We start from the raw sequence: 45555 nt of genomic DNA, 5'->3' as shown, positions 1-45555 counted from the left end.
AGAGAGTTGTTAATTGTTTGTAAAGACGGGTTGACTCAGTCTCCAAAGTCCTTAACGCTTATCGATGTTCGTGGCCGCGCCGCGTCGGCTGCTGCTTCCCCCTTCACCGGACCAAATAACCGGGAGGCACCAAATGCTTTATGAGTTCTGGCAAAACTTCACCCACAATCTCTTCAAGCCGCTGTTGCTGTTTTTCTACCTAGGGTTCCTCATCCCGATCCTGAAGGTCCGGTTTGAGTTCCCCTTTGCGATCTACCAAGGCCTGACCATGTACCTGCTGCTGGCCATCGGCTGGCAGGGAGGCGAAGAGCTCGCCAAGGTCAAGCCAGCCGACATCGACAACATCGCCGGCTTCACGCTTTTGGGTTTCGTCTTGAACTTCGTGATCGGTATAGCCTCCTACTTCCTGTTGAAGTACATGACCGCCATACGGCAGGTCGACAGAGCGACGGTCGCGGGTTATTACGGGTCGGACGCGGCAGGAACCTTCGCCACCTGCGTGGTCTTCCTGACGGGCGTCCACATCGCCTTCAACGCTTACATGCCGGTCTTGCTGGCCATCATGGAGTTTCCCGGTTGCCTGGTGGCGCTGTACCTGGTGGCACGGCTGCGCCACAAGGGGATGGACGAGGAAGGGTTCATGCCGGACGAGCCCGGCTACACCCCACCGGCCAAGGTCGGCGTCGGGCCCGGCACCGCCGCCCGGCCCCCGCACGGCGAGAGCCTCGAAACCCAGCACGAACGCGGTGTCGAGCAGGAGCTCGAGCTCTCGATGGAAAAGCTGGAGCATCCGAACTGGGAGCCCGACCAGCATGCACCCATCGGTAAGGCCAAGAGGATGCCCATCTTCTCCCGTGCGATCCTGCAGGAAGTTTTCCTCAACCCTGGGCTCATCCTCCTCTCCGGCGGCATACTCATCGGCTTCATCAGTGCAGTGCAGGGGCAGAAGGTCGTGCACGACCAAAACGAGTTGTTCGTTTCGGCGTTTCAGGGTGTGCTCTGCGTGTTCCTGCTCGAGATGGGCATGACGGCGTCCCGCAAGTTGCGGGATCTCAAGCTTGCCGGCCGCGGTTTCATCTTCTTCGGTCTGCTGGCGCCGAACCTCTTTGCGACGCTGGGGATCCTGGTGGCCTACACCTACGCCGACGTCACCAACACCCACTTCCAACCCGGCACCTATGTGCTATTCGCGGTGCTCTGCGGGTCGGCGTCATACATCATGGTTCCAGCGGTCCAGCGGCTGGCCATCCCCGAGGCCAGCCCCACATTGCCGCTGGCTGCATCGTTGGGTCTGACGTTTACCTATAACGTCACCATCGGAATCCCGCTCTATATCGAGATCAATCGCTTAGTCGCACATTGGTTCCCGGGCGCCTGAGAACTACCCCAGCAGCGTCCGCACCACCGCATCGGCGAGCAGCCGTCCTCGCGGGGTGAGGACCAGTCTGTCACCGTCGGACACCAGCAACCCGTCCGCGACCGCGTTTTCGGCGCGTTCGCGTTCGCCGTCACCCAGATGGTCCAGCGGAAGCCCTTGGCGCAGGCGAGTTTTCAGCAGCACGTCTTCGGTGTGCAAGGCGTCGCCGTCGAGCTCCTCGAACCCTGCTACGGGCAGCGCGGCGCCGGCTAGCATCTCCGCATAGGCGTTGGGATGCTTGACATTCCACCACCGCGTCGCGCCGATGAACCCGTGCGCCCCGGGTCCCGCGCCCCACCACTGGCCACCGTCCCAGTAGCCGAGGTTGTGCCGGCACTCACCGCCGGGCCGCGACCAGTTGGATACCTCATACCAGCCCATCCCGGCCGCGGACAGCCGCTCATCGACCAACTCGTAGCGATGCGCCAACACGTCGTCGTCGGGAGCGGCCAACTCGCCGCGGCGGACCCGTCGGGCTAGCGCGGTGCCCTCCTCGACGACCAAGGCGTACGCGGACACGTGGTCGACACCGGTCTCCACGGCCGTGTCGATGGACCATAGGAGGTCGTCGTCGGACTCCCCCGGAGTGCCGTAGATCAGGTCGAGGCTGACGTGCTCGAAGCCGGCGGCCAGGGCCTCGCGGGCCGCCGCCGCCGACCGGTTGGGGGTGTGCACCCTCTCGAGGACCCCCAGCACGCGTGGCGCCACCGACTGCATGCCCAGCGACACCCGCGTGTATCCGGCGGCCCGGATCGCCGCGAAGAATTCCGGCCAGGTCGACTCCGGGTTGGCCTCTGTGGTGATTTCGGCGTCGGGCGCCAGCGCGAACTGCTGCCGCACCATGTCCAGCAGCTTGGCCAGGCGCTCGCCGCCGAGCAGCGATGGGGTCCCCCCGCCGACGAACACCGTGTTCAACGTCGGTCCGGCCAACCGCGCGGCCGCCAGTTCGAGCTCCGTCTGCATTGCCAGCAGCCAGGCGTCCGGATTGACGCCGCCCAGCTCGGCAGGGGTGTAGGTATTGAAGTCGCAATAGCCGCAGCGGGTTATGCAGAACGGGACATGCAGGTACAACCCGAACGGCCGTCCAGGACTCGGTTGTAGGGCGGGCAGGTCGACACGTGCCTCGCGAAGGGTCATGCCAAATCATCGCACGGCAAGCAGACGGCGAGCCGGGACCGCCGCCCCCAACGAAGGCGAACGGTCTCTCAGGGGATTCTCGGGTATGTCAACCCAACCACCCAGGATTGGTCCGTAGTTTGGATCACCGTGAGGAGAAATTTGACCTGGTGGCATCGCTGGTTACCATCCATGGCAGAATGGGGCCGTGACCGCCGCCCGGCCCAGCCTGCGCATTGCCCTCGTGGCGCGGCGGCATATCGATCTCAAGCGTGTCTGCAGCTGTAGCTGTCTGGCTTGACGTCGTAGACCCGCCCACCTGTACGTCCAGCTGGCGCCGGATCTGCGCCAGCCGAAGCAATCGGTGAGTTGCGCATCCACGCCTGCCATGCCCGCGAAGGAGAACTTCCGAATGACCACAGCCCGTCCCGCAAAGGCTCGCAGTGAGGGCCAGTGGGCGCTGGGAGATCGCGAACCACTGAACGCCAACGAAGAGTTCAAGCAGGCCGGCGCCCCGCTCGACGTGCGTGAACGCATCGAAAACGTCTACGCCAAGGCCGGATTCGACAGCATCGAAAAAACCGATCTGCGGGGCCGCTTCCGTTGGTGGGGCCTCTACACCCAGCGTGAGCAGGGCTACGACGGCACATTCACCGGCGACGAGAACGCCGAACTGCTCGAAGCCAAATACTTCATGATGCGGGTGCGCTGCGATGGCGGCGCGCTCTCGACCGCAGCGCTGCGCACGCTTGGCCAGATCTCCACCGAGTTCGCCCGCGACACCGCCGACATCTCGGATCGGCAGAACCTGCAGGTGCACTGGATCGAAGTGGAAAAGGTCCCCGAAATCTGGCGCAGGCTGGCCGAGGTCGGATTGCAGACAGCCGAGGCGTGCGGTGACTGCCCCCGCGTGATACTGGGCTCACCCCTGGCCGGCGAGTCGCTCGACGAGGTGCTCGACCCGACCTGGGCGATCGACGAGATCGTGCGCCGCTACATCGGCAAGCCCGACTTCGCCGACCTGCCGCGCAAGTACAAGACCGCCATCTCGGGTCTGCAGGATGTCGCGCACGAAATCAACGACATCGCGTTCATCGGCGTCAACCATCCCGGGCACGGTCCCGGTCTGGACCTGTGGGTCGGCGGCGGTCTGTCCACCAACCCGATGCTGGCCCAGCGTGTTGGAGCCTGGGTTCCACTGGACGAGGTGCCCGAGGTGTGGGCCGCGGTCACCTCGGTATTCCGCGACTATGGCTACCGGCGGCTGCGGGCCAAGGCGCGGCTGAAGTTCCTGATCAAGGACTGGGGTATAGAAAAGTTTCGCGAAGTTCTCGAAACCGAGTACCTCAAGCGACCCTTGATCGACGGCCCGGCCCCCGAACCGGTCACGCATCCCATCGATCATGTCGGCGTGCAGCGGCTGAAAAACGGGCTCAACGCCGTCGGGGCCGCCCCGATAGCCGGGCGCGTGTCGGGCACCATCCTCTCGGCGGTGGCCGACCTTGCCGAGCGGGCCGGTTCGGACCGAATCCGATTCACCCCCTACCAGAAGCTGGTCATCCTCGATGTACCCGACGACAAGCTCGACGATCTCATTGCCGGCGTGGAGGCGCTGGGGCTGCGGTCTCGCCCATCGCATTGGCGCCGAAATCTGATGGCATGCACCGGGATTGAATTCTGCAAATTATCGTTCGCCGAAACCCGGGGCAGGGCACAGGATTTGGTACCCGAGCTGGAGCGCCGGCTCGAGGACATCAACTCTGCGCTCGACGTGCCGATCACCGTCAACATCAACGGCTGCCCGAACTCGTGTGCGCGAATTCAAGTCGCCGACATCGGGTTCAAGGGCCAGATGGTCGACGACGGTCATGGCGGCTCGGTCGAGGGCTTCCAGGTGCATCTGGGCGGCAGCCTCGGGCTCGACAGCGGCTTCGGCCGAAAGCTGCGCCAGCACAAGGTCACCAGCGACGAACTGGGCGACTACATCGATCGGGTGGTGCGCAATTTCGTCAAGAACCGCACCGACGGTGAACGGTTCGCACAGTGGGCCGTTCGCGCCGAGGAGGGCGACCTGCGATGAGCGGCGAAGCGACCAGGATGACCGAACCCGAACTGCGGGAGCTTGCCGCCCACGGCGCCGCGGAGCTCGAGGGCGCTAGCGCCACCGAACTGCTGCGGTGGACTGACGAGAACTTCGGCGGTGTCAACGGGCCGCGCGGCTGGGCGACGTGCAACTACGTCGTCGCCTCCAACATGGCCGACGCCGTGCTGGTGGATCTGGCCGCCCAGGTGCGACCGGGCGTACCGGTGATATTTCTCGACACCGGCTATCACTTCGTGGAAACCATTGGCACCCGGGATGCGATCGAGTCGGTCTACGACATTCGGGTGCTCAATGTCACCCCGGAAAACACGGTGCCCGAGCAAGACGAACTGCTGGGCAAAGACCTGTTCGCCCGGGACCCCGGCGAGTGCTGCCGGCTGCGCAAGGTCGTTCCGTTGGGCAAAACGCTGCGTGGCTACTCCGCCTGGGTCACCGGGCTGCGCCGGGTCGAGGCACCGACCCGTGCCAAGGCCCAGCTGATCAGCTTCGACGAGGCCTTCAAGCTGGTGAAGGTCAACCCGCTCGCGGCGTGGACCGACCAGGACATACAGGCCTACATCGACGAGCACGACGTGCTGGTCAATCCCCTTGTCCACGAGGGCTATCCGTCGATCGGCTGCGCTCCCTGCACGGCCAAGCCGGCCGAGGGCGCCGACCCGCGCAGCGGGCGCTGGCAGGGACGGGCCAAGACGGAATGTGGGTTGCACGCGTCGTGACGGTACTCGTGCTGACCGCCCACGGAAGTAGGGATCCACGGTCGGCGGCCAATGCGCGGGCGGTCGCCGGCCGGGTGGCGCGCATGCGCCCCGGCCTCGACGTGCGCCTGGCCTTTTGCGATCTGAACGCGCCCAACTTGGTCGACGTGCTCAACGGCCTGTCGGGCACCGTCCGTGCGGCGGTCGTCACCCCGTTGCTGCTGGCCGACGCCTACCACGCCCGCATCGACATCCCCGGCCAAATAGCTCGCTGCACAACCGCCGAGCGGGGAATCGACGTGCTGCAGTCGGACGTGCTCGGCGAGGATGATCGGCTGGTCTCGCTGCTGCGTCAGCGGGTGATCGAGTTGGGCGTCTCACGGCTCGACGACCGGCTCGGTGTGCTGGTGGTGGCGATCGGCTCGTCGGATCCGGTGGCCAATGCACGCGCTTCCCGAGTGGCGCGAAAGCTGATGGCGGGCACCCGCTGGGCGGGTGCGACGACCGCGTTCGCGACGCGTCCGGAACCTTCGCTGGCCGAGGCCGCCGACCGGCTGCGGCGGCGGGGCGCCCGGCGGGTGGTCATCGCGCCGTGGTTTTTGGCGCCAGGCCGGCTGTCGGACCGGGTGCGGGGCTTCGCGCGCGACGCGGGCATCGCGATGGCGGAACCGCTCGGGGCACACCTGTCGGTGGCCGAGACGCTGCTGGATCGCTTCGATCAGGCTTTGAAAGCTCGAGCCGAGCGCTTCGCGGCTTAAATACATCAAACCACTTGCGTCACTTACGTTTCAGGGGTTTCAGGGGTTTCAGGGCGGCACCGCGTTGACTCACCAATAATGCGCGCGTAGCCCCTCTTCGTTGCCTCACCTGAGAATGCGCGCGTGCGGCGCGCCTGCCTGGCTGGTGAGTACGGCCTCGGTAGGCCCAGATGATGGGGTTGACGTTGGCCGAGCGCAGGGCTGTGACCACGACGATCGCGACCCGCTATGTGCGGGCGGATAAGCGCGGTAAGGGCAAGATTCTCGACGAGTTGTGCGCCACCACGGGCTGGCACCGTAACCATGCCCGCAAGGCGCTCAAGGCGGCGTTGTGGCCTAAGGTCGCCGCGCCGAGGCTGCCGCGTCCGCCGAAGTACGGACCGGAAGTCATTGCCGCGCTGACGTTTTGCTGGGTGGTGCTGGGAATGCCGGCTGGCAAAAGGCTGGCGCCGATGTTGGGCGAGCTGGTAGCGGTATTGCGGCGTTTCGGCGAGCTGGTCATCGATGAGGACACCGCGGCGCTGCTGGTGTCGATGTCGGCGGCCACCATCGATCGTCGCCTGGCGAGCGAACGGCGCAAGCACGACCTCAAGGGCCGCGCCACCACCAAACCGGGGTCGCTGCTTAAAAGCCAGATCCCGGTGCGCACCTGGGCCGACTGGGACGACGCCAGACCGGGGTTCGTCGAGATTGACCTGGTCGCCCATGACGGCGGCAACGCCGCCGGCGATCACGCATTCACGCTGACGGTCACCGACATCGCCACCGGCTGGACCGAGAACCGCTCGGTGCCCAGCAAGGCCAGCAAATGCGTGCTGGCCGCCCTGGATGACATCGCCACCAAGATGCCGTTCCCGATTCTGGGTGTGGACTCCGACAACGGATCTGAATTCATCAACGTCTACTTGCTCATCTGGTGCAAAAAGCACCAGATCACCTTCACCCGCTCGCGACCGGCCAACAAAAACGACGGCTGCCACGTCGAGCAGAAGAACTGGGCGGTCGTGCATACCGTGGTCGGCTACCACCGCTACGACACCGCCGCAGAACTGTTTTTACTCAACGAGATTTGGCACCTGCACTCCAGGCTGGCCAACTACTTCTACCCGCAGCAAAAACTGGTATCCAAAACCCGTGACGGTGCCAAGGTGTCCAAGAAATATGACACGGCGACCACCCCGTTCCACCGCGCGATGGGCCACCAAAGCATCACCGATCACCGCAAAGCGGTCCTCGCCCGCACCTACGCCAGCACCAACCCCGCCGCCGTGCGGCGGCAGATCCAGGCCCTTACCACCGAGCTGCTCACCCTGACCACCAGCAAAGCCGGACCCAAGACCAAAGCCCCAGTCCCCACGCGCGCACCTTCGAATGAGTCAACGAATCACACCTCGCGCGCATCTTGACATGAGCTCCATATCCCTCCGGGGGACGCCTTGCGGGCGTGAAAATGGGGTCGGGTCGCCTGCCGACGCCGATGTTTTCTTGGGCGTGAGAGCCCGCACGTGAGCTTGGCGCCGGGGCCCGACCTGGAAGGGTCACGCACTGTTGCTTTGAGCACGCCGGTCAGAATTTCGGTTCCCTTGACCGAGGCCCCCGGGCGACCCACCCGATGGAATGGATGGATTCGATTGGAGGGCAGGCGAAGTGGCAGCACGACGGAGGAACAGGCAGAAGCCGGCGCCGGTGGCGGGGCCGGTGGAGATACCCGACGCCGAGCACGAGTTGGTGATCGAGCGGGTCGCCGCGATCGACGTAGCCAAGGCAACGGGCAAGGTGTGTGTGCGGCTGCCCGGCACGTCGGGGCACCGCGTCAGCCGGGTGTGGGACGTGGCGGCCACCACCGGCGCGGTTGGCGAACTCGGCGAGCAGCTAGCCAGCCTCGGGGTCGGGCGGGTCACCGTGGAATCAACATCGGACTACTGGCGGATCTGGTACTACCTGCTGGAGGCCGCCGGGCTGTCGGTGCAGCTGGTCAACGCCCGGGATGTGAAGAACGTGCCGGGACGGCCGAAGTCGGACAAGCTCGACGCGGTGTGGCTGGCCAAACTCACCGAGAAGGGGCTGCTGCGGCCCAGCTTCGTGCCGCCGGCACCGGTGCGGCAGCTGCGCGATTACACCCGGTTGCGCGAGGACCTGACCCGGGAACGCTCCCGCTACTGGCAGCGGCTGGAGAAGCTGCTCGAAGACGCGCTGATCAAGGTGTCGTCGGTGGCTTCCACCCTGGACACCCTGTCGGTGCGGGACATGCTCGAAGCACTCATCGCCGGCGAGCGCGACCCGCGGCGACTGGCCGAGCTGGCGCGGGGCCGGTTGAAGACCAAGCGGTCGGCCCTGATCGCCGCGCTGGACGGCCGTTTCGACGCTCACCATGCGGAGCTGGCCCGGATGCTGTTGGACCAGATCGACACGCTCACCGCCCAGATCGGCGTCCTCACCGCCCGCATCGAGCAGCTCATCGCCGCGATGGACGAACCGGACAGGGGCCGCGAGCACCGCGGAGGCGTTCCGAACGTCGCCGCCTTGACCGGTGACACCGCCGCCGATGTCGAACCCGAACATGGTGGCGACGGCCGCTCAGCCGGCTTCGACATCAGTGTCGACACCATCGCCGAGTGCACGCGGCTGACCGCCATCGAGCGGCTCGACGAGATCACCGGCGTCGGCGAGCGCGCCGCGCAGACGATCATCGCCGAGATCGGGCTGGACATGACCCGCTTTCCCACACCCGAACACCTGGTCTCCTGGGCCAAACTGTGCCCGCGCACCATCCAGTCAGGTCCCATAAGCCGCGCCGGCCGCACCGGCAAAGGCAACCCCTACCTCAAAGGCGCACTCGGCGAGGCCGCCGCCGCAGCCGCCCGCACCGACACCTTCCTCGGCGAACGCTACCGACGCATCGTCAAACGCCGCGGCAAACTCAAGGCCCTGGTCGCGGTCGCCCGCTCCATCCTTCGCATCGTTTGGCACCTCCTCGCCAACCCCACCGCCCGATTCCACGACCTCGGCCTCGACTACCACACCAGCCGCGCCGTCACCGAGCGAAAGATCCGCAACCACATCGCCCACCTGACCGCGATGGGATTCCACGTCACTCTCGAACCCGCCGCGTAGCCCCGAAATACACAACGCCGCAACATCACCCGGCCCGCAAGCTTCGCCGGGTCTGTCGCCTGCCCTACTCACCCTGGGTATTTTCCGGTCAAAGTGCACATGCCAGCCCGTCGCTGGGCTGTGGACGACCTCGGTGATGCGAACGTACCCACGGACACCATGGGTTTGTTTGTCGGCGGTCCAGCCTGATCCCCTTTTCAGCGCATCCCACCCATCCTCCATCCGGTCCCACAGGACACTCAGACCGTCGTCGAGGGAGTGGGATTGGGTAAGGGTGAGCAAGCCCACCGCCCCGCCTTGCGCCGTCCAACCACGCAGTCGGCGCTCCAGCTGGGCCGCCTGCCTCCACCGGGCGGTGTAGCCACAGGTTGGGCATAGCCACTTGCAGCGACACGATGTGGTCACCTCCAAGATCTCGGTGGACGATCCGACCCGTCCCTTCCTGATCTTGCGACCACACCCTCGTAGTCCCCGATGGTCGGACAGCCGGGCGCCGAACTCGCGCAGGGCTTCTCGTCGCCGGGCGGCGCTAATGCCCTGGCTGTAGCCGCAGTCCGCCGACACTCCCGACGTCGTCGCGGTGGTCACTGATCGACTTGGTCGAAGGTTACTTCTGCGGGTGCACCCTGTTAGTCAGCCGGTCCTGGGCCGCCCGCCTCTTTTTGCCTCAGTTCATCGACATCACCCCGGCGTGCTTGCGCACCGTGGCCGCGTCGGGCCTGCGCCCAGCACCGATAGCGGCGGCCCGCTTCGACGAGTCCGGCCCTGGCCGGGTGCACGCAACGGCGAGTGCTGTCGGCGTGAGAGCCCACGCGGTGTCTGTCGAATGCCGTGACGGTGCTGAACGTGCAGTGGCAGGCGGTGCAATGGCAGGTTTTCAGACCTGCCCAGCGGGCACCACAGGCACATCTAAAAGGCAGGGCCCCAAACGGGTCGGAGATTCCTGCGATCACAGTGGGAACAGTGGGAATTGGTGCCCCTGCGGCATCGAGGAGCGCTACATCTGCTCGCCAGTCCTCGGTAAGTTGAGGCCTATCAGTGGTTTGGCTGCCGCTGGTGTTGGTGTCGGTTCCCCTCGGGGTGGTGCCGGGGGGGCCGACTTTTTCAGGGGGTCGCATTCGAGGCACCGCCCTGGCGAATCAGCTCGGCGATGCGCTCACGTGCTTCGTCGGACAGCGGCACAGTTTCGAGGATGGTTGCAAACGTCGCCTGCAGCGCCTCTTCCACGAGCTTTGTCCTGGCGAAGTCGGCACGGGCCAGCGCAGCGGTCTCTTGACGCTTTCGTGAGGCTTTCAGCCTCGCCCTGGCCAGCTGGGCCTTACGGGCGTTCTCGGCACGCTTGGCCCGCTCGGTGGGGGGCAGGATGCCTTCGGGGTCGACCTGGCACTCGAGCACTTCGAGCATGGCCCGGCGCCCCGGAGCGGTGGCTGCCAGTCGGTCTGGTTCTTTGGCCCAGCGGGTGTTGGCGGCAATACGAGCGCGTTCAGAAAGCTGGGCAGGGGACAGCGGTGGGATTTTGGGCATGCGACGCCAACCCTTTCGGGTCGCGGGCCGCTCTCACCCGGGGATAAGTGGTTTTTGCACCATCACGGCGCGTCGCAGGAGCCGAAACACATTCAATTTTGCGGTCATACTAACAGGCCGCGACCAGCAAGCTAACGGGATACGGTCACCCGGGCACGTCCGTCTGCCCTGTGTCTTATACGCCGTGCCCGCTTCAGCAGCCGGGCCAGCTCGTCTCCCTCGGGCAGTACCGGGGGCGGATCGCAGGTGCAGGAACGCTCCTCATCGCGGCGTCTCCACCCCCCCTCGCCATGGGAATCCTCGCAGTACTGACCAACCGGCAGGCGGCAGCGACGGCAGCGCACTAGGACCATCGGCAGCGGTAACCGGTCGAAACCCGTCCTCATATCCGGTCCCCCCGGCGCAGCCTCTTGGCTGCCTCGCGTGCCCGATGGTCGGCGGCCGAGGCGCCGTAGCGTTCGAGCATCGAGTCGGAACGCCACCCCATGAGCCTCTTGAGATCGCGCTCCTGCCCACCTGCCAGCAGGAAGTCGTGGGCGTTGGTGTGCCGGAACCTGTGCGGGTAAATCTTGGCCGGATCCAGCCCGGCCATCGCAGCACGCACCTTGAGGCGGTCGCGCACCCCGTCGGAGGTGAACCTGCCGCGCTCGCCGAGAAACAGCGCCGGGTCGTAGGCGTGCCGGTGCCCAGCGCGTGCCCTCAGGTAGCGATCCAGGGCCAGGCCGGTCTTGGCCCCAAAGTAGGCCGAACGCACCCTGGATCCCTTCCCAGTCACCTGCACGCTCTCGCCGTCGAGGTTCAGGTCCGCCATATCGATGCCGGTCAGTTCACTCACCCGCAGGCCGCAGTCTATGAGCAGCCGGATCATCGCCGCGTCCCGGAAGTCGTTGAACCTCCTGCCTTTGCAGGCGTCCAGCAGCGCCGTCAGCTCGTCGTCGGTCAGGATCGGTACCGGAGGCGGCTCCGGCTTGTCCACCGCGATCCCGGCCAGCGGGTCAGTCCCGATGATTTCCTCGGCCACCAGCCAGGTGGTGAACCGGCGCAGGCCACGCCAGCGGGTGCGGATGGTGCCGGTGTTCTGGCCGCGCTCGCGCAGCGACTCCAGCCACTTCAGCGCGTTGCTGCGGGTCAGGCTCGTCAGGTCGGCGGGCTGGTCTTGCTCGGCCAGCCAGCGGCTGAAGTAGACGATCGACTGCCCGTACAGCACGAGGGTGCGCGCAGCCTTGCCCTCGACACGCAGGGATCGGTTGAAGCTGGTGCGCAGCGATTCGAGGGAGTCCGCAGAGCCAGACATGATGCCAAGGTTATCGGGCGAGTAGCTGCCATGCTAGTGGCAAGTTTGGCTACTTCCGCCTGTTCTTACTGGTCAAATCCCTATTTCGACTCGGCTGCACCCTCTTTGGCTCGCCCGGCATCTTCGGGTAGTTCGGCGGATACGGCATGTCGCCGAGCCCGCGCCCTTCGTCGGCCTCGGCCATGTCCAGCAACACAGCGATCGACTGGACCACGTCATCCATGCCGGCCCACGGGTCGTCGCGGCGCTTCACGAGATCGGGCACGGTCGCCATGGTGTAGTCGTCCGGATCGGCACCGGCGAGCTCGTCCCACGTCAGCGGCGTCGACACGGTCGCGATCGGAGTGGGCCGCACCGAATACGCCGACGCCATGGTCCGGTCCCGGGCGTTCTGGTTGAAGTCGATGAAGATGCGTTGGCCGCGTTCTTCTTTCCACCACGACGTGGTGACTGCGTCGGGCGCGCGGCGCTCCACTTCGCGGGCCAGCGCGATGCCCGCCCGGCGCACCTCGACGAAACCCCAGTCCGTGGCGATCCGCAGAAACACGTGGATCCCGCGACCCCCGGACGTCTTGGGGTACCCGATCAAACGGAGTTCGTCGAGCAGCGGCCGTAACACATTCACGGCAACCGCGCGGGCCTGCTCGAACCCGGTCCCGGGCTGCGGATCCAGATCGATCCGCAACTCGTCGGGATGCTCGGTGTCGGGGCAGCGCACTTGCCATGGGTGCAGTGTGATGGTGCCCATCTGCGCCGCCCAGACGATCGCCGCGGGGTGAGTCACCTTCAGCGCGTCGGCGGTGCGTCCGGACGGGAACGTCACCCGGCAGGTGTCCAGGTAATCGGGATGGTGCTGCGGTACCCGCTTCTGATAGATCTCCTCGCCCTCGATGCCGTCCGGAAAGCGCTGCAGGTGGGTGGGCCTGTCGCGCAGCGAGGTCAGCATCGGACCGCCGGCCACGGCCAGGTAGTACTCGACGAGGCGCCGCTTGGTGCCCTTCGACCCCAGCGCCGGGAAATACACCTTGTCCGTGCTGGTCAGCCGGACCGAGACGCCGTCGACGTCGATTTCTTCCGCTTCAGCCATATCCTCAGCCTATGGATCTACCTGTCATGCCGCCGGTCTCGCCAATGCTGGCCAAGCCGGTGCGGTCGATCCCACCGGACGCGTCGTACGAACCGAAATGGGATGGCTTCAGGTCGATTTGCTTCCGGGACGGCGATCAAGTCGAGCTGGGCAGCCGGAACGAGCGGCCGATGACCCGCTACTTCCCCGAGCTGGTCGCGGCGGTCCGTGCCGAGTTGCCGGAACGCTGCGTGATCGACGGTGAAATCGTCGTCGCCACCGACCACGGGCTTGACTTCGAGGCGCTGCAACAACGCATCCACCCAGCCGATTCGCGGGTGCGGATGCTCGCCACGAAGACGCCGGCCTCCTTCATCGCATTCGACCTGCTCGCAATCGGCGCCGACGACTACACGGGCCGTCCGTTCAGCGAGCGGCGCGCTGCTCTGGTCGACGCAATTGCCGGTTCGGGGGCCGACTCCGGGCTCTCGATCCATGTCACGCCTGCGACCACCGATCCGGCGACCGCGCAACGATGGTTCGACGAGTTCGAGGGCGCCGGCCTGGACGGCGTCATCGCCAAACCGCTGACCATCACCTATCAGCCGGACAAGCGCGTCATGTTCAAGATCAAGCACGAGCGGACCGCAGACTGCGTCGTCGCCGGATACCGAGTACACAAGTCCGGCGGCGAGGCGATCGGCTCGCTGCTGCTCGGGCTCTACCAGGAGGACGGCCAACTCGCCTCGGTCGGCGTGATCGGCGCTTTTCCGATGGCCGAGCGGCGGCGGCTGTTCGCCGAGCTGCAGCCGCTGGTCACCAGTTTCGAGAACCATCCGTGGAATTGGGCCGCGCACGAGGCCGGCGGACGCACACCGCGCAAGAACGAATTCTCCCGCTGGAACGCCGGAAAGGACCTGTCGTTCGTGCCGCTACAACCCGAGCGGGTGGTCGAGGTGCGCTACGACCACATGGAAGGTTCGCGGTTCCGCCACGCCGCCCAGTTCAGCCGGTGGCGTCCCGACCGTGACCCGCTCTCATGCACCTATGCGCAGCTCGAACAGCCACTCACTTTCAGGCTCGGCGACATCGTGCCCGGCCTCGGCCCCAGCTAGCAGGATGGTGGCTGGTTGCTTTCGGTGAGACGATTTGCCGATGGACCGGGACGACCCCGAGAAACGCATTTCCGAACTCGAACGTCGGCTGGCTGAGCCGCGTCCGGCCGCAAAGAATTGGAGATCCGCGTTAACGACGGGCGGTTCGCTTACTCCCGAGCAGGTCCGCAACGTGGCTTTCTCAAAGCCGCCCTTCGGAAAGCGCGGCTACAACCAAGACGAGGTCGACGCCTTCCTCGACCGCGTCGAGGCGGCGCTGCAAGACCCAACGCGACGCACCCTTGCCCCGGATCAGGTCCGCAACGTGGCTTTCTCAAAACCACCCATCGGGAAACGCGGCTACAACCAAGACGAGGTCGACGCCTTCCTCGACCACGTCGAGGCAGCGCTGCAAGACCCGGAACGCACTCTTTCGCCGGAGCAGGTACGCCTTACGCCAGAGCAGGTCCGCAACGTGGTTTTCTCAAAGCCACCCATGGGAACACGCGGCTACAACGAAGACGAGGTTGACGACTTCCTCGACCGCGTCGAGGCAGCGCTGCAAGATCCGACGCGACGCACCCTTACTCTCGAGCAGGTCCGCACCGTGGCTTTCTCAAAGCCACCCATTGGGAAACGCGGCTACAACGAAGACGAGGTCGACGCCTTCCTCGACCGCGTCGAGGCAACGCTAGCCGGGCCCAGCGAGTCGGACGCTTGAGAGATGCGCGTCGGTGACGCGCTCACCGGGTCTCCCAGCCCAGCATCAGGCTCTTCAGGTGGGTCACGCCGGTCGGTTTGTGCACAACGGCTGGCGCGAAGCCTGGTTCTAGTTCGAATTGCGGGATGCGGCTCAACCACTCGGTCACAAACGCGGCTATTTCAAGTCGGGCCAGGTGCATGCCCAAGCATCTGTGTATGCCACCGCCGAACGCCCAGTGGCGCTGCCGCCGAATCTTTCCGTTGCTGGCCGTCGATATCTCGTCGCCGCCGTTCTCCCTGCCCGCGGCTTCCAAGCCCAGCCACACGGTACTGCCCGCCGGGATTGTGACGCCGCCGATCTCAACTTCCCTCGTGGTGATGCGCGGAATGGCCGGCCCTGGCGCCTCCAACCGCAAAATTTCCTCGACGAACGCCGGGATCTGTGCTGGATCTTCGCGCAGCCGGGCCTGCAGTACAGGATCGCGCGCGAAACCGGTTGCCGCGGCGACCATTTCAACGCCTGCAACCGAGAAAAGCAAAAGGACGACCGCAACCCCTTCGACTCTGCTGAGCGGAAAGTCGTCATCGTTTTCGAGTCCCTCCAGCAGCGGCCAGAGAATGCCGGGCAGCCGCCGGGGATTTCCCATCTCGGCGACCAGCTCGGAATTCAGCCAGGCCACGAGTTCTAGTTCGGCTGCCCCGCTGGAGTCGCCGACTACTGCGGCCTGGATCAGCCGAGCCGCCCTGTCGTCGTCTGCCGGCATCCCGCACACCGTGAGCAGCGCTTGGCAAGCGTAGGTGTCGGCGAGGTAGGTTGCATCACACCGCCCTTTGGCGGCGACCGTGTCGACCAGTGTCGTGGCCCGGGCGTGCAACGCCGGAGCGAAGGGGGCCAACGCTTTGGGGCTGAAGAGGGGATGCAAGACGCGGGCGAAACGGGCATGCTCCGATCGCGTCCCGCAAGAGAGCGGGACCTGCGGAAGCAGTACGCCGAACACGGTGATCTTGAAGGTTTTCGGCGGCGACGCAAACGTATCCGGGTCGAGCAAAGCCGCGCGCACGTCGTCTCGCCTGGTGAGATAGTAGCCGCGCAGGCTTGGTTCGCCTGCGTCGATTTGCGCCACCGGGCCCAGCCCGCGCAGCTGGCGCCAATAGGCGGTGCGGTCCGCCGCGAAGAGCGGACTCTCCTTGTGGTGTAACGGAGGCGAAGTCACGCTACCTCCTGCAACGGCGCCGGTCTACGTGCATAGCGGCGCGCTTTTTCCTCGAGGCGGTAGCTGTTACGCGCTGGTGCTGGTGCCATGCAGCGGATGCAGTGGGTGATGTCCGACGTTTTGGAAAGTTTGCAGAGCGTGGCGTTGTCCTCGGCGGTTATCGTGATTTCCAGCCCGTTGGGCTTACCAGGCACGTGGTGGTCGTTCATTGCTGTTCTAACCTACCGTCTGGCCGTCGTGATATCTCGGGGACGCTGGAGAGTGGGGCGTAGATCACGACATGGCTTTGCTGGCTGACCTTGAAAGTCGGCTCTGGCCCCTGATATGCAAGTGCCCGCAACAGGCCGGCCTCGAACTCAAATGCACCAATCCGGCTGCGAGACACCATTAAGCTATCGTGATGCTGCATATCGCCGCCCTATTCGTGGCGGGCACCGCCGAACTCGACGATAACGACGCGATCTCTGCCACGCGCATACCGACCACCTGGTATCGGGTCGAGAAAATCCCTTTAATGGCACAGGTTCCGATCGTTCTCGTGGTGCACGCGCGGGCCGGTGGGGACTACGACCCGGAACTCCATGTCGTGTGCAAAGATCCCGGCGGCGCAGTGTGCGGAACCCTCCAAGCGGCTTGGCACTGGCCGGACGAGGACAACCGGCCATCCAAATACCGGTGCTTTACTCAAGAGCTCGCATTCCCGATCGAGGCCGAAGGCGAGTACACAATCGGTGCCTACTACGACGCGGAAGGCAAAATCGAGATGGCCATGCCAGTACCGATTTCGATTGTGCTGGATGCGCCGAGTCCAGCAGCCGACACCGGCGACAACGCTGACGGCGACGATTAGACCGCGACCGGCAGCTCCGACAAGCCCCGCAGCGTGACGTTGCTCTTGTACCGTGGCTCGCCGTCCAGCCGGGCGTTCGGGAAGCGCGCGGCTACCGCCGACAGAGCCACGCCGGCTTCGAGTCGCGCCAGCGGCGCGCCCAGGCAGTAATGGGCGCCGCGGCCAAACCCTAAGTGCCGCACAGTCCCCCGATCCGGATCGAAGGTATCGGGTCGGTCGAACTCGGCGGGATCACGCTGAGCCGCGGCCAGCAGCAGCATCATCACGTCGCCCACCGGCACGTCGATACCATCAATCGTCATGTCGTCGGCCGCAATTCGGCCCACCAACTGCACGGGCGGGTCGTAACGCAGCGTCTCGTCCACGATCGCCGGCGCGCGACCGGCATCGGCACTCAGGGCCGTCCACTGAACGGGGTTGCACAGCATGGCGAAGATGGCATTGCCGATGAGGTTCACCGTGGTTTCGTGTCCGGCGATAAGCAGCAGGACACAAGTGGAGATGATCTCGTATTGGGTCAGCTGATCGCCGGACTCTTCCACCGCGATCAGGTCGGAGATGAAGTCGTCGCCGGGCCGCGATCGCCGCTGTTCGATCAGGCCACGGAAATATTCGCGCAACCACAGCCCGGACTGCAGCCGCTCCTCGATACCGCCCGGCAGTTCGCCGGTGAAGGTGGCAAACGGGTCCAGCGCTTGCGCCAGCAGCGCCGATGCGCGCCTGAACTGCGGCTCGTCTTCGAGCGGAATACCGAGCAGCCGGCAGATCACCGCCACCGGCAGCGGATACGCGAAGTCTTCGACGACCTCGAACTGGCCCTTCTCGGCGATCCGGTCAAGCAATCCGTCCACCAGCGCGCTGATATCGGGCTGCAGCGCGTTCACCACCTTCGGCACGAACGCCTTGCTGACCAACTTGCGCAGCCGGGTGTGATCAGGCGGATCGAGAAACAAAAATCCCGGCGGCCCCGGTGGACGCGGCGCCGCCCCGCTCTCCAGGAGCCGCTGCATCCGCGTCGACTTGAGCCTGTTGCTGCTTGACGACGGGTGCCGCAAGACGTCGTCGCAGTCCCGGTAAGTCGAGAAGACGGCGAGGTTGGCCCCGGGCAGCTGCAACGGTCCGCGACCGCGAACCTGTGTGCACAGCCGATACGGGTCAGCGCGGTTCACCGGGTCCAGCAACTGCAGCAGCAACCCTTGGGATTCGGCTTGCTCGGTAGAAGCGGTCGTCACCTTCACATTGTGCCCGCGCCGCCGCACTACGCGCCGTGGCGCGTGGCGCGATCAACGACGCAGAAATTCCACGACGTGGTTGGCCAGTTCTTCTCCGGCGTCCTCTTGCAGGAAGTGCCCGGCGCCGCGGATCGTCGGATGGTCGATGCCCTGGGCGCCGCGCATCTCGCGCTGGAAGATCGCGCCCATCGGCCCGGTGATCGGGTCGCTGTCGCTGAAGGCGACCAGCATCGGTGTCGGGCTTACGCAAAGCTTTGCCCACGCCGCTTTGTTGGCCGCTGCCGCGGGATCGTCCGGTGAGGTCGGCACCAGACCGGGCATGGCGCGCGGCCCGGCGAAGTACTCGTCGGCGGGGAACGGCGCGTCATAACCTGCGCGCACCTCGTCGCTCAGCTGCTGGCGACAACCGCTCTGCACGAACCAGCCGATATCCAGCTTCGGCGAGGTGGTGATGGCCTCCCGGAAGCGCCACCAAACCTCGGCCATCGGCTGCTCTCCGTTGGGCAGCCCGGTGTTGGCGACGACCAGCCGGACGAACCGTTCCGGATGCTCTGCGGCCAGCCGCAAACCGATCAGCCCGCCCCAGTCCTGGCCGACCAGGGTCACGTTGCGAAGGTCGAGGACATCGAAGGCCACGGTCCGCATCCATTCGACGTGGCGCGCGTAACTGTGGTCTTCGCGTCGGGCGGGCTTGTCCGAACGACCGAACCCGACCAAGTCAGGGCAGACGACTCGATGCCCGGCATCGACCAGTATCGGAATCATCTTGCGGTACAAATACGACCACGACGGCTCGCCGTGCAGCATGAGAACCGGATCGGCGCCTTGCGGCCCGTCCTCCACCCAGGCGACCCGCAGCACACCGCCCTCATCGTCGGATATCTCGCAATACCGCGGGGCATAAGGAAAGTCCGGCACGTCGTCGAACCGGTCGTCGGGTGTCCGCAATGTTTGCATGTCAAATCCCTTCGCTTGATCCCGCCAGTGCCTCGTGCGTCATCAGTCGATCGAGAAATGGGCGCTGACCCTTGAGCAGCTTCGCGCGCGCCCGTGCCACCGCAAACCAGCCGACGCGATCGACCTCGGGAAACTCCCGCATCGTGCCCGAGCCCTTCGGCCACTCCAGTTCAAAGGTGTTGCTGTGCGCGTCGGTGACGTCGAGATCGCCCAGGATGGCGAAGGTGGTGACCACCTTGCCGCTGGGTTGTCTCAACGCACCCAGGTCGATACGTGGCCCGGCCGGCACCGGCAGCCCGAGCTCCTCGAGAAATTCGCGCTGCGCGATCGCCCAGGGATCCTCGCCTTCGGTGTACTCCCCCTTGGGAATCGACCAGACCCCGTCGTCCTTGCGCGCCCAAAACGGGCCACCCGGATGTGCGATCAGGACCTCGACGACGCCGTCACGGCTTCGGTACAAAAGCACACCCGCGCTGAGCTTGGGCATGAAGTTTCAGACTCCGACAGCGCGTTCGAGATCCTTGAGCGACGATTCCAGGTGCGCGAGCAGGCGCTGCAGGTGCGGCACACTGCGACGGCATCCGACCAGACCGAAATCGAGGTTGCCCGCGTTGTTCACCAGGGTGATGTTCAGCGCTTGTCCCTCCGGGAGCGCCGACAACGGGTAGCTGCCGGCCAGCCGGGCGCCACCGTAGTACATCGGCTCCGCCAGGCCCGGCACATTCGAGATGACGAGGTTGAACGGAGGCGGCGTTGACGAGATGAAACCCGGGACAAGCGCCAGCGTCAGCGGTGCCATGTACAGCGCCGATAACGCCAGCACCTGCATTCGTGGCAGTTCGGCCAAGACTTTCTTGTTGCCGCGCATCGACTCGCTGATCGCCTGTATCCGCTCCGCGGGGTCCTCGACGTCGGTGGCGAGGTTGCACAGGATGCTGCCGACCATGTTGCCGCCGGCGTCCGCTTCCTCCTTGGAGCGCAGGCTGACCGGAACCATCGCGATCAGCGGTGCGTCCGGCAGCGCATTCTGCTCGATCAAGTAGTAACGCAGCGCGCCCGCACACATGGCCAAGACGGCGTCGTTGAAGCTCACCGCGGCGGCCTTCTTCACGCTCAAGATGCGATCCGCCGACCAGGACTGAGCGGCGCACCGGCGTGCGCCCCCGATCTTGACGTTGAACATCGTGTGCGGAGCCGCCATCGGCAGGCTTAACTGTTGCTCGAGGAGGGCCGCGCGGACCAGCTTCACCGTCGATGGGGCAAGTCCCACAACGGATCTCGCCCCATTGACCAGCGAGCTCAACGGGGATGAGCCACCTGACTTAGGACGCGGTCGCCGAGGCAGGCTCCACATCGCCCGCACCTCGGGGTCGTCCGGGTCGACCGACAGCGTGCGCTGCATCAGCTTCATCGCCGAAATACCGTCGATCAGCGCGTGATGCATTTTGCTGTACATGGCGAACCGGCCGTCGTTCAGCCCCTCGACCACGTACAGCTCCCACAGCGGGCGGTGGCGATCGAGCAGGCTGGTATGCAGCCTGGAGGCCAGCTCAAGCAGCTCACGGACCCGTCCCGGCGACGCCAGCGCCGAGCGCCGAATGTGGTAGTCGACGTCGATCTCGTCGTCGTAGGCCCATGCCGTGGGGGTGATCCCGCCCATAATCGTCGCGGGGTGCTTTCGGAATGTGGGCTGGAATTCGTCGTTGGCAACCAGGGCGTCGGTGAACTCGCGGACGAACCCCGGACCGGCGTCCTCCGGAGGCTCGAACAACGACAAGCCACCCACGTGCATGGGATGCTCACGTGATTCCGCAAACAGAAATACCCCGTCGGTGGGCGCCATCAGTTCCATTCGCCTATTAGACCGCGAACGGCGCAGGACGCGAAGGCTCTCTTAGAACATCGCTGCCGAGCCGACTTCGGGATGGCCGCGCATGTACTCCACGAGCCGATCGACATAGCTGCGGAACGGGGGTGCCTCGATACCGCTGCCGGCGAGGTCGGCTCGGCAATGGTCCGTCAAATAAGTGGTGGGATGCGCAAAGTAATCAACCGCTTCGGGAGGGATCCGCATCAAGCGGTAGAGCCCCGGAACGTGCGAGAGGGCGGCCTTCGCCAGCGTTCGCGGCAACGGAACCTTGACGAGCTTCCGGCCGGTCGCCTGGGCCAGCGTCTCCGCCATCTCGTCGACGGTGAGCGGGCGCGGATCCGCCAGCTGATAGGTCCGGCCCTCGGAACCGGAGAGGCCGCTCAAATATCCGACCGCATCGATGACGAAGTCACGCGGGACCACGTTCACCCGCGTCGTCGCGGGGTCCCCCACCATCGGCATGATCGCGTACCGGGGCTGCCGTAACAGCCATTGCATGACGAAGTAGGGCCCGTCGAACTTCTGCGTTTCACCGGTGCGACTGTCGCCGACGACGATGGCGGGACGATAGATCGTGGCCGGCATACCCGCGCACATGTGCGAGCGGACATCGGCCTCGGCGAGGTTTTTGGTCTCCTCGTAATAGTTGTTGAACGGTGCACCGACTTCGAGGTCGTCCTCGCCGAACGGACCGGCGTAGCGGCCGCTGACATAGCAGGTGCTGAAGTAGTGCAGCCGCGTCAGCCTGGGGCAGCGCTCAAGCGCGTCCAGGAAGTTGCGGGTGCCGTCGACGTTGATCCGAACCGCCACGTCGCGGCTCACCGCCAGGTCGTAGGCGGCGGCGAGGTGCCACGCCTCGGTGACCTCGGTAAAAATGTCTGCAGCAAGACCAAGCCCGGGCTGCGTGATGTCACCCTCGACCAGTTGGATCCTGCCCTGCAGGAACGGATCGGCGGAGCTCAGCTCGGCCACACTTCGCTCCGCCTGCGCGGCGAATTTGGGCTGTACCAAGCAGACTGCCGAGCTGTCGGTGCGTTTGAGGATGCCCGGCAGCAACGCGCTGCCCAGGAAGCCGGGAAACCCTGTCATCAATACGGTCATCGCTACCTCCTGGTCGATTCACACGTGTTGCCGAAGTGGGTCCGATGAGCGAACCCCGCGACCTCGCGGCGCACCCGCGGGTAGGGCACCGACGTCACGGGATGGCCGAGACGGGCGGCAAAGGCGACCTTCATGGGGCCGGGAGCAGCCAGAAGTCGTTTGCCCGCTTCCTCGACCAAAGGACTGCCCAAGGCCGAAAGGGCTTGGAAGCCAAGCCCTCATCGAGGGGAAACCCGCGCGGAGTGTCTTTCTTCGACGAGTTTGAGCAAGTCGTTCATCGCCCTCTCCTCAACCGCGGGGTGGCCAACCCATCGCATGAAACGACGCTATCCATCCCCAAAGCTGGTTGAGACGGGTCTTTTGACCCCCCGTGGTCGCCATTGGTCCTCGACCTCGGACCGATAAGCGCGACCCCACCCCTACGAGCTATCGAGGTCTTTGGTCCCCACAGTCCGAGGGATTGCGGCCCTGCCGGGACATGTATTGCTGCGGGAGCATGACACACGGATTACCGATTGACTATCCCCACTCGAACACCCGCAGGGGGACAAACGTGACTGGCAACGACATCGGCCTTTCGGAGACGGCCAAGTGGGATCCCACTTTCACCGAGCTGCTGATCAACGCGGTCAACCCGGTAATCAAGCGATGGTTCCGGCCGGAGGTGCTGGGGCTGGAAACCTTCCCGTCGACCGGCGGCGCGTTGCTGGTGTCCAACCATTCCGGCGGCGTGCTGACGCCTGACTGGAACGTCCTGGCCCCAGCCCTATACGGCAAATTCGGCTATGACCGCCCGCTGTACACCCTCGCGCACTATGGCGTGTTCATGACACCGTTTCGCGCATCGCTGAGTCGCCTCGGCGTTATTCATGCCAGTCGGGAAAACGCTGAGGAAGTGTTGCGCTCGGGTGCGGTCGTGCTGGACTTTCCCGGCGGTGACTATGACGCGTTCCGGCCGACGCTGAGCCAGAACGTCATCGACTTCGGTGGCCGCACCGGATACGTCAAGACCGCCATCCAGGCCGGAGTCCCGATCGTGCCCGCGGTATCGATCGGGGGTCAGGAAACCCAGCTTTTCCTCACCCGCGGCAATTGGCTGGCAAAGCTATTGGGGCTCAAGCGAATCCGGATGGAGATTCTTCCGGTTACGATCGGCGTGCCCTTCGGGTTGACGCTCCTCTTCCCCGCCAACATGCCGTTACCGGCCAAGCTGGTCTATAACCTGCTGGAGCCGATCGACGTCGTTGCAAGGTTCGGCAAGAACCCCGACGTAGCCGAGGTCGATACTCACGTGCGCTCGGTCATGCAGACAGCCCTCGACCGGCTGGGCCGTCAGCGCCGATTCCCCGTCTTAGGCTGATCAATTTCCGACACGGCAATCAGCGATGGAGAAATTCACGCCCTCGATCAACTGGGGCCACGAGCTGGTTTCATCGTCGCGGTGGATTGTCGAGGCGTGGGCGATCAGCGGGACATGTTTGCTTATCGTCGCGATCGTGGTCGTTCGGTTCACCCAATGGGGCCACCAGTTCTGGCACATCACCGGCGATTACTTCACGGGCCGGCGAAGCGCCCCGGTGTTGACTATGTTCAACCTGCTGTTGCTGTCGGTGATGATCTCGGTGCGGATCACCGTGCTGCTCACCTACTACGCCAACGACCTGTACTCGGCGCTGCAGACCGCGTTCCAGGGCGGCGCCGCCGGCAACGACGCCGTGCGTGATTCCGGCATCCACGGGTTTTGGGTCGCGATTTGGACGTTCTGCATCATCGCAAGCCTGCACGTGATCCAGGTGATGGCCGACTTGTATCTGGCTCAGCGGTTCTTCATCCGGTGGAGGGTGTGGCTCACCGACCGTCTGACCGCGGACTGGCTCGATGGGCGCGCGTATTACCGCGGGCGATTCATCGACCCACCGATCGACAACCCGGACCAACGTATCCAGCAGGACATCGACATCTTCACGGCCGGGGTCGGCGGCGCCACCAACACCCCGTCGGTCGGCACATCGGCCACGTTGCTGTTCGGCGCGATCCGATCCGTCGTCGCGGTGGTCTCCTTCACCGCAATTCTGTGGCGCCTGTCGGGCACGTTGATCGTCTTCGGTATCAGCATCCCGAAGGCGCTGTTCTGGGTCTTGTTCGTCTACGTCCTGGCAGCTACGGTGATCGCTTTTTGGATCGGGCACCCGCTGATCCGGTTCAGCTTCCGCAACGAACTGCTCAACGCGGCCTTCCGGTATGGGCTCGTCCGGCTCCGTGATGCCGCGGAGGCGGTCGGCTTCTATCGCGGCGAACGAGCCGAGAGGGCCCAACTGAGGAGCAGGTTCGCCGAAACGATCGTTAACTATCGACACTACGTGCGACGCACGATCGGCTTCCTCGGCTGGAACGTCACGATGAGCCAGACGATCAACCCGCTGCCGTTCATCGTGCAGGCTCCGCGGCTGTTCGCGGGCCACATCATGCTCGGCGGCGTGATCCAGTCTGCCGGCGCCTTCGGCCAGATTGAGGAATCACTGTCGTTCTTCCGCAACGCTTACGACCGATTCGCCAGCTATCGGGCCGCGATCATCCGGCTCAGCGGGTTGGCGGAGGCCAACGCCAATGCGCGCAAGCTGCCGGAGTTGTCCGTCGTTGCCAGCGACGACGGTTCGCTGGAGCTCAACGACGTCGAAGTCCGCACGCCCGCCGGCAAGCAACTGATCGAGCCCCTCGATGTGCGGCTGGTGCCCGGCGACGCCCTGGTCATCACCGGTAGATCGGGCTGCGGCAAAACCATGCTGCTGCGCACCCTGGCTCAGCTATGGCCGTATGCCTCGGGCACGTTGCACCGCCCGGACGGCCACAACGACGTCATGTTCGTCCCGCAGCTGACTTACCTTCCACTGGGTAACCTGCGCGCCGTCCTGAGCTACCCGGCGATCGAGGGCGAGATCGACGACCGGACGCTGCGCCACGCGCTGGTCGTCGTCACGCTGCCCAACCTGATCACCCGGCTCGATGAGGTCCAGGACTGGGCCAAAATGCTCTCGCCCGGGGAGCAGCAACGCATCGCTTTCGCCCGCGTCCTGGTGACCAAGCCCAAGGCGGTGTTCCTCGACGAATCCACCTCGGCTCTCGACGAGGGGTTGCAGTTCTCGCTGTACGACCTGCTCAGGAGAGAGTTGCCGGACTGCATAGTCGTCAGCGCCACCCACCGGAGCACCGTCGAACCGCACCACAACCAGCAACTGGAGTTGTTCGGCGACGGCAGGTGGCGCCTCGGCCGCATCGGCGAGCCAGTCGCGTCGTGCTAGCCCTTGGGCGCACAAATTGGAGCCCGGTGGCAGCATGGGTCTGTGACCGCGACGTCGCTGTCCTGGGAAGTGGTATCCGTTGACAAGCCGGAAGACGTCAACGTGGTTATCGGCCAGGCGCATTTCATCAAGACGGTCGAAGACCTGCACGAGGCGCTGGTCGGGGTGAGCCCGGCGCTGCGGTTCGGGCTGGCGTTTTGCGAGGCTTCCGGACCGCGCCTGGTTCGCCGCACCGGCAACGACCCTGAGCTGATCGAACTCGCCACCCGTACCGCGCTGTCCGTCGCCGCCGGGCACAGTTTCGTGATCTTCCTGCGTGAGGGGTTTCCGGTCAACGTCCTCAACCCGGTGAAGGCGGTGCCCGAGGTCTGCACGATCTACTGCGCGACGGCCAATCCGGTCGATGTCATCGTCGCGGTGACTCCGCGTGGTCGCGGCATCGTGGGCGTCATCGACGGACAGACCCCCCTCGGCGTGGAGACCGATCGTGACGTGGCCGAGCGGCACGACCTGTTGCGCGCCATCGGTTACAAGCTCTGACCAGCTCGGACAGGTACAGTAGCGCCCGCGGTTCACCGCTTAACCGCACTCGTGCGTTGGCTTCCCAGTGGCCAAAGGTCCCAGCGCCGAGAATGCACCGGCTGCCTGATCACTCGGCGATCGACCAGGCCGATGTCGCGATCAGGTCACCGCGTTCTAACGCGGCGGCGCGATGCTCGTGCACCTTGGCGTACTCCGGAGTCGTGACCATGTCGATGAACGCCTGCGGCGTCGGATACTCGACGATGAGAATCGCGTCCCACCAGGGTCGTTCGCCGTCACCGAAGACGGCCGCCGGTGCCGTACCGGCGTAGCGGACGGCGGCGCCGACCCGTTCGAGGTGCGGCGCGACCTCCCGGCCGTAGCGCTGGTAGGACTCCAGGCCAGCCTGCGCCTTGAATTTCAACAGGTTGACCATCACCACCGGCGCGTCTGCCGGCCGGGCGGCCAGCGCCGCGAACTGCTCGGGGGTGGTCTCCAACTTAATGACCATCTGAATCTCCCTGCCTTAGTTGGGTTTCCGGAGAGTCCTGCCTATCCGCTCACCCAAGTAACGTTCCGGCGTCGCCGTCAGCGTGTGCCATGACGGCGCGGTCAGCCGACTTCACCATGCCCCGCCGACCCGCCAAACGTCTTGGCAGTTGAAGACAAACTTTTGGCAATTGGAGACACTCACGGGACGAGGGGCCCTTGACACGCCGCGGTCGTCCGCTGAAGGTCAACGACATGTCCCTGGTGCGCGGGACCGCGCTCTCGAACTACCCGAGCCTGGTCGCCGAATTGGGCGGTGACCCGGCCGTCCTGCTGCGCGCGGCGGGCATCCGGAGCCAGGATGCCGGCAACTACGACGCGTTCATCCCCTACCGCGCGGCGATACAGGCCATCGAATCCGCCGCCGAGACCACGGACACGCCTGACTTCGGGCGACGGCTGGCGCAGCGGCAAGGCATCGAGATCCTGGGGCCGGTCGGCGTGGCGGCCCGGACCGCCGCGACGGTGGCGGACGCCCTGGGAATCTTCAGCACGTACATGGCGGCCTACAGCCCCGTGATCGCGATCCGCGTCGCGCCGCTGAGCGACCCGCAGCGGTCATTCCTGACGATCGACTTCCTCCTCGACAACGCGCCGCCGCACTCGCAGACCACGGAGCTGGCGCTGGGGGTCTCGCTGCGGGTGCTGCGCTTTCTGATGGGTTCGGATTACGCGCCGCTGTCCGTGCACCTGCCTCACGATCCGCTCACCCCCAACGCCACTTATGTGCGGTATTTCAGCTGCACCCCTTACTTTGCCGAACGCACCGCCGGTTTCAGGGTGCGCACATCCGAGCTGGCCCGCCCGTTGAACCGCGATGACGTCGCACACCACGCCGTCGTCGAATACTTGAACGGCATCACCCCTCGAAATGCCGGGATAGTCGAATCGGTGCGCACCGTCGTTCGCCAGCTGCTGCCCACCGGGGCGGCCACGCTCGAAGTGATCGCCGATCAGTTCAACCTGCACCCAAAAACGCTGCAGCGCCGGCTCGCCGATGAGGACACCACGTTCGCCGCCCTGGTCGATCAGGTTCGCAAGGACGCCGCCGATCGCTACCTGCGGTCCACCGGCATGAGCCTGTCGCACCTGGCGCGCGAACTGGGCTACGCCGAGCAAAGCGTGCTGACCCGCTCCTGCAAACGCTGGTTCGGGACCGGCCCAGCCGCCTACCGTAACCAAACCCGCACAGCCGCGCTGGCGCACCTACCCGGTTAACGCCGGCTCGAGTGCCTCGGCCGGCGACGCGGATGCGAAGAACAGTTGGTCATCATCGACCGGGCCCTCGCGCAACAGCTTGTGGTCGGCGCGGTAATCCATGGTGGTGCGCCAGGGGACTTCGGTGCCCTGGCGGGGAAACTGGTCCACCGATCGCTTGACGTAATTGGCCCCGAAATCCAGCAATGGGCGGGTCGGCATTCCCTCCGGCGACCGCGGGTAGCAGATGGTGTGACCGTGCGCGTCCATGCAGGCCAGCAGGCGGCAGAAATGCTCGCACACCAACCCGACCTTCAGCGTCCACGACGAGTTCGTGTAACCGAACACGTAGACGAAGTTGGGGACGTCGCTGACCAGGAACCCCTTGAACGCCACCTTCTCTGACAGGTCGACGGGCGCCCCGTCCACCGTGAGGCTGATGCCACCGAAGGCGAGCAGGTTCAGGCCGGTGGCGGTGACGATGATGTCCGCCTCGAGGTCACGCCCCGATCGCAGCCGGATTCCCCGCTCGGTAAAAGTCTCAATCCGGTCGGTGACCACCGAGGCCCGTCCGTCGCGGATGGCCTTGAACATGTCGGAGTCCGGAACGGCGCACAGCCGTTGGTCCCATGGGTTGTACGCCGGCCTGAAATGCTCGTCGACCGGATACCCCTTCGGTAACCGTCTGGCGTTCAGGTGACGGATCAGTCGCCGGGCGGCGCGCGGGTATTGCTGGCAGAACCGCCAAATCAGCCGTTGCCTGGCGATGTTCTTCCGCCGGGTGACGGCGTAGGCCCGATCGCGGCCGATCAGCTTGGGCAGGGTATTGGCCAGCCGGTCCTCAGACGGCACCGGCACCATGTAGGTCGGCGAACGCTGCAGCATTGTCACATGCCCGGCGGTCTCGGCCATGGCCGGCACCAGCGTGACCGCGGTCGCACCGCTGCCGATGATCACCACACGCTTGCCGCGGTAGTCCAGGTCTTCGGGCCAGTGCTGCGGGTGCACGATCTGGCCGGTAAACCGTTCGCGGCCTACGAATTCCGGCGTGAAGCCCTCGTCGTAGCGGTAGTAGCCGCTGGCGCAGAAGAACCATCCGCAACTCATGACGAAGTGCTCGCCGGTGTCTTGGTCAGTATCAAAGCGCTCGATCTCCACTAGCCAGCGCGCATCCTTGGTGGACCACGCCGCGCTGATTACCTTGTGCTGAAAGCGAATCGCATTCTGGATGTTGTTCTCCGCGACGGTCTCGCGGAGGTAAGCCATGATCGCGTCGGCGCCGGCGATCGCCTTCTCATTTTCCCAAGCCTTGAATTCGTAGCTGAACGTGTGCAGGTCGGAATCCGAGCGAATCCCGGGGTACCGGAACAGATCCCAGGTTCCGCCGATCTCTGCGCCAGCCTCCAGGATTGCGAATGTCTTGTCCGGCTGCATTGTCCGCAGATAGCGGGCGGCGCCGATCCCCGAGATGCCGGCGCCAATGATCAACACGTCGACGTGTTCGATGCTGGAGGAGGTCATGTCTGTCCTGTTCGGTTTCGAGAGGCCCCACAGTTGTTGGAGGCGGTGGCTTGGCCACTGCACCCACTATGTGGCAGCAAAGACCCTGTGGTCTTGACACCAGAGGACAGCTTTTTGACAGTTCGGGACAGCCGGCCGCACTGAGTCGCAGAGGTCACGTTTGGCCTGCTTATTCCGGGGAATTCTGAAGCCCTGGCACGACAACCGGGGGGCCTCTGGGTCCAGAAAGGCACACAAAGCCATGGCTCAGCAGCTGACGCCGCACTTCGACGATGTACAAGCACATTACGACCTATCCGACGACTTTTTCCGGCTGTTCCTGGATCCCACCCAGACCTACAGTTGCCAGTACTTCGAACGCGACGACATGACCTTGCAAGAGGCCCAACTCGCCAAGATCGACCTCGCGCTGGGCAAGCTGGGTCTGCAGCCCGGCATGACGCTGGTCGACATCGGCTGCGGCTGGGGCGCCACCATGCGCCGGGCGATCGACAAGTATGCCGTCAACGTCGTCGGGTTGACGTTGTCCAAGAACCAGGCCGCGCACGTGCAGGAGTCGTTCGACGGGATGGACGGCCCGCGCAGCACGCAAGTGCTACTGGCCGGCTGGGAGCAGTTCGACGAGCCCGTCGACCGGATCGTGTCGATTGGCGCGTTTGAGCATTTCGGCCACGACCGTTACGACGACTTCTTCGCGAAGGCGCACGGTGTGCTGCCCACTGACGGCGTGATGCTGCTGCACACCATCACCGCGTTGTCCCAAAAGGAGCTCGAACACCAGGGCCTTCCCATTTCGTTCGAGATAATCCGCTTCGCCAAGTTCATCCTGACCGAGATCTTCCCGGGTGGCCGGTTGCCGTCGATCGATATGGTGGGGCAGCACTCGGTGAAGGCCGGATTTACGCTGACCCGCCGCCAGTCGCTGCGGCTGCACTATGCCAGGACCCTCGATCTGTGGGCCGAGGCGCTGGAAGCGCACAAGGGCGAGGCCATCGAGATTCAGTCCGAAGAGGTCTACGAGCGCTACATGAAGTACCTGACCGGCTGCGCCAAGGCATTCCGCGGCGGCTACATCGACGTGAACCAGTTCACCCTGCAGAAGTAGTGGGGTCACAGCAGATCGGTGATGGTCTTCAGCCCCGCGTCATAGAGCACGCCGGGCAGCATGCCGCCGTCGTGTTCGATGGTGGTGCCGTTGACGAAGTCCGCATCTCCGCTTGCGAGGAAAACGCAAACACGGCCCACCTCCGCGGGCTCGCCGGCACGGCGCAACGGGACAGCGGCGAAGTACTTCTCGCCGGTCGGGTCATCCTTGGGCAGCACGAACGACCGGAAGTTCTCGGTCATCGTGGGACCCAGCGCGATGCAGTTGACCCGGACCTTGGGCCCCCACTCCTCGGCCAGCGAGCGGGTGAGATGGTTCAGCCCGCTCTTGGCCGCACCGTAGGAGACCAAGGTCGGTGACCCCGCCGGGTGCCCGGCGCCGCTGGAGATGTTGATGATGCTGCCGACGCCGTCCTGGGTAAGCATCTGCCGGTACGCGCGGATGGCGAACCAGAGCGGACTGATGAGGTTCATCTGCACCGCGTACGCGTGAAACAGTGCCGTGCGCTCATAGTCGTCGTCGCTTTGGGGTGCGCCCTGAATGCGCTGCACGAGTTCGGGAATGCTCTCGGCGTGCGGCGCCGGCACCGTGCCGCCGGCGTTGTTCACCAGGATGTCGATCCGGCCGTGGGCGGCCACGACGTCGGCAACGAAAGCATCGATCGAGTGGTAGTCGCCTTGATCGCAAATCTTCTGTGAGGCACGGACCACCCAGTCGGGCTGCGCGTCGACACCCGGGATGGCGCCCAGGGGCGAGCGCGAGCATCCGATGACGGTGGCGCCGGCCCGCAGCAGTTCGTGGGCGATGCCGACTCCCACACCGCGGCTGGTTCCCGTAACGATCGCGACCTTGCCATCGAGGACACCCATAGTTTGACCTTCCTGTCCTCACCGGAACCATCGTTGACAGTGACTGCCAGCCGGTCATACTGTGCCATTCCAGACGTCGGGTGTAAAGGCGTGCAAAACCACTCGGGAGGTCGCCGATGAGTAGTCCGTCCAGGCTTCGTGTCATCCAATGGGCGACCGGAGGCGTCGGCAAGGCAGCCATCGAGTGCGTACTGAATCACTCGGAGCTCGAACTCGCCGGATGCTGGGTGCACAGCGCGGACAAGAACGGACTGGACGTCGGTCAGATCCTCGGGATCGATCGGCTGGGAGTCGCTGCGTCCTCCAGTATCGACGAGGTGCTGGCCCTCGACGCGGACTGCGTCGTGTATAGCCCCTTGATCCCCAACGACGAAGAGGTCGTGGCGATTTTGCGGTCCGGCAAGAATGTGGTCACCCCGGTCGGCTGGGTATACCCCGACCCGAGCAACCCGCGTCACAAGGCCATCGCCGACGCCGCACTCGAAGGTGGGGTGACCCTGCACGGTTCGGGAATCCACCCCGGCGGCATCACGGAGCGATTCCCGCTCATGGTGTCCTCGCTCTCGTCGGCGGTCACCCATGTGCGCGCCGAGGAGTTCTCCGACATCCGCACCTACAACGCCCCCGACGTCGTGCGTCACATCATGGGCTTCGGCGGTAGCCCCGAAGAAGCCATGCAAGGACCGATGGCCAGCCTGCTGGAATCGGGCTTCAAGATGTCGGTGCGAATGATCGCCGACCACATGGGATTTCACATTGATCCCAACATCAGGACTATCCAGGAGATCGCCGTGGCGACCTCCGACATCGACTACGAACCATTTCCAATCGTCGCGGGAACGGTGGCCGCGCGCCGGTTCCGCTGGCAAGCCCTCGCCGATGGCGAGCCGGTCATCACGGCGGCGGTCAACTGGCTGATGGGTGAAGAAAACCTCGACCCGGCATGGAATTTCGGCGGGATCGGCGAACGCTTCGAGGTCGAGATCACCGGCGACCCCACCGTGAGCCTCACCTTCAAAGGACTGCAACCGCCGTCGATCGCCGAAGGACTGCAACGAAATCCGGGCGTCGTGGCCACGGCCAACCACTGCGTCAACGCCATCCCCGACGTCTGCGCCGCCGAGCCCGGTATCAAGACCTATCTGGACCTGCCGCTGTTTGCGGGGCGCCCGGCTCCCAATCTCGCGGTGCCGAGACCATGACCGACGAAAAGCCTCGTGTCCTGGACGACGTGTCGTTCTGTCACCTCGTCGTCGGGGTGACCGACATGGACCGCGCCCTGGCGTTCTACCGCGACGCACTCGGCATGGAGGTCGTGTTCGAAACCCTTATCTCCGGAGAGCCTTTCGACGCCGCCCTGCACGCCACCCGGAAGCAGGAGGGCCGGGTCGTCGGCGGCCTGCTGGGCGGGTTGATGCTCGAGCTGCTCTCACTCGGCGCCAAACCCAAAGCGGAGAAACCGGCGAGTCGCGGCATCATCGGAATCCAAAACGTGTCATTGTCGGTGGCCGATCTCGACGACACCCACCGCCGCATCACCGCCGCCGGCTACACCCCCGACCAGGAGCCATTCGAAATCGGCGGAGTCCGAATGTTTTTCGTCAAGGACCCAGACGGGACTCCGGTGGAATTCATCGAGCTGCCCAACGGTGCCCGCAGCACCTACGAGATGCACCGCGGCGTGGCGCTGCAGATGGGGCCGGCCAAATGACTGAATTGTTTAACACCAGGTATACCCACCCCTCCTCGATGCGCGGCCACGTCGCGATCGTCACCGGCGCCGCCCAAGGTGTGGGCAAGGGCATCGCCACCGCACTGCTCGAACGCGGTGCGGCGGTGCTGCTGGTCGACATCCTCGACGACAAACTGAGCGCGACAACCGCCGAGCTCGAGGCAATGGGTCGCACCGAAAAGCTGGTCGCCGATCTGCGGGACCCGGACAGCGCCCAGCGCATCGCGGCGGCCGCTGTCGACGCCTTCGGCACGGTGCATGGCCTGGTCAACAACGCCATAGCCACCAACGAGCCCAAGGCATTCGTGGATATCACCACCGAAGATCTGGCGCTGGGTTACGACGTCGGCCCCCGGGCGACGTTTTTGCTCATGCAGGCTGTGCACCCGCTGATGGTCGAGGCGGGCGGCGGGTCGATCGTGAACCTCGGCTCGGGGACGGGCACCGGCGGCGAACCCAAGTGGGGCGGTTACGCCGCCGCCAAGGAAGCCATCCGTGGGCTGTCGAAGGTCGCAGCGCTGGAATGGGGCCGCGACAACATCCGGGTCAACGTCATATGCCCGTTCGCCGAGTCCGACGGGGTCAAATTGTGGAAGCAGTTCGCACCTGACGATTACGCGAAGGCGGTGGGACGCGTCCCGATGAAGCGCATCGGCGACGTCCGCACCGACGTGGGAGCACTTGTGGCGTTCTTGCTCAGCACCGACGCGACCTTCATCACCGGGCAGACCATTCACATCGACGGTGGAATCGGCTGCTTCCGATGAAAGAGTCGCTGCGAGAAAGGCAGCGCGCACAGATCCGGGCCGACATCAGGCGGGCGGCGTTTCGGCTGTTCGTCGAGCGCGGATACGACGCCGTGACGACAGAAGAAATCGCCACTGCCGCAGGCGTTTCACCGCGTACCTTCTTCCGGCACGTCCCGACCAAGGAGGAACTGCTTCTTGCGCCGGTTCGCCACGGCGGCGCCGCAATCGTCAACCTGCTCGAAAAGCGGCCCGCCGGCGAGGCGCCCGACGTCGCGCTGATCAATGCCATCATCACGCGCACCCGCTCGTTTGAGCAGGCCGACACCGAGGAGTGGACGGACGCCCTGCTGGTCGCCCCGGGTCTGCTCGACAAGGTCACGGTTCACACGCCCGCCGACAAGGAAAGGGCGACCAAGCTCATCGCTGAGCGCATGGGCGCCGACCCCGAAGTCGATATCCGCCCCGGCCTACTGGTCCAACTCGCCTTTGCGGCAGCAGATTTCGGCTTCCAGCAGTGGGTGCGGCAAGCTACCGCTCCGCGGCCGCTGGACCGCTATGTCACCGAGGCCCTCGAAGCGGTCAAGAGTCCCCACTGGAAAAGGAAGTCGAAATCGTGAAAGACAAGTACAAAGTCGCGGTCTGGGCCACCGGCGGAGTCGGGAAGTACGCGATCCGCACCATCACCGACCGGCCCAACCTCGACCTCGTCGGGGTATGGGTGCACTCGGAGAGCAAGAACGGCAAGGACGCCGGCGAACTCGCGGGCATCGACCCAGTCGGTGTTCGCGCCACCCAGGACGCGTCGGAGATCCTCGGCGGCGATGCGGACTGCGTCGTCTACGCGGCGCCGGCACCACCCCGAATGAGGGAAGCGATCGGCGACCTGTGCCGAATCCTGTCCGCGGGCAAGAACGTTGTGACGACCCCGATACCGGGATTGGTGTACCCGCGCGGCTCGATGCCCGACAAGGTGACCGACGCGATCCGCACCGCAGCCACGGCGGGATCCAGCTCGCTGTTCTCCACGGGCATCGAGCCGGGATTCGGCGCCGACCTGTTCCCGATCGCGCTGATGTCGATGTCGCACAAGGTGTACTCGGTACGCGGCATAGAGATCACGAACTACTCCGAGTACCCAGCCGAATACGACATGCGCGAGCTGTTCGGATTCGGCCAACCGCTCGACTACCAGGGCGGGTTGAAGATGCCCGGCGTACTGCGCTGGGGCTGGGGCGCTGCCGTGACCATGGTCGCCGAGGCGCTGGGGACCGAACTCGACGACATCCGCGAAACGTGCGAGTTTCAGGCCACCCCGCGCGACATCTCTACCGCATTCGGACTCGTCGAAGCGGGAACCGTCGGCGCCACCCGGGCGTGTTGCATCGGCGTCGTCGACGGCCTCGACGTCATCACGATCGAGCACGTCGACCGCATCGCCGACGACCTGGCTCCCGACTGGCCGAAGGGCCGAACCGGTGGAACCGATGGCATCTGGCGCGTCATGATCGACGGAGAGCCGAGCTTCGACGCGGAGTTCGAAGTCGGCTATCTTCCCGGCCAGAGCCATAACGATCACGGGTTGCTGGCGACGGGCATGCGCGCGGTCAATGCCATACCCTGGGTTTGCGACGCCGAGCCCGGAATCGTTGACGCGCTGCATATCCCGCTCACCTCGCCGGTGGGGGCGCTTCATGCACGACGTGACGGAGTCCCGGCCTTCTAAGGGCCGGACCGCGGCTCGAACCTCACACGCCGTGGAGCGGTCGTCGTCGCAACGGCGCGGCTTGAGTATTTTCGTATGGTGTCGATGTCCCCGGTTCCAACGGAAGTCCCGGCGCAGTACCTGCTGTCGCCTGCCGCACCGCGCCCGCGCACGCTCATCGACATCATCTACGAAACCGCTGGGCGCTACCCCGACGCGACAGCGCTCGACGACGGTACCGTGCAGCTCACCTACCGCGAGCTGATCGACGACATCGAGGCCAGCGTGGAGTGGCTGGCCGCCCGCGGCATCGGCCGTGGCGACCGGATCGGCATACGGATGCCGTCCGGCAACTATGCGCTGTATGTGGCGATTCTGGCGACGCTGGCCACCGGCGCGGCCTACGTCCCGGTCGATGCCGACGATCCCGACGAACGCGCCGAGTTGGTGTTTGGTGAGGCCGACGTGGCCGCGGTCATCACCGAAGCGGGCCTGCTCCGAGCGCCCGGCTCGTCGCGTGGCTGGCAGGCCGCGGCGCCGCTGGCCCGAGACGACGCGTGGATCATCTTCACGTCCGGATCGACCGGCACGCCGAAGGGCGTGGCGGTCACGCATCGCAGCGCCGCCGCATTCGTCGACGCCGAGGCACAGATGTTTTTGCGGGACAATCCGATTGGGCCCGGAGACCGGGTGCTGGCCGGGCTGTCGGTGGCTTTCGACGCGTCGTGCGAAGAGATGTGGCTGGCCTGGCGGCACGGCGCCTGCCTCGTTCCCGCCCCGCGGTCGCTGGTGCGCAGCGGGATGGACCTCGGTCCGTGGTTGGTCACCCGCGACGTGACCGTGGTGTCAACGGTGCCATCATTGGCCGCGCTGTGGCCCGCCGAGGCACTGGAAGCGGTGCGGCTGTTGATCTTTGGTGGTGAGGCCTGCCCGCCGGAGCTGGCCGAGCGGCTCGCCGTCGACGGCCGGGAAGTGTGGAACACCTACGGCCCGACCGAGGCCACGGTGGTGGCGTGCGCGGCCAGGCTCGACGGCGCCGGGCCGATCAGCATCGGGCTGCCGCTGCCCGGCTGGGATCTGGCCGTCGTCGATGCCGACGGCCGGCCGGTGAGCTACGGCGAGGTGGGCGAGCTGGTGATCGGCGGCGTGGGTCTGGCCCGCTACCTGGACAAAGACAAGGATGCCGAGAAGTACGGCCCGCTGCCGACGCTGGACTGGGCGCGCGCCTATCGCAGCGGTGACCTGGTGCGGCTGGAACCCGATGGGCTGTATTTCTGCGGCCGAAGCGACGACCAGGTCAAGGTCGGGGGTCGCCGCATCGAGCTGGGCGAGGTCGAAGCCGCGCTGGTCCATCTGCCGGGGGTCAGTGGCGGGGCGGCCGCGGTTCGCCGCACCGCCACCGGCACCCCGGTGCTGGTCGGCTATCTCGTCAGCCCGGATCCGGCGTTCGACCTCGACGAGGCGCGCAACCGGCTCGCCGAGCAGCTGCCCGCTTCGCTGGTGCCGCGGCTCGTCCGGGTCGAGGAGCTGCCCACCCGCACGTCGGGCAAGGTCGACCGCGACGCGCTGCCGTGGCCACCGCCCGGCGGCGCGGACTCCGAGGAGGCGGCCAACCTGGGTGGCACAACCGGCTGGCTGGCCGGGCTGTGGCGGGACCTGCTCGGGGCAGCGGTCGACGGCCCCGAGGCGGACTTCTTCGCGCTCGGCGGCGGCTCGCTGGCCGCCGCGCAGCTCGTCGCCGCGCTGCGGCACCAGTATCCGCAGGTCACCGTCGCCGACCTGTACGACCATCCGCGCCTGGGCTCGCTCGCCGGGTTCCTCGACGAACTCGAACCGCCGCCGCGGGTCGCCGAGCGCGTGGTCCGACCAACCCCACGGCTGACGCAGGCCGCGCAGACCTTGCTTTCGGTGCCGTTGGCGACGCTGGCGGCGCTGCCATGGGTGACCTGGCTCGCGCTGGGTAACAACGTCGCCCGCGCCCTGCACCTGGTGCCGTGGACCGTGGCCGTGAGCTGGTGGCTCGTTGCGGTGGCGTTCGTCCTGTTCGTCACCCCGGTGGGCCGGATGGGTATCGCCGTGCTGTTCGCGCGGATGCTGTTGTCGAACGTGCGGCCGGGCACTTACCGCCGCGGCGGGTCGGTGCACCTGCGGGTGTGGTTCGCAGAGCGGCTGGCCGAGGCCAGCGGCGCCCACAACCTGGCCGGGGCGCCGTGGCTGGTGTACTACGCCCGCGCTCTGGGCGCCGATATCGGCAAGGGCGTCGACCTGCATTCGATGCCACCGGTCACGGGGTTGCTGAGACTCGGGCATCGCAGTGCGGTCGAACCGGAGGTGGACCTGTGCGGGCACTGGATCGACGGGGACGCGTTCCACGTCGGTGCGATCACGATCGGCAACGACGCGACGGTCGGCGCCCGGACCACGCTGCTGCCCGGCGCGATCGTCGGCAAGAACGCCGACGTGGCACCCGGCTCCGGCGTGCTCGACAAGATCAAGAACGGCCAGTACTGGAAGGGCTCGCCCGCGGTGAAGTCCGGCCGGGTCAACCACCCTTGGCCCGACGAACGGCCGCCGCGCAGAAGCTGGTGGATCCCGGTGTACGGGCTAACGTCACTGCTGCTCGGCGCCCTGCCGCTGATCGCCGCGGCGAGCGGGCTTGCGGTGATCGCCGCAGCGGTCCGTCACACCCACCGCCTGTCGCAGGCGGTGCTTCCGGCGCTGCTGTGGACACCGGTCGCGGCGCTGGCCGCCCTCGCGGTGTACGCGCTGCTGACGGTGGTTGCGGTGCGCGTGTTGTCGATCGGGCTGCGGGAGGGCTACCACCCGGTGCGCAGCCGGGCGGGCTGGCAGCTGTGGGCGACCGAGCGGTTGATGGACGCCGCGCGCAACTACCTGTTCCCGCTGTATGCCAGCCTGCTGACACCGATGTGGCTGCGGCTGCTGGGCGCCAAGGTCGGCCGGGGCACCGAAATCTCCACGGCGCTGCTGACCCCCAAGTTCACCGTGATCGAGGACGGCGCGTTCCTGGCCGACGACACGATGGTCGCGTCCTACGAGCTCGGCGGTGGCTGGATCTACGTGGCCAAGACGACCGTCGGCAGGCGCGCGTTTCTCGGCAACTCGGGCATCGCCCAGCCGGGCCGACGGGTCCCCGACGACGGACTGGTCGCGGTGCTGTCGGCCGCGCCGCCGAAGGCCAAGCGGGGTTCGTCCTGGCTGGGCAGCCCGCCGATGCGGCTGCGCCGGCGACCCGCCGAGGCCGACGCGGCGACCACGTATAGCCCGCCGCTGAGGTTGAAGGTGATGCGGGCGGTGGTGGAGACGTGCCGGTTGCTGCCGGTAATCGTGACGGTGGCGATCGCACTGGCGGTACTGGGCGCATTGCAGGCGCTGGCAAGGATATTCGGCGTCTGGTCGGCGGCGCTGTGCGGCGGGCTGGTGCTGCTGGCGGCGGGCGCGATCGCGGGTGTTGTCACGGTCGCCGCGAAATGGCTTGTGGTCGGCCGGATCAGGGCCAGCGAGTATCCGCTGTGGTCGTCCTTCGTATGGCGCAACGAGCTGTCCGATACGTTCGTCGAAACCGTCGCGGCGCCGTGGTTCGCCCGCGCGGCCAGCGGCACGCCGGTCATGAATCTGTGGCTGCGTGCGCTGGGTGCCCACGTCGGGCGCGGCACGTGGTGTGAAACCTATTGGCTCCCCGAGGCGGACCTCGTCACGCTGGGCGATGGCTGTACCGTCAACCGTGGCTGCGTGGTGCAGACGCACCTGTTCCACGACCGGATCATGCGCATGGACACCGTCGTGCTGGAACCCGGCGCGACCCTTGGGCCGCATTGCGTTGCGCTGCCGGCGGCCCGGCTGGGTTCCGGCGCTACCGTCGGCCCCGCATCGCTGGTGGTGCGCGGCGACCAGGTGCCGGGATCCACACGCTGGCAGGGCAACCCGATCAGGCCTTGGAACACCAAGCACGTCGGCCGCAAGAAGGGTCGAGGCAAGAACCCGCCCGACCGCGGCGTCCAGGACACCGCCGCGTGAAAGCTTCTGCCAAGAAGGCACTCAACAAATCCGCGCCCGCAGTGCTCGATGACTATCTGCCCAAAAACGGCAACCCCGGCTACCAGGTGTCGCGCTACGAGCTGGATCTGGAGTACAAGGTCTCGATCAACCGGCTGTCCGGATGGGCGACGATCACCGCTGTGACGCTGACCGAGTTGCAGCAGCTCACGCTTGACCTGTCCAGTGCGCTGACTGTGTCGAAGGTGTACGTGAACGGCAAACGCCCGGCCCACTTCGCCTGTCGCGGCGGCAAATTGAGTATCAGGCTGACATCGAAGCTGGCGACCGGCGCCGCATTGTCGATCGCCGTGCGCTACGGCGGTTCGCCGAGACCGCTGCGTTCCCTATGGGGTGACGTCGGGTTCGAGGAACTGACCGATGGCGTGCTGGTCGCCGGCCAACCCAACGGCGCCGCATCGTGGTTCCCCTGCAACGACCACCCCAGCGCCAAGGCCGCCTTCCGCATCCAGGTCAGCACCGAAAGCCGGTACCGGGTGGTCGCCAACGGAAAGCTGGTGTCGCGCCGGGTACGGGCCTCGCAGACGGTGTGGACCTATGAACAACCCGAGCCGACGTCGACCTACCTTGTCACCCTGCAGATCGGCAGCTACGAGATGACCCGGTTGGCGCGGACGCCGGTGCCGATACAGGCGGCATTGCCCGAGCGGCTGCGCAGCGAATTCGACCACGATTTCGCCCGCCAGCCCGAGATCATGAAACTGTTCGTCGAGCTGTTCGGACCGTATCCGCTGGCGAACGGGTACACGGTCGTTGTCACCGACGACCCGCTGGAGATACCGCTTGAAGCCCAGGGGATTTCGATCTTCGGCGCCAATCACTGCGACGGTACGCGGGCCAGCGAACGGCTGATCGCCCACGAGCTGGCGCACCAGTGGTTCGGCAACTCGGTGACCGCGCGATGGTGGCGCGACATCTGGCTGCACGAGGGATTCGCCTGCTACGCGGAATGGTTGTGGTCGGAACACGGCGGCGGTCCCAGCGCCGACGATCTGGCCTGCCGCTACCACGCACAGCTGCGGGAGAAACCGCAAGACCTGCTGCTGGCCGATCCGGGACCGCGTGACATGTTCGACGACCGCGTGTACAAGCGCGGAGCGTTGACCCTGCACGCGCTGCGCGGGCGGCTGGGCGACGAGAAATTCTTTGCTTTGCTTAAGGATTGGACGGGACGATATCGCCATTGCACCGTCGTCACCGACGATTTCACTGGCCTGGCCGCAAACTACTCCGACGAGTCGCTGCGACCGCTATGGGACGCCTGGCTGTACTCGACCCAAGTGCCGTGACGGACGAGTCAGGTGAGCGCGGGCAGGACTTTGTCGGTCAGCAATTGGACGGACTTCCACGCTTCGTCGGCGGGCATGCCACCGACCAGCGGGTGCATCACCAGCGGTCCATAGTTGTCAGAGTCCCGGACTTCAGCGATGAGCTGGTCGGGAGTCAGGAATCGGTATCGTCCCGACGCCTTGACATCCTCCAGGGTTTGCACTCCGGGCAGGTGCATGAGGGAACGCTCCTCGGTTGACCATCCGCCGTACGTGACCGCCTCCCAGAGGATGTAATCACCAAGTTCTGCCCACGCCCGGTCCGGATCCTCGTGCAGAAAGATCATCCCGCGATTGATCGGGCCGGGCATGAGGATGAGTGGCTTGATTCCGGCATCGGAACACAACTCGCGATAGTAGGCGGCGATATCGGGCAGGTGGTCGGCCAGGCTGAGCGGCAGTTTGAAACGTGCGGCGCGCCGTGCGGTGGCGCGAGAGCCGCCGCCGACGTAGAGCGGTGGATGTGGCCGGGTCCACGTACCGGTGCAGACTCCCGCGTCCGGGTCAGCGCCGGACCAGACCGACAGCATTCGCTCGATCAGGCCGTCCATCAGCTTGCCCCGCTTGCCGAAATCGACTCCGAGCGAGTCATATTCGACAGTTCGGTAGCCCAGACCCACCGTGGTGTGCAGCCGACCTCGGCTCATGTTGTCGACGAGCGCGATGTCCTCGGAGAGCCGGACCGGATTCCACAGCGGTCCGAGCGCACAGTCCACGCTCGCAATCAGCGTCGTGGTTCGCGCCAGGAACATTGCCGCGGCCATGATCGGGTTGCAGCTCCACCCGTGCCCCGTCGCGTGGTGCTCGTCGACACTCACCGAGGTGATGCCGTGAGACTCACCCCACTGCGCCAGCTCGAGCGCGGCACGGATCAACTCGCTCTGGGTGCGCGGTTCGCCCTGCGGGGAGGCGAAGTTGAAGCGCAGCACCGTCAGTAACATGTCTGACTCCCGTCAGGCTTCACCCGCCGACTGCAGGAACGCGGGAAAATCGGGAAACAGTGCGCGGTCGACGATCTCGATGCGGGTACCGAACGCGTCGACGTAATAGGCGAACAGCGCGAGATTCGGTGGGGAGACGTCGGCGGTGGCTTCGAAAGTGAAGCCGTTGTCCTCCAGCATTTTTGCGGTGTCGGCCAGGTTGTCGGTGAAGTAGCCGAGGTGATGGATGGAGTTGCCGGGTGCCGCCGTCCACGGACTTCCGGGGACTTCCTGAATCAGTTCGACGTGCGGACTTTGTTTGGAGTAGACGAATGTCGAGGTGAGTTCGCGAGTCCCGGTCGTGGTGCGGAAGGGCAGGGTATAGGTCAGCGGTTTGATCCACCGGTAGCCGGCCAGCGCCCTTAGCCGAGCCATCGCGGCATCGAGGTCGGGCACGATGATGCCGGTGTGGTAGAAGTCCTCGGGCCGCAACGCGAATGCCATGGTCGGTGTCCTCTCGTGATTTCAGACGCAGTCCGACGCGCCGTCGACGACGAAGACTGCGCCGCTGGTGTAGGCACTCTGCTCGGTGCACAAAAAGGCCACCGTTGGAGCGATTTCCCCAACGGATCCGAAGCGGCGCAGCGGTATATGCGCCAACTCGGATTCCACCAGCTCGGCGGCGCCGTGCATGGGTGCGGTCATCGGCGTGTCGATCGCGCCCGGCGCGACCGCGTTCACCCGGATTCCTTTGCCGGCCCATTTGACGGCGAGGTTCCTGGTGATGCAAACGATCCCGGCCTTCGCGGCGCCGTAACCGGGGACTAGGGGGACGGCTCGCAGCGCGGACATCGACGCCAGATTGACCACGCTGGCGCCTCCGAGCGCGGTCGACGCCTTCAACGCTCGGTAGAGTCCGACGGTCAGCCGGTACGGACCGGTCAGGTTGAGCGCCACCGATGCGTCGAACCCCTCCGGCTTCGACTCGTCAAGGCCCCCGGGGAAATTCGCGCCTGCGTTGTTGACGAGCACGTCGAGGCGGGTAAAGCTCTGCGCCAGCGCGTCCACCGAGTCGTGTTCGGTGATCTGTAACTGGTGATAGGCCATGCCGGACAGGTCGGCGTCGTAGTCAGTCGCGGTCGGCTTGGTTCCAGTGATGGTGACCTCGGCCCCGGCGTCTCGAAACAACACCGCGATGGCATGCCCGATCCCGCTGGTGCCCCCGGTGATCAGTACCGCGGTCCCGGTGAAGTCGAAGTTGACCCGCGCCGTCATGAGTTCCTCGCAAGTTGGTGCCTGAGCCAAGCACTTTCCCAGAAGTTCGTACTGTCGGCCAGAAGTTTTTCATGGGCTTCCCGCAGCACGTCGCGCGCCCCCGCGTGGTCTGCGGGCACGAGCTCAGCAAGGTGAATGGCCTGCACTGGACGACCGGCGCTGAGGTGTGCCCGCGCCCGATCCACCAGTGCGTCCGCGCCGGCCAGTTCGACTACGTCGGCAGTGACGGCGTCGAACCCGACCAGATAGAGCTCGGTGGTCGAACGGTGGTGGAACCAGCCCGAGTAGTTTTCCCATACGGCCCGCACGTCCCAGTCGACCTTTCCGTAGCCCTGGCCCACTTCGTATTCCGCGGGCAGGGTGATCTCGCGCATCAGGGTCCCGACATCCTTACCCGCGTTCATCCCGGCGACGGTCTGGTCGTGGACGTAGCGGATCGCGTCCCGCAACCGGGTCAACTCGGCATTGATGCGCTCGGCGCCGGCAATCGGCTCGAAGTGACCGGTCACCAGGAGTTCGGGCCGCAGATCGCGGACCCGCTCCACTGACGCGATGGTCATCAGGGCATCACGATATCGGTCGCCGCGCATGGTGACGAGGTTGGGAATATGCCCGAAAATCGGACCAAAGGTATTTCCGCACAGGCAAATTCGGTCCTCCGGCAGCCACACCACCAGCGAATCCGTGGTTTCCCCACCCGGGACGGAGATCAGCTCCATCCGCCGGCCACCAACCTCCAAGGTCAGGGTGTCCTCGAAGTCGAGATCGACGACGGGAACGCTCTGGCCGGGCAGTCGCGTGGTACCGAGACGCCGTTGAATGGCCTGGATACCCGTCGCCAGGGTGTCTTTGAAGGCGAACGCGCTGCGGCTGGCACGGTAGGGGATGAGGCGTTCGTTGTCGTCCCGCCATGCGGTCCAGTTCGCTTGTGCCACCACCGCAGTATCGGGATCGCGAACGCTGTCCAACCCGCCGACGTGGTCCACGTGGCCCTGCGTGAAAATGATGTAGCGCACCGGCGAAGAGTCGACAGCGTCGAAGTTGGCGCGGTGCACCGGACCTTCGAACCCCATCCCGGTGTTGATGATGACCCGGCCCGCACCGGTGGTCAGCAGGTAGGCATTCGACAGACCCGGCGAGCACCACAGTCCCGGGGCGACCTGATCGGCCTTTTCCGCAGCCGCCGGACGCATGGCATCGGCGCCCGGCCTGCTGCGATAGACCGGTTCGAACCCTCGCGCATCGCTAGTCATCGTTGACGTCTCTTTCATCTCATCGGCTGGGCTATGTCTCGGGACGGACGTCGAACCTGTCGAGGTAGAAGTCGAAGCGCCCGCGAAGTTCGTCGGCCGAGATGCCGAAGTGCCGTTGCAGGTCGTAGCGGATGCGGCCATGCTTACCGCGCGGATTGCTGTCCAGGTAACGCTGGAAGCGTCCGCGCGCCTTCGGTGTCAATTCCACTTCGCCCCGCCGGTAAAGCTCTTCCAGCAGCGGCATTTCGTTGCCGTTGAGCTGGTGGAAGCTGACATCGATGCTGCGTTCGGCCGGAACGAGGTCACGGTCGTGCACGCACGCGCTGAGTAGCCGGTGCACGCGGTCGCTCCAGTAGTCCAGCAACCAGCCGGGATCGATGCTCGTCCGGCGCAGCCGATCCGAGTAGGCCATCATCGTGATCGCCGACTGGATCACCGCCACGGGGTCGCGGTGCGTGAAAGCCACCGTGGCGTCGGGGAAGGTCGCCATCAGCGGGCCGAGCTGCTCACAGTGCTGCGGGCTTTTCAGGACCCAGGTCTGTGGGCCGCGCAGAAATGTCAACGCCTGCAACACTTTCTTCAGGTAGGCGTAGTGCCGTTCTTGGTCGAGGCCGAAGTAGTAGTCACGCCAATCGGGCACGTGCGCATGCCATTCCAGCACGTATGCGGCCAGATCGAGGTCGAGCAGCTCGACCTCCTCCTCGATCGCCTCAGGGAACCGGTCGTGCATGGCGGCCACCACGGGGGCGCTGGCCATCAGCGCGTCGTGCTCGGACTTGGCCCGCGCGTAGCGCGGATCGACTCCGAAAATGTCGGGTCCTTGGCCGCGGGCGGGTATTGGGTCCTGGCTCTCCCAGTACGGCAGCGCGCGCCGGCGTGGATCGGCGGCAATGAGGTTCGCCAGATGGGTGGTGCCGGATCGCGGCATCCCGACGACGATGAAGGGCTTCTCGATCGGGATGGACTCGATTTCCGGATACCGCTTGACGAGGTCGGTTAACGACAGCCGGTTCCGCAGCAGGCGAACCACGCGTTGCCGCAGGGACGCGCGAGTGAGCTGGGTCAGGCCGTCGTCGGCTTCGATCGCGGCCACATGCGTGGCCAGCCGTTCTCTGAACCCGTCGGCGACGTCCAGGTCGGCTCCCACGGAAGCCTGGTCGATCGCTTCGGCGAGCATCCGGTCGATGTCGAAGTCGACGTGTCTGGCCTCGGTGAATTCCAGAACCTGACGCTGGACATCGGTCAGCTTGGGCGATGTCAGATCGTCGAAGTCGATGTCATCTACCGCAGAACCCACCGGATCCCCTCGTCGACGTGTCCGTTCGACAAATATGACAGAGACGGTAGACGCG

42 protein-coding genes and 2 pseudogenes are annotated in these 45555 nt (G+C 65.6%); 24 read left to right on the top strand and 20 right to left on the bottom strand.

Annotation, left to right across the window (positions count from 1 at the left end):
* Nucleotides 1-133: 133 nt before the first annotated feature.
* Nucleotides 134-1378 carry a sodium-dependent bicarbonate transport family permease gene (locus tag ACLP4W_RS10975; RefSeq protein WP_442386157.1) on the top strand — a complete coding sequence of 415 codons (1245 nt, stop codon included), beginning with the start codon at nt 134-136 and terminating at the stop codon, nt 1376-1378.
* Between the two features lie 3 nt (nt 1379-1381).
* Here the strand turns inward: ACLP4W_RS10975 and hemW are convergent, their stop codons facing one another.
* Nucleotides 1382-2554: a radical SAM family heme chaperone HemW gene (gene hemW, locus ACLP4W_RS10970; RefSeq protein ID WP_442386156.1), complete on the bottom strand. Its 1173-nt coding sequence runs from the start codon at nt 2552-2554 to the stop codon at nt 1382-1384.
* Between the two features lie 187 nt (nt 2555-2741).
* Here hemW and ACLP4W_RS10965 point away from each other — a divergent pair, with 187 nt between their 5' ends.
* The 6 genes from ACLP4W_RS10965 (at nt 2742) to ACLP4W_RS10940 (ending at nt 9204) form a co-directional block, all read left to right on the top strand.
* Entirely contained in the window at nt 2742-2834 is a 93-nt protein-coding gene (locus ACLP4W_RS10965) for an Ms4527A family Cys-rich leader peptide (protein WP_442386155.1), read from the top strand.
* Between the two features lie 111 nt (nt 2835-2945).
* Nucleotides 2946-4613, top strand: a complete 1668-nt coding sequence (locus tag ACLP4W_RS10960; RefSeq protein ID WP_442386154.1) for a nitrite/sulfite reductase — start codon at nt 2946-2948, stop codon at nt 4611-4613.
* Nucleotides 4610-5353, top strand: a complete 744-nt coding sequence (locus ACLP4W_RS10955; RefSeq protein ID WP_442386153.1) for a phosphoadenylyl-sulfate reductase — start codon at nt 4610-4612, stop codon at nt 5351-5353. The genes ACLP4W_RS10960 and ACLP4W_RS10955 overlap by 4 nt, the downstream gene beginning before the upstream one ends.
* The gene (locus tag ACLP4W_RS10950) at nt 5332-6090 is read left to right on the top strand and encodes a sirohydrochlorin chelatase (RefSeq protein WP_442386152.1); all 759 of its coding nucleotides are present in this window, start codon (nt 5332-5334) and stop codon (nt 6088-6090) included. Before ACLP4W_RS10955 ends, ACLP4W_RS10950 begins: the two co-directional genes overlap by 22 nt.
* A 173-nt stretch (nt 6091-6263) precedes the next feature.
* Nucleotides 6264-7496, top strand: a complete 1233-nt coding sequence (locus tag ACLP4W_RS10945; protein WP_442386151.1) for an integrase catalytic domain-containing protein — start codon at nt 6264-6266, stop codon at nt 7494-7496.
* A gap of 241 nt (nt 7497-7737) precedes the next feature.
* Nucleotides 7738-9204, top strand: a complete 1467-nt coding sequence (locus ACLP4W_RS10940; RefSeq protein ID WP_442386150.1) for an IS110 family transposase — start codon at nt 7738-7740, stop codon at nt 9202-9204.
* Nucleotides 9205-9833: 629 nt separating this feature from the next.
* On the opposite strand, the gene ACLP4W_RS10935 is transcribed toward ACLP4W_RS10940, so the two are convergent.
* From ACLP4W_RS10935 to ACLP4W_RS10920, 4 genes are all read right to left on the bottom strand, one after another.
* Nucleotides 9834-10322 (bottom strand): FDXHR family putative zinc-binding protein, encoded by a 489-nt coding sequence (locus ACLP4W_RS10935; protein WP_442386149.1) that lies wholly within the window; start codon nt 10320-10322, stop codon nt 9834-9836.
* The gene (locus ACLP4W_RS10930; RefSeq protein ID WP_442386148.1) at nt 10309-10728 is read right to left on the bottom strand and encodes a hypothetical protein; all 420 of its coding nucleotides are present in this window, start codon (nt 10726-10728) and stop codon (nt 10309-10311) included. The genes ACLP4W_RS10935 and ACLP4W_RS10930 overlap by 14 nt, the downstream gene beginning before the upstream one ends.
* Nucleotides 10729-11110: 382 nt before the next feature.
* Entirely contained in the window at nt 11111-12022 is a 912-nt protein-coding gene (locus ACLP4W_RS10925; RefSeq protein ID WP_442386147.1) for a tyrosine-type recombinase/integrase, read from the bottom strand.
* A gap of 49 nt (nt 12023-12071) precedes the next feature.
* Nucleotides 12072-13109: a DNA polymerase domain-containing protein gene (locus ACLP4W_RS10920; protein ID WP_442386146.1), complete on the bottom strand. Its 1038-nt coding sequence runs from the start codon at nt 13107-13109 to the stop codon at nt 12072-12074.
* Nucleotides 13110-13120: 11 nt separating this feature from the next.
* Between ACLP4W_RS10920 and ACLP4W_RS10915 the strand changes: the two genes are divergently transcribed.
* From ACLP4W_RS10915 to ACLP4W_RS10900, 4 genes and pseudogenes are all read left to right on the top strand, one after another.
* Nucleotides 13121-14203: an ATP-dependent DNA ligase gene (locus ACLP4W_RS10915; protein ID WP_442386145.1), complete on the top strand. Its 1083-nt coding sequence runs from the start codon at nt 13121-13123 to the stop codon at nt 14201-14203.
* Between the two features lie 40 nt (nt 14204-14243).
* Nucleotides 14244-14450: pseudogene (locus tag ACLP4W_RS10910) on the top strand (DivIVA domain-containing protein); the annotation flags it as partial.
* A 9-nt stretch (nt 14451-14459) separates the two neighbouring features.
* Nucleotides 14460-14594, top strand: a pseudogene (locus ACLP4W_RS10905) (DivIVA domain-containing protein); the annotation flags it as partial.
* Complete coding sequence (locus ACLP4W_RS10900; RefSeq protein WP_442386159.1) at nt 14592-14903, top strand: DivIVA domain-containing protein; 312 nt, start codon at nt 14592-14594, stop codon at nt 14901-14903. The pseudogene ACLP4W_RS10905 and the gene ACLP4W_RS10900, both read left to right, overlap by 3 nt.
* Nucleotides 14904-14925: 22 nt before the next feature.
* Here ACLP4W_RS10900 and ACLP4W_RS10895 read toward each other — a convergent pair whose 3' ends face one another.
* A complete protein-coding gene (locus ACLP4W_RS10895; protein WP_442386144.1) occupies nt 14926-16098 on the bottom strand; it encodes a cytochrome P450 in 1173 nt (390 codons plus the stop codon).
* Entirely contained in the window at nt 16095-16307 is a 213-nt protein-coding gene (locus ACLP4W_RS10890) for a hypothetical protein (RefSeq protein ID WP_442386143.1), read from the bottom strand. The genes ACLP4W_RS10895 and ACLP4W_RS10890 overlap by 4 nt, the downstream gene beginning before the upstream one ends.
* Before the next feature lie 191 nt (nt 16308-16498).
* Here ACLP4W_RS10890 and ACLP4W_RS10885 point away from each other — a divergent pair, with 191 nt between their 5' ends.
* Complete coding sequence (locus ACLP4W_RS10885; protein WP_442386142.1) at nt 16499-16948, top strand: hypothetical protein; 450 nt, start codon at nt 16499-16501, stop codon at nt 16946-16948.
* On the opposite strand, the gene ACLP4W_RS10880 is transcribed toward ACLP4W_RS10885, so the two are convergent.
* The 5 genes from ACLP4W_RS10880 to ACLP4W_RS10860 are packed head-to-tail and all read right to left on the bottom strand — an operon-like array spanning nt 16945 to nt 22108.
* A complete protein-coding gene (locus ACLP4W_RS10880) occupies nt 16945-18180 on the bottom strand; it encodes a cytochrome P450 (protein ID WP_442386141.1) in 1236 nt (411 codons plus the stop codon). The two genes, ACLP4W_RS10885 and ACLP4W_RS10880, sit on opposite strands and share 4 nt — an antisense overlap.
* Nucleotides 18181-18231: 51 nt before the next feature.
* Nucleotides 18232-19137, bottom strand: coding sequence for a haloalkane dehalogenase (locus ACLP4W_RS10875; protein WP_442386140.1), 906 nt, complete (start codon nt 19135-19137; stop codon nt 18232-18234).
* Between the two features lies 1 nt (nt 19138).
* Nucleotides 19139-19624: an NUDIX domain-containing protein gene (locus ACLP4W_RS10870; protein ID WP_442386139.1), complete on the bottom strand. Its 486-nt coding sequence runs from the start codon at nt 19622-19624 to the stop codon at nt 19139-19141.
* Nucleotides 19625-19630: 6 nt separating this feature from the next.
* Entirely contained in the window at nt 19631-20989 is a 1359-nt protein-coding gene (locus tag ACLP4W_RS10865) for a WS/DGAT/MGAT family O-acyltransferase (protein ID WP_442386138.1), read from the bottom strand.
* Nucleotides 20990-21031: 42 nt separating this feature from the next.
* Nucleotides 21032-22108, bottom strand: a complete 1077-nt coding sequence (locus ACLP4W_RS10860; protein ID WP_442386137.1) for an SDR family oxidoreductase — start codon at nt 22106-22108, stop codon at nt 21032-21034.
* Nucleotides 22109-22661: 553 nt separating this feature from the next.
* Between ACLP4W_RS10860 and ACLP4W_RS10855 the strand changes: the two genes are divergently transcribed.
* From ACLP4W_RS10855 to ACLP4W_RS10845, 3 genes are read left to right on the top strand one after another with little or no spacing between them, the layout of a single operon-like run.
* Nucleotides 22662-23468 carry a lysophospholipid acyltransferase family protein gene (locus ACLP4W_RS10855; RefSeq protein ID WP_442386136.1) on the top strand — a complete coding sequence of 269 codons (807 nt, stop codon included), beginning with the start codon at nt 22662-22664 and terminating at the stop codon, nt 23466-23468.
* A gap of 25 nt (nt 23469-23493) precedes the next feature.
* Nucleotides 23494-25407, top strand: a complete 1914-nt coding sequence (locus tag ACLP4W_RS10850; RefSeq protein ID WP_442386135.1) for an ABC transporter ATP-binding protein/permease — start codon at nt 23494-23496, stop codon at nt 25405-25407.
* A 42-nt stretch (nt 25408-25449) separates the two neighbouring features.
* Nucleotides 25450-25947, top strand: a complete 498-nt coding sequence (locus tag ACLP4W_RS10845; RefSeq protein WP_442386134.1) for an adenosine-specific kinase — start codon at nt 25450-25452, stop codon at nt 25945-25947.
* A 109-nt stretch (nt 25948-26056) separates the two neighbouring features.
* On the opposite strand, the gene ACLP4W_RS10840 is transcribed toward ACLP4W_RS10845, so the two are convergent.
* Complete coding sequence (locus tag ACLP4W_RS10840) at nt 26057-26440, bottom strand: DUF1330 domain-containing protein (RefSeq protein ID WP_442386133.1); 384 nt, start codon at nt 26438-26440, stop codon at nt 26057-26059.
* Between the two features lie 233 nt (nt 26441-26673).
* Here ACLP4W_RS10840 and ACLP4W_RS10835 point away from each other — a divergent pair, with 233 nt between their 5' ends.
* Nucleotides 26674-27696, top strand: coding sequence for an AraC family transcriptional regulator (locus tag ACLP4W_RS10835; protein ID WP_442386158.1), 1023 nt, complete (start codon nt 26674-26676; stop codon nt 27694-27696).
* Here the strand turns inward: ACLP4W_RS10835 and ACLP4W_RS10830 are convergent.
* Complete coding sequence (locus tag ACLP4W_RS10830; protein WP_442386132.1) at nt 27685-29196, bottom strand: flavin-containing monooxygenase; 1512 nt, start codon at nt 29194-29196, stop codon at nt 27685-27687. The two genes, ACLP4W_RS10835 and ACLP4W_RS10830, sit on opposite strands and share 12 nt — an antisense overlap.
* 241 nt (nt 29197-29437) lie before the next feature.
* Here ACLP4W_RS10830 and ACLP4W_RS10825 point away from each other — a divergent pair, with 241 nt between their 5' ends.
* On the top strand, nt 29438-30301 hold the full coding sequence (locus tag ACLP4W_RS10825; RefSeq protein ID WP_442386131.1) for a cyclopropane mycolic acid synthase family methyltransferase: 864 nt from the start codon (nt 29438-29440) through the stop codon (nt 30299-30301).
* Between the two features lie 5 nt (nt 30302-30306).
* On the opposite strand, the gene ACLP4W_RS10820 is transcribed toward ACLP4W_RS10825, so the two are convergent.
* A complete protein-coding gene (locus ACLP4W_RS10820; RefSeq protein WP_442386130.1) occupies nt 30307-31170 on the bottom strand; it encodes an SDR family NAD(P)-dependent oxidoreductase in 864 nt (287 codons plus the stop codon).
* Between the two features lie 116 nt (nt 31171-31286).
* On the opposite strand from ACLP4W_RS10820, the gene ACLP4W_RS10815 reads away from it, so the two are divergent.
* The 7 genes from ACLP4W_RS10815 (at nt 31287) to ACLP4W_RS10785 (ending at nt 40716) form a co-directional block, all read left to right on the top strand.
* Nucleotides 31287-32372: an NAD(P)H-dependent amine dehydrogenase family protein gene (locus tag ACLP4W_RS10815; RefSeq protein WP_442386129.1), complete on the top strand. Its 1086-nt coding sequence runs from the start codon at nt 31287-31289 to the stop codon at nt 32370-32372.
* Nucleotides 32369-32881, top strand: a complete 513-nt coding sequence (locus tag ACLP4W_RS10810) for a VOC family protein (protein WP_442386128.1) — start codon at nt 32369-32371, stop codon at nt 32879-32881. The genes ACLP4W_RS10815 and ACLP4W_RS10810 overlap by 4 nt, the downstream gene beginning before the upstream one ends.
* Nucleotides 32878-33669, top strand: coding sequence for an SDR family NAD(P)-dependent oxidoreductase (locus ACLP4W_RS10805; RefSeq protein ID WP_442386127.1), 792 nt, complete (start codon nt 32878-32880; stop codon nt 33667-33669). The genes ACLP4W_RS10810 and ACLP4W_RS10805 overlap by 4 nt, the downstream gene beginning before the upstream one ends.
* Nucleotides 33666-34268, top strand: a complete 603-nt coding sequence (locus tag ACLP4W_RS10800; RefSeq protein WP_442386126.1) for a TetR/AcrR family transcriptional regulator — start codon at nt 33666-33668, stop codon at nt 34266-34268. Before ACLP4W_RS10805 ends, ACLP4W_RS10800 begins: the two co-directional genes overlap by 4 nt.
* Nucleotides 34265-35374: an NAD(P)H-dependent amine dehydrogenase family protein gene (locus tag ACLP4W_RS10795; RefSeq protein WP_442386125.1), complete on the top strand. Its 1110-nt coding sequence runs from the start codon at nt 34265-34267 to the stop codon at nt 35372-35374. The genes ACLP4W_RS10800 and ACLP4W_RS10795 overlap by 4 nt, the downstream gene beginning before the upstream one ends.
* 84 nt (nt 35375-35458) lie before the next feature.
* A complete protein-coding gene (locus ACLP4W_RS10790) occupies nt 35459-39388 on the top strand; it encodes a Pls/PosA family non-ribosomal peptide synthetase (RefSeq protein WP_442386124.1) in 3930 nt (1309 codons plus the stop codon).
* Complete coding sequence (locus tag ACLP4W_RS10785) at nt 39385-40716, top strand: M1 family metallopeptidase (protein ID WP_442386123.1); 1332 nt, start codon at nt 39385-39387, stop codon at nt 40714-40716. Before ACLP4W_RS10790 ends, ACLP4W_RS10785 begins: the two co-directional genes overlap by 4 nt.
* Nucleotides 40717-40724: 8 nt before the next feature.
* On the opposite strand, the gene ACLP4W_RS10780 is transcribed toward ACLP4W_RS10785, so the two are convergent.
* Genes ACLP4W_RS10780 through ACLP4W_RS10760 form a run of 5 tightly spaced genes read right to left on the bottom strand, consistent with a single transcriptional unit; the run spans nt 40725 to nt 45500 of the window.
* Nucleotides 40725-41696, bottom strand: coding sequence for an LLM class flavin-dependent oxidoreductase (locus tag ACLP4W_RS10780; protein ID WP_442386122.1), 972 nt, complete (start codon nt 41694-41696; stop codon nt 40725-40727).
* Nucleotides 41697-41708: 12 nt separating this feature from the next.
* Nucleotides 41709-42179, bottom strand: a complete 471-nt coding sequence (locus ACLP4W_RS10775) for a VOC family protein (RefSeq protein WP_442386121.1) — start codon at nt 42177-42179, stop codon at nt 41709-41711.
* Nucleotides 42180-42200: 21 nt separating this feature from the next.
* Entirely contained in the window at nt 42201-42950 is a 750-nt protein-coding gene (locus tag ACLP4W_RS10770; RefSeq protein ID WP_442386120.1) for an SDR family NAD(P)-dependent oxidoreductase, read from the bottom strand.
* The gene (locus ACLP4W_RS10765) at nt 42947-44203 is read right to left on the bottom strand and encodes an MBL fold metallo-hydrolase (RefSeq protein WP_442386119.1); all 1257 of its coding nucleotides are present in this window, start codon (nt 44201-44203) and stop codon (nt 42947-42949) included. The genes ACLP4W_RS10770 and ACLP4W_RS10765 overlap by 4 nt, the downstream gene beginning before the upstream one ends.
* A 31-nt stretch (nt 44204-44234) precedes the next feature.
* The gene (locus ACLP4W_RS10760) at nt 44235-45500 is read right to left on the bottom strand and encodes a sulfotransferase family protein (RefSeq protein WP_442386118.1); all 1266 of its coding nucleotides are present in this window, start codon (nt 45498-45500) and stop codon (nt 44235-44237) included.
* Between the last annotated feature and the right edge of the window lie 55 nt (nt 45501-45555).

Source organism: Mycobacterium sp. (assembly GCF_052145595.1).
Taxonomy (GTDB): domain Bacteria; phylum Actinomycetota; class Actinomycetes; order Mycobacteriales; family Mycobacteriaceae; genus Mycobacterium.
This window is presented reverse-complemented; position numbering and strand designations above follow the sequence as displayed.

What these genes read in the sequence shown, in the direction of transcription:
- ACLP4W_RS10975 (WP_442386157.1), top strand. Translation starts at nt 134, where the DNA reads ATGCTTTATGAGTTCTGGCAAAACTTCACCCACAATCTCTTCAAGCCG.
- hemW (WP_442386156.1), bottom strand. Translation starts at nt 2,554, where the DNA reads ATGACCCTTCGCGAGGCACGTGTCGACCTGCCCGCCCTACAACCGAGT.
- ACLP4W_RS10960 (WP_442386154.1), top strand. Translation starts at nt 2,946, where the DNA reads ATGACCACAGCCCGTCCCGCAAAGGCTCGCAGTGAGGGCCAGTGGGCG.
- ACLP4W_RS10955 (WP_442386153.1), top strand. Translation starts at nt 4,610, where the DNA reads ATGAGCGGCGAAGCGACCAGGATGACCGAACCCGAACTGCGGGAGCTT.
- ACLP4W_RS10950 (WP_442386152.1), top strand. Translation starts at nt 5,332, where the DNA reads ATGTGGGTTGCACGCGTCGTGACGGTACTCGTGCTGACCGCCCACGGA.
- ACLP4W_RS10945 (WP_442386151.1), top strand. Translation starts at nt 6,264, where the DNA reads ATGGGGTTGACGTTGGCCGAGCGCAGGGCTGTGACCACGACGATCGCG.
- ACLP4W_RS10935 (WP_442386149.1), bottom strand. Translation starts at nt 10,322, where the DNA reads ATGCGACCCCCTGAAAAAGTCGGCCCCCCCGGCACCACCCCGAGGGGA.
- ACLP4W_RS10930 (WP_442386148.1), bottom strand. Translation starts at nt 10,728, where the DNA reads ATGCCCAAAATCCCACCGCTGTCCCCTGCCCAGCTTTCTGAACGCGCT.
- ACLP4W_RS10925 (WP_442386147.1), bottom strand. Translation starts at nt 12,022, where the DNA reads ATGTCTGGCTCTGCGGACTCCCTCGAATCGCTGCGCACCAGCTTCAAC.
- ACLP4W_RS10920 (WP_442386146.1), bottom strand. Translation starts at nt 13,109, where the DNA reads ATGGCTGAAGCGGAAGAAATCGACGTCGACGGCGTCTCGGTCCGGCTG.
- ACLP4W_RS10915 (WP_442386145.1), top strand. Translation starts at nt 13,121, where the DNA reads ATGGATCTACCTGTCATGCCGCCGGTCTCGCCAATGCTGGCCAAGCCG.
- ACLP4W_RS10890 (WP_442386143.1), bottom strand. Translation starts at nt 16,307, where the DNA reads ATGAACGACCACCACGTGCCTGGTAAGCCCAACGGGCTGGAAATCACG.
- ACLP4W_RS10885 (WP_442386142.1), top strand. Translation starts at nt 16,499, where the DNA reads ATGCTGCATATCGCCGCCCTATTCGTGGCGGGCACCGCCGAACTCGAC.
- ACLP4W_RS10875 (WP_442386140.1), bottom strand. Translation starts at nt 19,137, where the DNA reads ATGCAAACATTGCGGACACCCGACGACCGGTTCGACGACGTGCCGGAC.
- ACLP4W_RS10870 (WP_442386139.1), bottom strand. Translation starts at nt 19,624, where the DNA reads ATGCCCAAGCTCAGCGCGGGTGTGCTTTTGTACCGAAGCCGTGACGGC.
- ACLP4W_RS10865 (WP_442386138.1), bottom strand. Translation starts at nt 20,989, where the DNA reads ATGGAACTGATGGCGCCCACCGACGGGGTATTTCTGTTTGCGGAATCA.
- ACLP4W_RS10860 (WP_442386137.1), bottom strand. Translation starts at nt 22,108, where the DNA reads ATGACCGTATTGATGACAGGGTTTCCCGGCTTCCTGGGCAGCGCGTTG.
- ACLP4W_RS10850 (WP_442386135.1), top strand. Translation starts at nt 23,494, where the DNA reads ATGGAGAAATTCACGCCCTCGATCAACTGGGGCCACGAGCTGGTTTCA.
- ACLP4W_RS10840 (WP_442386133.1), bottom strand. Translation starts at nt 26,440, where the DNA reads ATGGTCATTAAGTTGGAGACCACCCCCGAGCAGTTCGCGGCGCTGGCC.
- ACLP4W_RS10835 (WP_442386158.1), top strand. Translation starts at nt 26,674, where the DNA reads ATGTCCCTGGTGCGCGGGACCGCGCTCTCGAACTACCCGAGCCTGGTC.
- ACLP4W_RS10830 (WP_442386132.1), bottom strand. Translation starts at nt 29,196, where the DNA reads ATGACCTCCTCCAGCATCGAACACGTCGACGTGTTGATCATTGGCGCC.
- ACLP4W_RS10825 (WP_442386131.1), top strand. Translation starts at nt 29,438, where the DNA reads ATGGCTCAGCAGCTGACGCCGCACTTCGACGATGTACAAGCACATTAC.
- ACLP4W_RS10820 (WP_442386130.1), bottom strand. Translation starts at nt 31,170, where the DNA reads ATGGGTGTCCTCGATGGCAAGGTCGCGATCGTTACGGGAACCAGCCGC.
- ACLP4W_RS10815 (WP_442386129.1), top strand. Translation starts at nt 31,287, where the DNA reads ATGAGTAGTCCGTCCAGGCTTCGTGTCATCCAATGGGCGACCGGAGGC.
- ACLP4W_RS10810 (WP_442386128.1), top strand. Translation starts at nt 32,369, where the DNA reads ATGACCGACGAAAAGCCTCGTGTCCTGGACGACGTGTCGTTCTGTCAC.
- ACLP4W_RS10805 (WP_442386127.1), top strand. Translation starts at nt 32,878, where the DNA reads ATGACTGAATTGTTTAACACCAGGTATACCCACCCCTCCTCGATGCGC.
- ACLP4W_RS10800 (WP_442386126.1), top strand. Translation starts at nt 33,666, where the DNA reads ATGAAAGAGTCGCTGCGAGAAAGGCAGCGCGCACAGATCCGGGCCGAC.
- ACLP4W_RS10790 (WP_442386124.1), top strand. Translation starts at nt 35,459, where the DNA reads ATGTCCCCGGTTCCAACGGAAGTCCCGGCGCAGTACCTGCTGTCGCCT.
- ACLP4W_RS10780 (WP_442386122.1), bottom strand. Translation starts at nt 41,696, where the DNA reads ATGTTACTGACGGTGCTGCGCTTCAACTTCGCCTCCCCGCAGGGCGAA.
- ACLP4W_RS10775 (WP_442386121.1), bottom strand. Translation starts at nt 42,179, where the DNA reads ATGGCATTCGCGTTGCGGCCCGAGGACTTCTACCACACCGGCATCATC.
- ACLP4W_RS10770 (WP_442386120.1), bottom strand. Translation starts at nt 42,950, where the DNA reads ATGACGGCGCGGGTCAACTTCGACTTCACCGGGACCGCGGTACTGATC.
- ACLP4W_RS10765 (WP_442386119.1), bottom strand. Translation starts at nt 44,203, where the DNA reads ATGACTAGCGATGCGCGAGGGTTCGAACCGGTCTATCGCAGCAGGCCG.